At 60.2% G+C, this 49,554-nt stretch carries 36 protein-coding genes and 1 pseudogene; 15 read left to right on the top strand and 22 right to left on the bottom strand.

Translation table 11 applies throughout. The features are described from left to right. Positions 1–103: 103 nt before the first annotated feature. A complete protein-coding gene (locus GIW48_RS25400) occupies positions 104–727 on the bottom strand; it encodes a helix-turn-helix transcriptional regulator (protein ID WP_218172180.1) in 624 nt (207 codons plus the stop codon). Positions 728–822: 95 nt separating this feature from the next. Here GIW48_RS25400 and GIW48_RS25395 point away from each other — a divergent pair, with 95 nt between their 5' ends. Beyond that, a complete protein-coding gene (locus GIW48_RS25395) occupies positions 823–2,250 on the top strand; it encodes an MFS transporter (RefSeq protein WP_236460816.1) in 1,428 nt (475 codons plus the stop codon). 7 nt (positions 2,251–2,257) lie between these two features. Here GIW48_RS25395 and GIW48_RS25390 read toward each other — a convergent pair whose 3' ends face one another. Together GIW48_RS25390 and GIW48_RS25385 are read right to left on the bottom strand one after the other, a co-directional pair. After that, positions 2,258–3,490 carry an NADH:flavin oxidoreductase/NADH oxidase family protein gene (locus GIW48_RS25390; protein ID WP_236460817.1) on the bottom strand — a complete coding sequence of 411 codons (1,233 nt, stop codon included), beginning with the start codon at positions 3,488–3,490 and terminating at the stop codon, positions 2,258–2,260. A 72-nt stretch (positions 3,491–3,562) separates the two neighbouring features. Beyond that, positions 3,563–3,985 carry a MerR family transcriptional regulator gene (locus tag GIW48_RS25385; RefSeq protein WP_017136978.1) on the bottom strand — a complete coding sequence of 141 codons (423 nt, stop codon included), beginning with the start codon at positions 3,983–3,985 and terminating at the stop codon, positions 3,563–3,565. A gap of 159 nt (positions 3,986–4,144) precedes the next feature. Here GIW48_RS25385 and GIW48_RS25380 point away from each other — a divergent pair, with 159 nt between their 5' ends. After that, positions 4,145–4,975: an alpha/beta fold hydrolase gene (locus GIW48_RS25380; RefSeq protein WP_017136979.1), complete on the top strand. Its 831-nt coding sequence runs from the start codon at positions 4,145–4,147 to the stop codon at positions 4,973–4,975. 706 nt (positions 4,976–5,681) lie between these two features. Here the strand turns inward: GIW48_RS25380 and GIW48_RS25375 are convergent. Genes GIW48_RS25375 through GIW48_RS25365 form a run of 3 tightly spaced genes read right to left on the bottom strand, consistent with a single transcriptional unit; the run spans position 5,682 to position 8,296 of the window. After that, complete coding sequence (locus tag GIW48_RS25375; RefSeq protein ID WP_236460818.1) at positions 5,682–6,197, bottom strand: flavin reductase family protein; 516 nt, start codon at positions 6,195–6,197, stop codon at positions 5,682–5,684. A gap of 51 nt (positions 6,198–6,248) precedes the next feature. Further along, a complete protein-coding gene (locus GIW48_RS25370; protein ID WP_236446983.1) occupies positions 6,249–7,283 on the bottom strand; it encodes a methionine synthase in 1,035 nt (344 codons plus the stop codon). Positions 7,284–7,312: 29 nt separating this feature from the next. Next, positions 7,313–8,296: a DUF1852 domain-containing protein gene (locus GIW48_RS25365; protein ID WP_236460819.1), complete on the bottom strand. Its 984-nt coding sequence runs from the start codon at positions 8,294–8,296 to the stop codon at positions 7,313–7,315. A gap of 299 nt (positions 8,297–8,595) precedes the next feature. Between GIW48_RS25365 and GIW48_RS25360 the strand changes: the two genes are divergently transcribed. After that, positions 8,596–9,972, top strand: coding sequence for an aminotransferase-like domain-containing protein (locus tag GIW48_RS25360; protein WP_236460820.1), 1,377 nt, complete (start codon positions 8,596–8,598; stop codon positions 9,970–9,972). Here GIW48_RS25360 and panB read toward each other — a convergent pair. Next, positions 9,960–10,775: pseudogene (gene panB, locus GIW48_RS25355) on the bottom strand (3-methyl-2-oxobutanoate hydroxymethyltransferase). The gene GIW48_RS25360 and the pseudogene panB overlap by 13 nt on opposite strands. A gap of 140 nt (positions 10,776–10,915) precedes the next feature. On the opposite strand from panB, the gene GIW48_RS25350 reads away from it, so the two are divergent. Beyond that, a complete protein-coding gene (locus GIW48_RS25350) occupies positions 10,916–11,083 on the top strand; it encodes a DUF2986 domain-containing protein (RefSeq protein ID WP_017136986.1) in 168 nt (55 codons plus the stop codon). Here GIW48_RS25350 and GIW48_RS25345 read toward each other — a convergent pair. The 5 genes from GIW48_RS25345 to GIW48_RS25325 form a co-directional block, all read right to left on the bottom strand. Then, on the bottom strand, positions 11,054–12,037 hold the full coding sequence (locus tag GIW48_RS25345; protein WP_017136987.1) for a GlxA family transcriptional regulator: 984 nt from the start codon (positions 12,035–12,037) through the stop codon (positions 11,054–11,056). The genes GIW48_RS25350 and GIW48_RS25345 overlap by 30 nt on opposite strands. Before the next feature lie 4 nt (positions 12,038–12,041). Beyond that, entirely contained in the window at positions 12,042–12,584 is a 543-nt protein-coding gene (locus GIW48_RS25340) for a cysteine hydrolase family protein (RefSeq protein ID WP_170037882.1), read from the bottom strand. A 158-nt stretch (positions 12,585–12,742) separates the two neighbouring features. Then, complete coding sequence (locus GIW48_RS25335; RefSeq protein ID WP_236460821.1) at positions 12,743–13,168, bottom strand: VOC family protein; 426 nt, start codon at positions 13,166–13,168, stop codon at positions 12,743–12,745. A 111-nt stretch (positions 13,169–13,279) separates the two neighbouring features. After that, positions 13,280–14,155 carry a LysR family transcriptional regulator gene (locus GIW48_RS25330; protein WP_169984752.1) on the bottom strand — a complete coding sequence of 292 codons (876 nt, stop codon included), beginning with the start codon at positions 14,153–14,155 and terminating at the stop codon, positions 13,280–13,282. A 26-nt stretch (positions 14,156–14,181) separates the two neighbouring features. Next, a complete protein-coding gene (locus GIW48_RS25325) occupies positions 14,182–15,393 on the bottom strand; it encodes a YeeE/YedE family protein (RefSeq protein ID WP_170037877.1) in 1,212 nt (403 codons plus the stop codon). Positions 15,394–15,633: 240 nt separating this feature from the next. Between GIW48_RS25325 and GIW48_RS25320 the strand changes: the two genes are divergently transcribed. The 5 genes from GIW48_RS25320 to GIW48_RS25300 are packed head-to-tail and all read left to right on the top strand — an operon-like array spanning position 15,634 to position 20,618. Continuing rightward, the gene (locus GIW48_RS25320) at positions 15,634–16,182 is read left to right on the top strand and encodes a hypothetical protein (protein ID WP_017136993.1); all 549 of its coding nucleotides are present in this window, start codon (positions 15,634–15,636) and stop codon (positions 16,180–16,182) included. Continuing rightward, entirely contained in the window at positions 16,169–17,374 is a 1,206-nt protein-coding gene (locus GIW48_RS25315) for a DUF6421 family protein (RefSeq protein ID WP_236460822.1), read from the top strand. Before GIW48_RS25320 ends, GIW48_RS25315 begins: the two co-directional genes overlap by 14 nt. Next, positions 17,371–18,318, top strand: a complete 948-nt coding sequence (locus GIW48_RS25310; RefSeq protein WP_236460823.1) for a DMT family transporter — start codon at positions 17,371–17,373, stop codon at positions 18,316–18,318. Before GIW48_RS25315 ends, GIW48_RS25310 begins: the two co-directional genes overlap by 4 nt. Next, positions 18,315–19,565 carry an ATP-grasp domain-containing protein gene (locus GIW48_RS25305; RefSeq protein ID WP_236460824.1) on the top strand — a complete coding sequence of 417 codons (1,251 nt, stop codon included), beginning with the start codon at positions 18,315–18,317 and terminating at the stop codon, positions 19,563–19,565. Before GIW48_RS25310 ends, GIW48_RS25305 begins: the two co-directional genes overlap by 4 nt. A 33-nt stretch (positions 19,566–19,598) precedes the next feature. Continuing rightward, the gene (locus tag GIW48_RS25300) at positions 19,599–20,618 is read left to right on the top strand and encodes a branched-chain amino acid aminotransferase (protein ID WP_017136997.1); all 1,020 of its coding nucleotides are present in this window, start codon (positions 19,599–19,601) and stop codon (positions 20,616–20,618) included. 85 nt (positions 20,619–20,703) lie between these two features. Here the strand turns inward: GIW48_RS25300 and GIW48_RS25295 are convergent, their stop codons facing one another. Then, positions 20,704–21,570 (bottom strand): DNA/RNA non-specific endonuclease, encoded by an 867-nt coding sequence (locus GIW48_RS25295; RefSeq protein ID WP_017136998.1) that lies wholly within the window; start codon positions 21,568–21,570, stop codon positions 20,704–20,706. 204 nt (positions 21,571–21,774) lie between these two features. Further along, entirely contained in the window at positions 21,775–22,992 is a 1,218-nt protein-coding gene (locus GIW48_RS25290) for an MFS transporter (RefSeq protein WP_170037869.1), read from the bottom strand. A 121-nt stretch (positions 22,993–23,113) separates the two neighbouring features. Here GIW48_RS25290 and GIW48_RS25285 point away from each other — a divergent pair, with 121 nt between their 5' ends. The 5 genes from GIW48_RS25285 (at position 23,114) to phnX (ending at position 28,171) form a co-directional block, all read left to right on the top strand. Beyond that, complete coding sequence (locus GIW48_RS25285; RefSeq protein ID WP_017137000.1) at positions 23,114–23,758, top strand: TetR/AcrR family transcriptional regulator; 645 nt, start codon at positions 23,114–23,116, stop codon at positions 23,756–23,758. A 112-nt stretch (positions 23,759–23,870) separates the two neighbouring features. Further along, a complete protein-coding gene (gene psrA, locus GIW48_RS25280; protein WP_026013707.1) occupies positions 23,871–24,962 on the top strand; it encodes an iron-containing alcohol dehydrogenase PsrA in 1,092 nt (363 codons plus the stop codon). Between the two features lie 103 nt (positions 24,963–25,065). Then, positions 25,066–26,361, top strand: coding sequence for an MFS transporter (locus GIW48_RS25275; protein ID WP_017137002.1), 1,296 nt, complete (start codon positions 25,066–25,068; stop codon positions 26,359–26,361). Positions 26,362–26,381: 20 nt separating this feature from the next. Continuing rightward, positions 26,382–27,254, top strand: coding sequence for a LysR substrate-binding domain-containing protein (locus tag GIW48_RS25270; protein WP_017137003.1), 873 nt, complete (start codon positions 26,382–26,384; stop codon positions 27,252–27,254). 89 nt (positions 27,255–27,343) lie between these two features. Continuing rightward, positions 27,344–28,171, top strand: a complete 828-nt coding sequence (gene phnX / locus GIW48_RS25265) for a phosphonoacetaldehyde hydrolase (protein WP_017137004.1) — start codon at positions 27,344–27,346, stop codon at positions 28,169–28,171. A gap of 22 nt (positions 28,172–28,193) precedes the next feature. Here the strand turns inward: phnX and GIW48_RS25260 are convergent, their stop codons facing one another. Further along, positions 28,194–29,117 (bottom strand): LysR family transcriptional regulator, encoded by a 924-nt coding sequence (locus GIW48_RS25260; RefSeq protein WP_236460825.1) that lies wholly within the window; start codon positions 29,115–29,117, stop codon positions 28,194–28,196. A gap of 108 nt (positions 29,118–29,225) precedes the next feature. Next, positions 29,226–30,281, bottom strand: coding sequence for an NAD(P)-dependent oxidoreductase (locus GIW48_RS25255; RefSeq protein ID WP_236460826.1), 1,056 nt, complete (start codon positions 30,279–30,281; stop codon positions 29,226–29,228). 183 nt (positions 30,282–30,464) lie between these two features. Here GIW48_RS25255 and GIW48_RS25250 point away from each other — a divergent pair, with 183 nt between their 5' ends. Continuing rightward, entirely contained in the window at positions 30,465–30,617 is a 153-nt protein-coding gene (locus GIW48_RS25250; RefSeq protein WP_017137007.1) for a hypothetical protein, read from the top strand. Between the two features lie 231 nt (positions 30,618–30,848). Here the strand turns inward: GIW48_RS25250 and GIW48_RS25245 are convergent, their stop codons facing one another. The 6 genes from GIW48_RS25245 to GIW48_RS25220 all read right to left on the bottom strand — a co-directional run. Beyond that, positions 30,849–33,683, bottom strand: a complete 2,835-nt coding sequence (locus GIW48_RS25245) for a TonB-dependent receptor (RefSeq protein WP_236460827.1) — start codon at positions 33,681–33,683, stop codon at positions 30,849–30,851. Between the two features lie 96 nt (positions 33,684–33,779). Then, a complete protein-coding gene (locus GIW48_RS25240; RefSeq protein ID WP_236460828.1) occupies positions 33,780–34,745 on the bottom strand; it encodes a FecR domain-containing protein in 966 nt (321 codons plus the stop codon). Next, positions 34,742–35,248 (bottom strand): sigma-70 family RNA polymerase sigma factor, encoded by a 507-nt coding sequence (locus GIW48_RS25235; RefSeq protein WP_017137010.1) that lies wholly within the window; start codon positions 35,246–35,248, stop codon positions 34,742–34,744. Before GIW48_RS25235 ends, GIW48_RS25240 begins: the two co-directional genes overlap by 4 nt. Positions 35,249–35,438: 190 nt before the next feature. Continuing rightward, positions 35,439–36,020, bottom strand: coding sequence for a tetratricopeptide repeat protein (locus GIW48_RS25230; protein WP_236460829.1), 582 nt, complete (start codon positions 36,018–36,020; stop codon positions 35,439–35,441). Positions 36,021–36,085: 65 nt separating this feature from the next. Beyond that, positions 36,086–36,319: a hypothetical protein gene (locus tag GIW48_RS25225; RefSeq protein WP_099548941.1), complete on the bottom strand. Its 234-nt coding sequence runs from the start codon at positions 36,317–36,319 to the stop codon at positions 36,086–36,088. After that, positions 36,306–49,554, bottom strand: a 13,249-nt coding sequence (locus tag GIW48_RS25220) for a hypothetical protein (RefSeq protein ID WP_442963267.1), incomplete at its 5' end; no start/stop codon positions are given. The genes GIW48_RS25220 and GIW48_RS25225, both read right to left, overlap by 14 nt.

The following is a 49,554-nucleotide window of genomic DNA, read 5'->3' as shown; positions in this document are numbered from 1 at the left end:
CAACCCACCCTCGCCACAGGGGAATGTGGATACCTTCAATAGCTGTGTTGACACCGATGGCTATCGCAGGCAAGCCAGCTCCCACATTTAATCGGTGGCGCGTTCAGTGAATCCGATAAGCACACCGCCGCGCGCCCAACTGAATATGCTCCACGCGCTCGACCTTGGCACGCAACACCTGCTCGAACACCTGCAATTCTGCGCGGCAAAACCCTTGGCACGCAGTAGCCGCCGCGCAGATCGGGCAGTGGTTCTCCACCAGGATCAGGGCACCGTCCGGCTGCTCGCTGCACTGGGCCATATAACCTTCACGCGTGCGCAGTGCCGCAAGCTTTTCGACCCGCGCTTTAAGGCCGCTGACGCCTTGCATCTCTCGTTCATACAACGCCAAGGTCTGGCGCTCGCGCACGTCAATCAAACGCTCAATAGCCTCTTCACCAAAGGTCTCGCGCACGGTCTGCAACAGTTGCACGGTGAGTTCGGAATGGGTATCGGGAAAGCGCGCGTGCCCCGCCGCCGTGAGCTGCCAAACCTGGGTTGGGCGCCCTACCCCACGCACCTCGGAGCGGGCCTCGACCAACCCACTGGCGGCCAGCTTCACCAACTGCTGGCGTGCCGCTTCACCGGTGGTGCCGAGGAACTCACCGGCATCACTGGCCAATTGTGGCCCACGGGTCTTGAGCAGGTGCAGCAAACGCTCCGCCGGCGACACCGGCGAATATTCCAAGTAGTTTCTTGACAAAATAAACAGCCTCGTCGCAATATTCAAAGCAATTACTTGGCAAATTAACCCAAGCCTGCCAGCGGCACAAGGAATCGTCGATGCACACCCAAGACAGCAGCTGGAGCGAGTTGCTCCGGGGCAAGAATGCCCCCCGTTCCATCGCCCTCTCCGGCGGCATTGCGCTGTATGCCACCAACACCTATATCGCCACGACCATTCTACCGTCGGTGGTCGCCGAAATCGGCGGGCTGGCGCTGTATGCGTGGAGCACCACGCTGTATGTGGTGGCTTCGATCCTCGGCTCCGCCCTCACTTCCAAGCTGCTGCAACGCACCGGGCCGCGGCTGGCGTATACCGTCGCCACGTTGATCTTTATGGTCGGTGTGCTGATCTGCGCCTTGGCGCCGAGCATGCCGGTGATGCTGGTCGGGCGCTTGATACAGGGGTTGGGCGGCGGCATGTTGCTGGCCTTGTGTTACTCGATGATCCAACTGGTGTTTGAGGAGCGCCTGTGGCCGCGAGCAATGGCGCTGGTGTCAGGCATGTGGGGCGTGGCTACCTTGGTCGGCCCGGCGGTCGGTGGCGTGTTCGCCGAGATGGATGCCTGGCGTTTCGCCTTCGGCGCCATGGTGCCGATAAGCCTTGCCTATATGGTACTCACCCACCGTGCGCTGCCGCCCCGCGATCCCACGGCGAGCACGGCCAGCCGCCTGCCGGTGCCGCAACTGGTGCTGTTGGCCGCCGCCGTGCTGGCCGTGTGCGCAGGCAGCGTTTCGGCGCTGCCGAGCTGGAACCTGCTGGGCATCGCAGTGTGCGCCGTGCTGGTCTATGCACTGGTCCGCCACGAATCCACCGCGACCATACGGCTGCTGCCCAAGGACGCACTGAAGTTCGACGCCCCGCTGTGCGCGCTGTATGCAACCACTTGCCTGCTGGTGATCGGCATGAGCAGCGAGATTTTCATGCCGTATTTCCTGCAACACCTGCATGGTCAATCACCGCTGGTTGCCGGGTACATGGCGGCGCTGATGGCGGCCGGCTGGACCGTGTCGGAAATCCTCAGTTCCGGCTGGAGCGGCCGCAGCGCACAGCGCGCCATCCTCGCGGGGCCGCTGTTTATCGTGGCCGGGCTGGTGCTGCTAGCCATCACCACGCCAGTGGAAAGCCTGGGTGAATGGGCGCGGTTGGCGCCGATCTGCCTCGGGCTGTTCCTGGTCGGTTTCGGCATCGGCCTGGGCTGGCCGCACCTGCTGACGCGCATCCTGCAAGTGGCGTCGGAGCAGGACAAGGACACGGCCGCCGCGTCGATCACCACCTTGCAGCTGTTCGCCATGGCCCTGGGCGCGGCATTGGCGGGAGTGATTTCCAACGTGGCGGGTATCAACGACGCCACCGGCAATGCCGGCATCGCCAACGCGGCACAGTGGTTGTTTGCCCTGTTTACCCTGGCGCCGGTGCTGGCATGGGTAATGGCGCGGCGGGCGACGCGGGTGAAGGTTGCGGCGGCGCAACTGACCCCGTCCTGACCACCGCCTACGCGCTACGCTTGGCGATCCAGCGGCGATACTGCCGCGTGCGCAAAGCGTTGCCCAGTTGCTGCTCGATCAATGCGCGTAACGGTGATACGCCGGGATCAGGCTGCTTGCGCTGGCTGAGTTTGCGCAGCTGGAACTTGACCAGCGCCATATTGGCCAAGGAGGCGAAGGCTTTGTTTTTCCAGGTGATCGGCGGCAGCTCTGGCGCGGTGTCTTTGCCTTCAAGCCACGCACGCGGCAGTTGCGGGTCAATCGCCAACGCGGTGCCGATGCCCACCATGTCCACGCCGCCGTGCACCACGCTTTCAGCCACCGGACGTCGACGGATACCGCCGGTGACCATCACCGGCATCCTGGCGACCGTCTGGATGTCATGGGCAAACTCAACGAAATAAGCCTCACGCGCCAGGGTGCGGCCGTCCCGCGCGTCCCCCTGCATGGCGGGCGCTTCGTAACTGCCACCGGACAATTCCACCAGGTCCACGCCCAAGTCGTTGAGCCACTCAACCACCTGCTTGGCGTCATCGGCGGTAAACCCGCCGCGCTGGAAATCCGCGGAGTTGAGTTTGACCGCCACCGCAAATTCCCTGCTAACCACCGCCCGTACCGCCTTGACGATATCGAGCAACAGCCGCGCGCGGTTTTCCAGGGAGCCGCCCCACGCGTCTGTGCGTTGATTGCTCAACGGTGAGAGAAACTGACTCAACAAATAACCATGCGCCGCATGGATTTCCACGCCAGTAAAACCGGCTTGTTCGCCCAGGCGTGCGGTGCGCGCAAAACGCTGGATAACCTCGGCAATCACCTCGGCGGTCATCGCCTGGGGTCGGCTGAAGTGTTTGGATAACGTGCCCAGGTCCATGGCGACCGCCGACGGTGCCCAGGTCTGTTGCCCCAGGTTGGCCTGCATCTGGCGGCCGGGATGGTTGATCTGCAACCAGAATTGCGCGCCACCTGCGCGCCCCACTTGCGCCCAGCGCTTGAACTTGGCCAGTTGCTGATCATCCTGCAACACCACGCCACCGGGGCCGGTCATGGCGCGGCCGTCTACCATCACGTTACCGGTGATGATCAGGCCGGCACCGCCATCGGCCCAGGCCTGGTAGAGACGCAGCAAATCGGCGGAAGGCGCCTGGTCGGCGTCTGCCATGTTCTCTTCCATGGCGGCTTTGGCGATGCGGTTGTTGATGGTCGAACCGTTGGGTAATAACAGGGGATCGAACAGATTCATGGAGCAGTCCTCAGTTGGCGTGGGACCACCATAAGATTAAAGCCAACTTTAAGGTCAATGGCTTTTTTCAGGTCAGTGCACGGCTTTCTCGCGCTCATCCTGCAGGCGGTTGAGCAACAACTGCGCATTGTCCGCACACGCCACGCCCTCAGGCTTGCCTTCGATGCCGTCAATCACCCGCAGCAACTGGGCCTTATTCTGCGCCAGGCGTTGCTGCAACACCTCGATTTCCTCGACCTTGCGCTTGAGACCACCGAGCAACGCCTCATGCTGCCAGCCGCCAGCGTTCATCGGCAGCAATTGGCGGATTTCTTCCAGGGAAAACCCTGCCGCCTGTGCGCCCGTGATCAGTTGCAACATCCCCGCTGCCTCCGGCGCATAGTCCCGATAACCGTTGGCCTTGCGCGTGACCGACTTGATCAGCCCGCTCGCTTCGTAGAAACGGATGCGCGATGGCGCCAAGCCGCTGAGTTTCGCCAGTTCGCCTATTCTCATGTTCCACTCCGCGCGCACATTGACCTTGAGGCGGACTGTAAACCTCAAGTGATCAGGCAGCCAAGCGTGGCCGCCCATCGGTTGAGCCGCACTTTGTTCAACCGGTCACGATCAACACGTTGCTGTTGATGGCCGATCAATCACTTTGGAGAGATGAACATGGGGTATGTCACTACGCAGGACGGCGTTGAGATCTTTTACAAAGACTGGGGCCCACGCGATGCCCCGGTGGTCTTCTTCCACCACGGCTGGCCACTGAGCGCCGATGACTGGGATGCGCAGATGCTGTTCTTCCTGGCTAACGGTTACCGCGTCGTCGCCCACGACCGCCGCGGCCATGGCCGCTCCAGCCAGGTCTGGGACGGCCACGACATGGACCACTACGCCGACGACGTCGCAGCCGTGGTCAACCACCTTGGTGTACAGGGCGCCGCCCATGTGGGCCACTCCACCGGCGGTGGCGAAGTCATTCACTACATTGCCCGCCACGGCGAAGACCGCGTATCCAAAGCCGCCATCATCAGCGCCGTGCCACCGTTGATGCTGCAAACACCGAGCAATCCAGGCGGCTTGCCCAAGTCGGTGTTCGACGACATGCAGGCGCAGCTCAAAGCCAACCGTGCGCAGTTCTATCGCGACGTACCATCGGGGCCTTTTTATGGCTACAACCGGCCGGGTGCCAAACCGTCGGAAGGCGTGATCCAGAACTGGTGGCGACAAGGCATGATGGGTTGCGCAATCGCCCACTACGACGGGATTGTGGCGTTTTCGCAAACGGACTTTACTGAGGCTTTGCGGCGCATCACGATCCCCGTGCTGGTGATGCACGGCGATGATGACCAGATTGTGCCGTATGAAGATTCCGGGCCGTTGTCGGCAAAACTGTTGAAGAATGGCACGTTGAAGACCTATGCAGGGTTTCCCCATGGGATGCCGACGACGAATGCGGATGTCATCAACGCGGATTTGCTTGAGTTTTTACGAAGCTAAGTCACTCGTTGCTGCGGCGCCGCACAGAGAAGTAGTGGGCGTCGTCGCGCCCGGTTAGATGGTATTTTGCTTGAGTGGATTGATCGGTTGAACACACCGGTGTTCACTCAACGCTACCCAGCCGACCAACGAACCGAGCAAAAAAAACAATGAAACACCCCTCACTCGGGAGACAATTCAAAAGAATAGCGGCGTTGATATTAGTGCTTCTCGTCCTTGGGGCATGGATGTTTTACATGGGCTGGGCCTCTCGGGTTGCCAGGCAAACCATCTTGATGGCATGGATTCCTGAATGGACGACCTATGTGGTATTCGGCGTTGTGACAGGCCTCTATTGTGCGTTCAGGCCCGAACGCAATCGCCCGCCCAACAGCACTAATATGTCTTCGACTAACAAGTTTTTAGGGGGCTTCAGCCTTGGATTCGTTTTCCTCCTGAATAGTTATGCCGTGTGCGTCTACCTGCTGCCTGGCGAAGTAATCCACTATAAATCCGTCTATGAAATCAGGTTTCCGGGACCGGCTTATGGGAAATATAGTCGTTGCGAGGCGGGCTTATGGATCAAGGATCTACACACTGAGCGCGATATCGAACTGTGCACAACCCGATCAGAACTTGACGATCAAATAAAACGCGGTATGACCGTTGCCTGGGTGACAGCGCGTACGAACACGCTAGGCACTTACATTATTAACCACACCTTTACCTACCCGTGAACCACGCCCTGTACGGCGATGTTGCAATACTGCCCCTTGAAATACAGCAAGGGCTTCGCCGCAGCCGCTGCTCGCAGACTTAACGCCTTTACTTCACCAATCACGATCAGGTGGTCACCGGCGGCGTGTTCGGCGTGAATTTCGCAATCCAGCCAGTGCAGGCTGCCGGCAATGATCGGATTACCCAAAGGCGAGTGCTGCCATTGCACGCCGTGCCATTTGTCTGTGCCGCGGCGGGCGAATTGGTTGGAAATCCCGGCCTGCTCACCCGACAGGATATTGACCACGAATCGACCGGCCTGGCGAATCTTGGGGTAGCTGGCCGAATTGGACATTACGCTGAATGACACCAGCGGTGGGCTCATCGACACGCTGTAGAACGACTGACACGTGAAGCCGACCGGCTCGTCATCCAGGTGCGAGGTAATCACCGTAATACCGGACGCGTAGTGCCCGAGCGCTTCGCGAAAGCTCAGTGGCTCGACCGTCGTAGTGGGAAATGACATGGTAAATCCTGAACAGGGAGTGCAACTTGGTACACCCCTTCCAATGGTGGCTCAACGCGCGTTATTGAGCTCTCTTCGAACGATCTCTGCGCCTGCACTCAATGCATTCAACTTGCCGCTCGCCACGCGGCGAGGCAAGGGCGCCATGCCACAGTTGGTGCATGGATAAAGCTTGTCGGCATCGACAAACTGAAGGGCTTTTCGCAGGGTATCGGCCACTTCCTCCGGCGTTTCAATGGCGTGGTTTGCCACATCAATGGCCCCAACCATGACTTTTTTACCGCGAATCAGCTCAATCAGGTCCAGGGGAACATGGGAGTTGTGACATTCCAGCGAAATGATATCGATGCTGGATTTCTGTAGCTTGGGGAAGGCTTCTTCATATTGCCGCCACTCCGACCCCAGGGTCTTTTTCCAGTCGGTGTTGGCCTTGATGCCATAGCCATAACAGATATGCACCGCCGTTTCGCATTTAAGGCCTTCAATGGCCCGTTCCAGGGTGGCGACGCCCCAGTCATTCACCTCGTCAAAGAACACGTTAAAGGCCGGTTCATCAAACTGAATAATGTCGACGCCCGCCGCTTCCAGTTCCCGGGCTTCTTCGTTGAGGATCTTGGCGAATTCCCACGCGAGTTTTTCGCGGCTCTTATAGTGGTTGTCATACAGCGTATCGATCATGGTCATGGGGCCTGGCAGCGCCCATTTGATCGGCTGGTTGGTTTGCTGGCGCAAGAACCTGGCGTCTTCGACAAACACCGGCTTTTGGCGCGCAACGGCGCCTACGACCGTCGGCACGCTCGCGTCATAGCGATCACGAATCCTGACGGTTTCACGCTTCTCGAAATCAACGCCGCTCAGGTGTTCGATAAACGTGGTGACAAAGTGTTGGCGGGTTTGCTCGCCATCACTGACGATATCAATCCCGGCGTTTTGCTGTTCTTGCAACGCCAAACGCAAGGCATCTTGCTTGCCTTCAATTAATTCGTCACCTTGCAACTTCCAGGGTGACCACAGCGTCTCGGGCTCAGCAAGCCAGGCCGGTTTTGGCAAGCTGCCAGCTGTAGAAGTGGGTAATAACTTTTTCATGACAGGCACAACCTTGTAAGTTTGATGAGTCAAGCGGCGTATTGCGCGGACCACTGTTCAAGCACAGCGTGATAGGGCTTGATGAAATTTTCCTCAACAAACCTGCCCTGCTCAATCGCCAGCCGACCACGTTCTTCTCGATCATAAACAATGCGTGTTAATGAATAATCCTGATGCTTCAAACTGGGTTGGTAGCGTTTTCCGGCGACAGAATTGGCATTGTAAATTTCAGGCCGGTAAATCTTTTGAAAGGTGTCCATCGTGCTAATGGTGCTGATAAGTTCAAGCGTCGTGTAATCACTCAGCACGTCACCGAAAAAATAAAATGCCAAGGGTGCAACACTGTTGGGCGGCATAAAATAGCGCACCTTCAAGCCCATCTTCTTGAAGTACTCATCGGTCAGCGAATACTCATCCTGCTGGTACTCAACGCCCAATACCGGGTGCTGGTTTTCAGTCCGGTGATAGGTCTTGGTATTCGAAACGCTCAGGCAGATGACGGGCGACTTCTTAAAGTGCTGCCTGTACGCCGCTGAATTCACAAAGCACTTGAACAGCTTGCCATGCAAGTCGCCAAAATTATCGGGCGTGCTGAATTCAGCCTGGCCTCTGTTGTGGCCCAACAACACCACGCTAAAGTCATAGTCGCGTACATACGAAGAAAAATTATTGCCGACGATGCCCTCAAGGCGCTCATTGGTTTTGCGGTCCACAATCGTGGTTTTCAACACTTCAATCAGCGGAATGGCCTGCCCATTGCCTTCAACACCGATCTGCATTTCAGCCGAAACAATCTCGAGTTCGAGCGCATACCGATCACCGCCAGCGTTATCCCAATGCGCCAAGGCATTGAAGCGGTTATTAATCATCGTCAAGGTATTGCGCAAGTTTTCCTGACGACGCTCGCCCCTGGCCAAATTAGCAAAGTTAGTGGTGGTGCGCGTGTTTTCGGAGGGGCGATAGTGCTCGTCAAAACAAACACTCTTAATCGTAAATTCAAACGCGTTATCCATGACCACCTGACACCTTAAAAGTTGAGACAGACTTGAGTTCACTGCTTGCCTTTTAGCAACACGCCGACGTTTGACTCAAGTCTTTACAGTTTCAATAATTAAGGTGGAGTCTATGCTGGCTATAGAGCAAGAGATAATGAAACGATTTCACTAAACCTTTAGCCCTGTTCATGATGGGTTGCCTCAAACCCAATGGGCCGAGCCATGGGCTGTTCAGCCCGAGACGCGCGCAAATAAGATCGCCTTGAGTGATACTGCCAGGCTCTCTTCCCACTCTGTTTTGCGCAGCTCAAAGGACCATGGATAAACCCAAAGACGCCGGCTTTGCCTATCAGACGGTCTACCGCTACCTCGTCGAGTTGATCGACGCCAGCCCGTCGTCAGGCGAACGCAAACTGCCGTCCCTGCGCCAATTGGCCGAGCGCCTTGGCGTATCGGTGTCGACCACCAAGTACGCCTACGCCTTGCTTGAGGATGAAGGGCGGATCTACGCGCGGCCCAAACAGGGTTATTTCACGAGGGCCATGCCTGCACGGGTAACAACTGAAACCAACCTGCTCGACCAAGTGTTCGCCAATGCCCGCCAGCCGGGAATGCTTGCCTTGAGCAGCGATGCACCGGCGATGCTGTTGTCGCTGGAAAACCCGCTGCTGATGCTTGAGCGTGAACTGACCCGCCAGCACCCACGCTCGCTGGCGCCGCTTTACTTACCCTTCGGTGAGCCCGAGTTGCGCACCGCATTGGCCGAGCGCTACACCCAATCCGCCGACCGCTACTGGCAGGCCGACCAGGTGTATATCGGCGCGGACTTGCACAGCGTGCTGGATGCGGCACTTAATGCCCTGGACCTGTGCGGCACCGTGGCGCTGGTGGAGTCACCGTGTTCGTGGGCGATTTTGCGCCAGTTGCAAGCGGCGAAGATTCGCGTGATCGAAATGCCGCTCGACGCCCACGGGCGTTTCGACCTGGCGGCGCTGGAAGGCGTGCTGATGCGTGAGCCGATTCGCCTGGCGGTGCTGTCGTCGACGGTGAATATCCCCCAGGGCGGCGTGATGCCGGCACAGGACAAGCAGCAGATCTGCCGCTGGCTGGCGGCGCGGGATATCTGGCTGTTCGAAAACGACACTTACGGCGAGTTGTATTTCGAAGCGCCGCCGCCGCGTTATCGCGACTTCACCGACCTGCAGAAGCTGCTGGTGTTTTCGACCTTCGATAAAGTCATCGGCTCGGAAGCGCCGTATGGCTATGCGGTGTGCCACGGGCACGCGCCGCAATTGCAGCGGGTGTTTCTGGAGCGTGGGTTTCGCCTGTCACCGATCCGGCAAAAGGCGATCGCCAAGCTGCTCACCTCCAAGCGTATCGACGCGCATTTAAAAGCGCTGCGGGCGCTGCTGCTGGAGCGCATGACCGGCATGAAAGCCTTGCTGGAGGAACATTGGCAGGTGATCGCGCCCCAAGGCGGCGCCAGCTTCTGGCTGCAAGCACCGCATGCGGTGGATATGCGTCAGGTATTTGAGCGCCTGCTGGCCCAACGCATCGTCATCGCCCCTGGCGAGCTGTTCAGCCAGCATGGCGCCTGGCCGCAACACCTGCGCCTGAGCTACACCCTCGACTGGAGCAAGGATATCGCCCAGGCCGTGAAGCGATTGGCCGAGGCGATCGATCAAAGCCCGTAGCAATGCCGCGCTTCAGGGAAACGGCCATGGCGCACATCGTCGGCAAACCGCTCGCAGGCATCGCGAATCACCGCGCCTACATCTGCGTACTGTTTGACGAAGCGCGGCAGGTGTTCGCCGCCCAGGCCCAACAGGTCTTCGGTCACCAACACTTGGCCATCGCAGGCCGGTGAAGCGCCAATGCCGATGGTGGGCATCCTTGAATCCAGGGTGATCTGCCGCGCGACGCCTTCGGCCACACCTTATAGCAACAGGGCGAAGGCGCCCGCCTCCAGGTTGGCACGGGCATCTGCGGCAATCACTGCAGCAGTTTCGGCGGTAAGCCCTTGGGCCTTGAAGCCGCCCATCACGTTGACGAACTGCGGCATCAGCCCCACATGGGCCATCACCGGAATGCCGCGCGCCACCAGAAACTCGACGGTGCCCGCCAACGCCACGTTGGCCTCCAGCTTCAGCGCATCGCAACCAGTGCGCGCCAGCACTTGGCCGCAGTTGCGAAACGCTTGCTCGTTGGATTCCTGATAACTGCCAAAGGGCATGTCGGCAATGACGCAGGCCAGGCGCGTGCTGTCGACCACGGCGCGGGTGTGGCCGATGATTTCTTCCAGCTGCATGCTCAAGGTCGAGGCCCGGCCGTAGCCGACCATCGCCGTGGAATCACCCACCAGAATGAAGTCGACCAGCGGGTCGATCAGCTTGGCGATGGCGCTGGAGTACGCGGTGAGGGAGACGATTTTCTGCTGGCCCTTCATGGCGACCAGTTGCGGGACGGTGAGGCGTTTGGTGCGGGTGTGGAGGCTCATCGGTGTTTTCCGTTTGTGCTGAATTCACGGCCCGATTATTGATAAAACCCCAGGGTGTTCAATGCACAGATTGACGCTAAAAAGCGACCCAGGTTTTTAACCTGATATCATCCGGGCCTTCACCCATCAGGCACCGACACATGAACCGCCAGAAAAAACTCAAGCAGCTCTTCAAGGCTAAAGCCAAGAAGGCCAGCGCCAAACTGGCGCCGAAAAGCAAAGACAAGTACATCAGCAAGGCAGACCGCGCCAAACTCGAAGCCGAGGCCGATCAAGCCTCAACCAGCGGCGCCGACACGCCCGCTTGAAGGCGTCCCCACCTCATATTTGCTCCAGATACGCCGCAGGTGCCGGGCTGACCCAAAGCCTGCGCGCTCGGCGACGGTTTCCATGTCCAGGCTCGACGCCATGAGCAGTTCACGGGCCACGGTGATACGCAGCGTGTGCAGGTAGTCCAACGGGCTGATGCCGACGTGTTCGTGGAACAGCCGCGCCAGGTGTCGGCTGCTGGTGCACGCCAGTTCGGCCATGCGTGTGACGGTCCAGGCTTCACAGGGCGCCGCGGTGATGGCGTCCTGCACTCGGTGCACGGCCGGGTGCAGGTGGTTGCGACCGGTGATCCAGGCTGAGAGCTGCGGGTCGGCGCCGCTGCGACGCATGTACACCACCATGTCGCGCGCCACACTGCAGGCCAGGCGTGGCCCGGCCAACTCGGCGAGCAGGTGCAGCATCAGGTCGATGCCCGCCGTGACACCGGCGCTGCAACTGACCGGGCCGTCCGTGACATACAGCCGGTTTTCCAGCACGCGGGCCTTGGGCGCCAGGGCCTGCAATGCCTCGCACAGCGCGTGGTGGGTGGTGCACTGGCGGCCATCGAGCAACCCCGCGCGGGCGGCACTTAATGCGCCGGCGCACACGCAAACAAGCCGCTGGCCCGACGCTGCAAACACGCTTTGCAGCCATTGGGTCAAGGTGTCGCTGGCCGACTCGAACGCCTGCTGCTGCGCCTTGCTCACCTTTGACGTGGAGCCGACCAACACCACCAGCGTGCCGGGCGCCAGGCTTGGCGGCAGGGGCGCCAAGCCGGCCAGCGGCAAGCCAATCGAGGTTTGCAGGGACGGCACCGGGCTGACGTACTGCAAGTCGAAGTCGAGAGCCGCAGGGTCCTCGCTCTGCGCGGCCAGGCGCAGCACCTCGGCGGGGCCGGCCAAGTCCAGCATCAGCACATTGGGCAACAGCACGAACAGCACCGGCACGCTCACGGGTTCAACGCTCCAGCGCCTGGGCGACGGTGACGATGCGCGCAAAGCGCTCTTCCAGCACCAGTTCGGTACGCTCACGAATCTCGGCGGCGCTGTATTCGCGGCCACTGCGTGCGTGGGTCATCGGGAAGGTCAGGGTCGCCTCGCTGACAAAATCCACCGCAAAACCGCTGTCCGACGCCTGCCGGGTGGTGGTTTCGCAGCACTGTTCGGTGCGGATGCCACTGATGATCAGCGCGCTCACGCCCATCTCCGTAAGCCGTGCAGCCAACGGCGTGCCGGCAAAGGCGCTGTGAAAGCGCTTGTGAATGATCAGGTCGGGGTTGATCGACAACTCACTCAAGGTTTTGACATTGCCCGATGCCATCGAAAAGTGCCCTTGGTCTTCAACATGGAAGACTTGTATCACCGGGATGCCCTGTTGAACACACCCATCGATCAGCGCTTGCTGTTTTTCCAGGAACAACGGCAGGTCATTTTCGGACCAGTAAGCAGAATGACGGAACGAATGCTGCACATCGATAACAATAAGGGCTTTATGGTTCATGACAGGTCCTCGTGGCTTGCATCACAGTGGTTGATGCAAGCCATGGTAAGCACCCGCGCCGATGAGCGACAGGCAGGTGCCGGACCACTTCAGGACCGATTCAGACATACCGGCTCAGCGGCGCAAATCACCCTGGGACGTTTGCGCACGGTGAGCAATTACTTGGCGAACAGCTGGCCCATGTCCTTGAACGCCTTGAACTCCAGGGCGTTGCCGCACGGGTCGAACAGGAACATGGTGGTCTGCTCGCCCACCTCACCCTTGAAGCGGATGTAGGGTTCGATCACAAACTCGGTCTCCCGCGCGCGCAGCCGATCGGCCAAGGCTTCCCACTGGTCCCATTGCAGGATGACGCCGAAATGCGGCACCGGCACAGCGTGGCCGTCCACGGGGTTGGAGTGCACCGATTCCTGGGATTGCGTCTTGGGGTGCTCGTGAATCACCAGTTGGTGGCCGTAGAAATCGAAGTCGACCCATTGCGCACTGGAGCGACCTTCCGAAAGGCCAAACACATCGCCGTAGAAGTGACGCGCGGCGGCCAGGTCGTAGACGGGAATCGCTAGGTGAAAGGGAGAAAGGCTCACGGTGGCTACCTGCAGGTTCTGTTTGGTTAGAACCCGATTCTTCACCAGAAAGCCCCACGGATAAAGCGGATATCCTTCGCCCTGAGCCTCTATAATTTCGATGCTCGCGCCCTACTTCGGCGCATCCAGCACTTCGATGACGCACGCCCTGAATAATTCGAAGAGCGGCAATTGGCGCTGGGTGTACTTGGTCAGCAGCACGATTTCACGGTAGAACGTGAGCTTGTCCAATCGCAAAACCCGCACGTCACTGCCGTGTTCCAGCCACAGGCCGGCCAGGGGCACCAGCGACACGCCGAGGCCGCTGCGTACCATCTTGACGATGGCGTCCAGCTCGTCGAGTTCCAGCGCTTGCCGGGTCTGGATCTTGTGTTCCTTGAGAAACTGCGTGACCTGGCGCCCGCCGAACGAGCCACGGTCATACCGCACGAAGGGTTGCTCGCGCAGGATCTGCAGCGGGTCGTCGCCCTGCACGTCCTTGGCGGTAATCAGCACAAAGGGTTCGCGGGCGATCACTTCGATATTCAGGTCTTTGGGCAGGTTGAACGGCGGGTGGATCATGATCGCCAGGTCCAGCTCACCGGCATCCACCTGGCTGAGCAGGTTGAGCGAAACGCCGGGCACCAGGCTGACCTCGATAAACGGCGCGCGGCGTTTAAGCGCGACCAGCGCCTGGGGCAGGAGGCCGGTTTGCACACTGCCGATGGCGCCGATGCGCAGCGAGCCGTGAAAGTTGTTGGCGCTGTCGGGCGCGCCCATGCGCGAGAAAATATCGAGGATCTCCTCCGCCAGCGGCACCGCGCGCTGCCCGGCCGCATTGAGCGTGGCGGAGCGACCGGTGCGGTCGAACAGCTTGACGCCCAGGGCGTCCTCGAGGTGTTTGATCTGCGCACTCACAGCCGATTGCGTCAGCCCCACCTGCTGCCCGGCGGCGGCGAAAGTGCCACGGCGGGCGGCGCTCACGAAGGTTCTCAGCTCTCTGATCATGGGGCTACCTTATCGATCGTTGGGGTTCAGCAACCGCTCAAGGCCACCTGCGGTCGCTCGCCTGCGAAGAAGAACGGGCGCAGTCGCACACCGACGCTGTTACCAATAAAGGCTGCCACCAACCACACCCAGCCATGCAGGCTGCCGGAGGCGATGCCGCTGAAGTACGCGCCGATGTTGCAGCCGTAGGCCAGGCGCGAGCCATAGCCCAGCAGCAAACCACCGATCACTGCGGCCACCAGCGAACGTGCCGGGATTTTCAGGTTTGGGGCAAAACGCCCGGCCAGGCCCGCAGCCAACAGCGCGCCGAGGACGATGCCGATGTCCATCACGCTGGTGATGTCTTCCCACACGGGCGCTGCCAGGGCTTTGGCATTGCCCGGCATTTGCCAGAACGCCCAACTGGCCACGTCCACACCCAAGCCGCTGGCCACTTTGGCGCCCCACAGCGCGAACGCCGAGGTAATGCCCCATGGCCGCCCGGCCAGCGCCAGCGTCGCATAGTTAAGCAGCGCCAAACCGATTGCCCCCCACACCAATGGCCAAGGCCCGCGCAGGAAGCGGCGCAGGCCGATGTGCTCGCTGCTCACGCCGGGTTCAAGCTGGCCGTGTCGGCCCTTCTCCAAACGCACGGTGACCAGCGCGATGACCGCGAACACGGCAAGGCTCAGAATCATGGCCGGCAACACGCCGAAGCTCTTGACGATGGACACCGCCGGGAACGCCGGCAACGCGAACCACCAATCCACATGGTGCGTGGCAATCAGCGAACCGCAGATAAAAAACAGCAGCGTCACCAGCATGCGCGCATTGCCGCCGCCGACGGTGAACAGCGTGCCGGACGCACAACCGCCGCCCAACTGCATGCCGATACCAAAGATAAACGCCCCGAACACCACCGATACGCCAGCCGGTGCCACCAGCCCGACCACCGGCTGCCCGAACAACGTGCCCGCTCCCAGCGCCGGGAAGAACAGCAACACCGCCACTGCCAGCATGACCATCTGTGCGCGCAAACCGGCGCCGCGCCGATCATTGATAAATACGCGCCAGGCCGACGTGAATCCGAAAGCGGCGTGGTACAGGGTCAAGCCCAATGCGGCGCCGACCACCAGCAACAGCACCTGGCGCGAGCCGACGCTGTTTTGCAGGAATACGGCACCGGCCACCAGGATGATAAAAGCCGCCAACGGCGCGATAGGCTTGCGCGCGGGGGTCAGGGAAAGGGAGGTGCTCATGGGCTTTCTCGGATTTGATCGGAGGGGGAAGTTTGGCGGTGAGTATAAACCCTGACAGGGTCGGCCTTTGCAGGAATTCAGACGGCCAGGCAACGCCTGCGAAGGTGGCAACGTTTAGTTTCGCCGGGTGTATTGCTTGAACAAAAAACCTACAGTAACCTCCGCCAAGGCAGCCACCAATGGGTGGCAGGAATGGATTCTGGCCCGCTGTCCGGTGGGCTCTGACAAGGAAGTTAAAGCATGCACACGGCTATCAGTCCGACCATCTATACGCTCGGCCCCGAGGGTACCAATTGCGCCACCGCCGCGCAGTGGTGGCTTGATTCTCGTGAAGCGCGCAATGGCACGCAGCGAATTGTTCTGCATGAGACGCTTGAGCAAGCCTTTGATGAGTTGTCCGGGAAACAGGACGGCTATCTTTTAAGCTGCGCCGCGTACCCCGATTTGCATACGCTGATTTTTACCCGCCTGGGCGATATGGAGCTGTGCGACAGCTTCATCATGCCGACCCACTCCATGGTGCTTGCCAGCCGTACCAGCGCCGACCAGATAAAGAGTGTGGCAACCCATCCCGCGCCCCAATCCCTGGTGGCAAGCCACTACCGCAAAGTGTTCGCCAACAGCAATGCCGATGCCGCCGTGCTGTGCAGCACTGGCCAGGCAGATGCGTGCGTGACCACCGTGGTCGCGGCAGACCTGCATGAGCTGAACATCATTGAGGATTTCGGCCAGGTGCCGATGGCCTTTCTGGTCCATTCGCTGAAGCGAGCCGACCATGCAAAAGCCTGATCCGCTGTCGACCCTGGTCAATATCGTCGACGAAGTGCGTGCCCGCCAGGAACTGGATGGCAGCATCAAGGCGCCGAACGTAGCCGACCATGCCCTCATCAACCGCTTGATCACCGAGCTCGACCGGCACGCCGCAATGATCGACGGGCTATCTGCGCCGCTGTTGACGGCGACCCTGGAAGACCTGGGCAACTGGCTGAAGAATGGCCTGGATCAACGGCCTCTATTCGATAAAACTCTCGCCAGTTTCAACACCCCTGCACCCGGCGACGCCTTGTTTCTACTGGCCCCCATGCGCGCGACCAACGGCCCTGACCCCGAAGGCTTTCGGCTGGAGCTGGTCACCGGCTACCGCAGTGAAACCCCTTACCTGGCAAAGGCCGCGCAGTACACCGAGCAGTACGTGGCACCGTTTCAATGCATCAAGCTGGGAGCGGCCTCGAAGGGGTTCCTGCAAGGCAATTGCATAGTGCTGTTTCCAGAGTCCGTGGCGACGGCAGCCAAGGTCGATAAACAGACCTTCGCGCTGTTCTTCTTCAGCAAGTTTCTGCGTATCTACAACGAACAGACACTCGTCGAGGCAGACCGTCTGTTCGGGCGCCAAAGCCCGTTCCTGTTCGGCCAATTGAGCAGCCGCCAGATGTCTGAGCCAGACATGTACGACGCGCGTTGCCTGTGGGGTTATTACCATGACTATGCGCACCACACCGGGCCACGCCCGTTGGACAAAAACCTGTACATAAAGCTGAACTGGTTTACCGGCCTGCTGGAAGAAACCAAGTGTGACTTGATTACGGTGCGCCTGGTGCTGGAACACCGTCCGGACTTTTGGCGTGAAATCGCCGAGTTCATTCTGCTCGAGCGCATGTTCCGCTACCCCAAGGGCTCGGACCAGCATATGACGTTCGATGCCGGCACCGGGATTTTGCTCTTTGAGATGCTGATCAATGCCAACGCATTGGTCGAAACCGAGCACGGCCACCTCAGCTTTGACAGCGAGCGTCTTGACCAAAAGCTTGTGTCGATGATTGCCGATATCGAGGCCCTCGAAGCACTCGACGACGAGGCCTACCTGGCGGGTGCCAAAGCCTATGTTCAGCAACATCTGGGCACACCGCAAACCCCACTGGCACGTTTCAATTTCCCGGCCACGCACTACGCACGCCGCGTGCTGGCCGAGTGCCCCCAATGAATGCATTGAAGGTCCGTCTGCTGCTGTTCACCGTGGCCATTCTCGCGTTGTTCTCGATCAGTTGGCTGCTCTCGAAAAACCTGCTCGGTAGCATTTCGGTGATGCATGCCGTTGGGCTCAGGCTGTGGGCCACAACCGCCGCCTTATGGTTGATCGTGGCGTTCGGCACGCGACCGCCGCTGTCATCCAAGCCGCTGCTCGCCAGGATGCCGGGGTTTTTCATCCTGTCGATCCTGGGGTTCTCGCTCTATTTTGTCTGCAGCTTCGGCGCCTTGAAAACGCTGAAAGCCAGCGACCTGACCATGGTCCTGGCGACGATCCCGGGCATTACCTACTTGCTGGGCCTGCTGACACGCAGCCTGGGGTTTTCCTGGCTCAAACTGGCGGGTGTGGTGATCGTCAGTGTCGCGGCGCTGGCGTTCAATACCCACACCGGTGACGTTAGCGCAGTCAGCCCGTGTGGCATTGCGCTGGCCCTGGTCGCGGCGCTTTCCTACGCCGTTTATGGCCTGCTGTCCAAGCGCTACCTCAAGGATTTGCCACTGATCAACTCGCTGGCCTGGGTCACACTGATCGCCGCGGCGTGCTTTGTGCCGCTGTTCATTCTCGACCCCGCGCCCTTGTTGCGCCTGAACCTTGAGGATGCGCTCAAAGTGCTGATCCTGGGGGCTGCCTGCTCGGCGCCGGTGTATGTGTTGTACCAGAAGGTTTTGGCCGAGGGCGGCGTGCTGTATGCCAATGCGATTGGCTTGCTGGCACCGTTCGCCGTGGTCACCGGTGAGTGGTTGATCGGCTCCGGCACGACCTTGGGTGCAGTAAAAATCGTCGCGATGATTGCGGTCATGGTGGGGATCACCCTGTTATTCATGGATGCATCAGGCGCCTCGGGCTGGACGTTCAAGCGTCGTGCCCCAAACCAACCGGTTAGTGAGGAAATAAAATGAAAAAGCTGGCGTTGGTTTGCCACCGCAGTGCCAAGTTGTCCTTTGTATTTGAGGCCGCAGAAGCGGCAGGTATTGAACTGGTACTGATTTACGACACGACCGAAAGCGCCCCCGCGCACTTGCCGGCAGTCACGTCGACCTGGCAGCTGCCGGTTTTCGACGAGCCGCAGGTGGCGTTGGAAGCGTTCGGGGCCGGCGTGCAAGAGAGAGGGATTGGCGGGGTGATGACGGTTCGCGAAGAAGCGATCATCTGGACGGCACTGGCGGCGCAAAAAATCGGTACCCCTGGCATCGATCCCCATGTGGCGGCGCTGGCCCGCAACAAGTACCTGATGCGCCAGGCCTTTGCCGAGGCAGGCTTGAGGTCGCCGGGCTTTTGCTACATCGATAACCCGCACGACCTGTCGCAAACCCGCGCCCTGGGGTTGCCACTGGTGATCAAGCCGCTCTCCGGCTGGTCGAGCACCGGTGTGATGCTGGCCAAAACGGCCGAAGAGCTTCCCGCCCTCGTCAACGCGGTCTGGGAGGTCCAGAGCAAGGACCTGGCTCGTTTCTATGACCAGGACAAAGCCGCAGGCCTGGTTGTTGAACAGTATTTGCCGGGTAAAGAATTCGTTGTGGAGTGCTTTGTCGATATCGAAGGGGTGCATGTCCTGGCAGTGGGCGACAAGGGCCAACCCGAAGGGCCCTGGTTTGAAGAAACGATCTACCGCCAGCGTCGAGATATCGACGACCCCTTGATCATGGCCCTGTGTGAGACCGCGCGCGCCGGGGTCAAGGCACTGAGCATTACCATGGGCGCCGCCCATGTGGAGCTGCGCCTGGATGCCAACCAGCAAGCGTATGTGATTGAAATCGGCGCACGCATAGGGGGCTCGGGGGTCTCGCACTTTGTGGTGGAACAGAGCACCGGCGTGTCGTTCGCCGCACTGTGCATGAAGGCCGCCCTGGGTTTGCCCACCCCGGCACTGCCCGATGTGCTGCCGGCCGCCAAAGTGGCAGCAAACTACATCATTCCTCTGCGCGGCGATGGCCGTTTCAACGGTTTCAGCGGGCTGGAAAAGGTCGCGGAGCACCCTGAAACCGCCCGGATCGTGACTTTTTTCGAGGCAGGGCATCTTTCACCACCCCCTCCCGCGTTTGGCGGCTACCCAGGGTTCATCTTCTCGGTACATGCCTCGGATGAGGCGGCGAGCGCTTACCACCAATGGCTTGATGCTTCCTTGAGCATCAACTGGAACCAATAAATACCACCCGTAGCCGGGTTCGGGAGTCGTGATATGGAACATCCGCAACTGGATTGGAATAACCTGGGTTTCAGCTACAGGAAAACCGACCTTCGTTACATCGCACATTGGCGTGACGGCCAGTGGCAGGAAGGTGCACTGACCGAAGATAACCAACTGCATATCAGCGAAGGCTCAACCGCATTGCATTATGGCCAGCAGTGTTTTGAGGGGATGAAGGCCTACCGTTGCAAGGATGGTTCGATCAACCTGTTTCGCCCCGATCAGAATGCTGCCCGTATGCAGCGCAGTTGCTCACGGCTGCTGATGCCGCCCGTCTCGACCGCGCAATTCATTGATGCCTGCAAGCAGGTGATCAAGGCCAACGAACGCTTCCTGCCGCCCTACGGAACAGGCAGCTCGCTGTATCTACGACCTTTCGTCATCGGTGTGGGCGATAACATCGGTGTGCGTACCGCGCCGGAGTTTATCTTCTGCGTGTTTTGCATCCCGGTCGGCGCGTTGTTCAAAGGCGTGTTGCAACCGAGCAACTTCATCATTTCGGACTACGACCGCGCCGCCCCCAATGGCACCGGCGCCGCCAAGGTCGGCGGAAACTACGCGGCCAGCCTGCTACCCGGTACCGAGGCACGGCAGGCGGGTTTTGCCGACTGCATTTACCTCGACCCGCTGACCCATAAAAAAATCGAAGAAGTCGGCTCGGCGAATTTCTTTGCCATCACCCATGACAACACCTTTGTGACGCCGCGTTCACCTTCAGTATTGCCTGGCATCACCCGCGCCTCGTTGATCGAGCTTGCGCAAAGCCGTCTGGGGCTCAAGGCGGTGGAAGAGGACGTTTATATCGACAACCTGGCGGCGTACAAGGAAGCCGGCGCGTGCGGCACCGCAGCGGTTATCACACCGATTGGCGGTATCCGCTACAACGATCACCTGCATGTATTCCACAGTGAACATGAAGCCGGCCCGATGACCCAACGTTTGTTCAATGAGTTGACGGGCATCCAGAACGGCGACGTTGAAGCACCGGCAGGCTGGATCGAAAAAGTCTAAAGCCCTGAGGCGCTCGCTGTGCCGACACCCCGTGGGTGTCAGTACAGCGGGCCGATCAAGCGTCAGTCAGACCGGCCGAAAGGGCTCATGTCCGCCCCACTGAACCGGTAACCGGCAAGTTGCCAAGCAACTTGAGCCCGGTGCTTTTCACAAAGGTGTCGTAGTCCATCGGCTTCTGGATACGGGTTTCGGCGTTGGGCAGCACATAGGCCCAGGCACGTTTGGACGAAGCGTCGTACACCAGCTTGAACAGGCGTGTCGGCACCCACACCTTGTTGTCGCCGATGGTGCTGTAGCCGGCATCAAACAACGGGCCGGTGAACACAAACACATTACCGCCTGCACGTACCGCGAACTTGCGCACGTCGGCCTCGACCTTGCTCCAGATCTTGCGGTTATTGGTGGGGTCTTGCGGCACCATGTTCGACAAGGCGAAGGACTGCGCCATGGCATTTGCACTTGGCGCATCGGCGGCTGGGGACTGGTGGCCGCGGTCCACCGCCGGGTGCTGGCTGCGGTAGTCGCTCAGCTCGGCGCGGGCGCCTTTGGGAATGCGCGGGTCGGGATAAAACTGGTTGGTGCGCTCTTCACCCTTGGCGTCTTTCAACTGTGCGGCGTTCAAACGCTCGACCACCACCAAAGGCGTCTTGCTGGTTTGCGAGTAGAGCACCGCAAAGTGATCCGAACACAGCGCCATGGGTTTCATCGAGGCGGGTACGGTGGCCGTGTTGATCGGCGTGGCGCCAGGAAACAGGTCCGCGCAGCCGTCGAAGGAGAGCTGTTTTTCTTGACGGGAATAGAGACCAAGGGCCGCGCTTTGGCTGATGGAGCTTGAGCGCGAAGTGTGTTCATGGGCCGGTGGTTTGATCAGGTCCAGCAGGCTGCGGGCCTGCGCGCCGGGCGAGAGCAGAACACACGCCGACAGGCCGACTGCAATAATGCGTAAGTGCATGTTTTATATCTTAAAGTGAGGAGCCTAATGGACCCTCACTTTAAACTTTAGTGCGACGCCTGACGGATCGAATTCCAGGCCACCTGCGCCAGGCTCCCCACCTCGTTAAAGCACGCCAGCGCTTCACGCAGGATGCTGCGCCTGCCGGGGAAGCAACTTGCCGAACTGGCAGGCGGCACCATGACCGTGAAGCTCGCTTAGCGCCTAGTGCCCCGCCACCGCAGGCCCATCGGCTGACCGCCGTCCCGGTTTGAAGCCATGGGCATGCGCCGTGCAGGCAATCACCAACGCCACCAGCAGCAACAGCGCCATTGCCCATGGAAATGAGGCGGCGCCCCACGTCTCCAGCAACACGCCACCGACCACGCCGCTGGCCGCAATGGCGCTGTTCCACGCCACCACGTTCAGCGACAGCGCCACATCGGCGCCCTCTCCAGCTGCATCGGCCAACGCGGTTTGCAGCAGTGTCGCGGCCCCCCCAAAGCTCAGGCCCCACACGGCCACGCCAAGGTAGATCACCTGCGGCACGCTGCCCAAAAAGCCGAACACCAGGGTTACTGCTGCAAACGTCACCAGGCTTACCAGCACCGTCTTGCGCAACAACGGCTCGACCAGCTTGGCCGTCAACCAGATCCCCACCAACGCGGCAATGCCGAACACCAGCAAGACTAAATCCACACGCTCAGCCAAGCCTGCACGCGCCACAAACGGGGCAATGTAGGTGTACAAAATGTTGTGCGCCAACATCCAACTGATCACCACCGCCAGCACCGGCCGCACGCCGGGCGTGGTCAGCACTTGGCCCAGGGACAGCCGCTGGTGCGCAGGCTGCGGTGGATAGTCCGGGACTTTCACCAGCACCCACACGATCAGCAGCAGCGTCAGCGCCGACATCAGGCCGAACGTCGTACGCCAGCCCACCAGGCCGCCCAGCCAAGTGCCCAGCGGCACACCCAGCGACAACGCAATCGGCGTACCCACCATGGCCAGTGCCAGCGCCCGACCCTGTTGATGCGGCGCAACCATGCGCCGGGCATAACCGGCCAGCAGGCTCCAGGCCAGCCCCGCCGCCACGCCGGCAAAGAACCGCGCCACCAGGGTTACGCCGTACTGGGACGACAGCGCGGTGATGGAGTTAAACAGCAGAAAGCCGACGATAGTCAGCAGCAACACGTTGCGCCGCCGCCAACCACGGGTGGCTATGGTCATGGGAATCACCGCCAGCACCGACCCCAGCGCGTAGGCCGTGACCATCTGCCCGGCCATCGACGGCGAAATCGCCAGGCCGTCGCTGATCAGCGGCAACAGCCCGGCGGGCAGGGTTTCGGTGACGATGCAGATAAAGCCGGTCATGGCCAGGGCGAGCAAGGCGCCAATGGGCAGCCGGTCGGATGCCGCGGATAAGCTGAGTGAGGGTGTCACGGGAGACTCCTTGAGATGACTTAGATACTGATCGATATAAATGTTGCGTGCACACACAGCTCGTTGTCAACGACTTATGTATCGACTAGTATTTATCTCGCTTACCCAGAGGATTCCCCACATGGCACAAATGGGCCGCCCGCGTAATTTCGACCGAGACCAGGCCGTGGAACAGGCCATGCACCTGTTTTGGCAGCACGGTTACGACGCCACCTCCCTCGCCCAGCTCAAGGCCGGGTTGGGTGGCGGTATCTCCGCGCCGAGTTTTTACGCCGCATTCGGCTCCAAAGAAGCGCTGTTCGATGAATGCGTGCAGCGTTATCTGGCCACCTACGCCCAGGTCACCGAATGCCTGTGGGATGAGGCTTTGCCCCCGCGTAAGGCCATCGAAACCGCGCTGCGCCAGTCGGCGCGCATGCAGTGTGAAGACGGGCACCCCAAAGGCTGCATGGTGGCGCTGGGCGTGATGAGCGCACCCAGCCCGGAGAATGCGCGGGTCGCGGATGCGCTGACGCAATCACGCGTGCGCACCCGGGCCGGGATTGTGGCCTGCATTGAGCGCGGGATACGTCTTGGGCAATTGCCGGGCACCACGCAGGCAGCGTCGATGGCGACGGTATTTGACAGTTTCTTGCAGGGCGTTTCGATTCTGGCGCGCGATAACGTGCCGCATGTGGCTATCGACGCGGCGATCACTCAACTCCTGCTGACATGGGATGTTGCAGCCTCAACCGTCGCACCGCGCACCCACTTCAATCACGCCTGAACCGGCCCGTTATCGGCCCAGCCGATGCACACCCGCGAATTATCGATTTGAGCCTTTGTTGAAGCGCCCCGACTATGGGGCCACTTCCAACAACAAAAACAAAGGACTCGCCATGACTGCCCGATTTCACAACCCAGTAGACACGCGTTTCGGCTGCGGCAGCCTGCTCGAGCTTGCCGACATCACCCAAGGCCAGACCGTGGCGCTGGTGACCTTTCCCGAAGCGCGTGGGCTGGGCCTGGTGGAGCGTATCCAGGACCTGCTCGGCGACCGCCTGGTGTACCTCATCGAAGACGTGCAGCCCAACCCCGACGTGGCGCAACTGCGCGATACCTATGAACGTTTCTGGCAGGTAGCCGGCGACTGTGATGCGGTGATTGCCGTGGGCGGCGGCAGCGCGATCGACACGGCCAAAGCGCTGATTGTGGGCACCGAGTCCGGCCGTTTCGATGAGTTGCTGGCGTTGCTGGCCACGGGCAAACCCTTTGTGCCTGCGCGCAGCAAAATCCTGATTGCCGCGCCCACCACGGCGGGAACCGGCAGTGAAGTCACGCCTTGGGCCACCATTTGGGACTCGGCGAGCCTGAAAAAGTACTCGCTGCACCTGGCGTGTACCTGGCCGAAGGTGGCGATCATCGACCCACAATTGATGCTCACCGTGCCCGCCGGCGTCACCGTCTCCACCGGGCTGGACGCCTTGTCCCATGCGTTGGAAGCGGTATGGAACATCAATGCCAACCCCATCTCGGACACGTTCGCCATTTCGGCCATCGAAGACATCCTCGAATGCCTGCCGTTGCTGCGGCGTGACCTGGCCAATCAGGAACTGCGCTCGCGCATGGCGTTGGCGGCCCTTAAAGCCGGGTTGGCGTTCTCCAACACCAAGACCGCCCTCGCCCATTCCATCTCCTACGAAATGACCCTGCACCACGGCCTGCCGCATGGCATTGCCTGCTCGTTCACGCTGCCGCTGGTGCTGGGCCTGGCCTGGGGTCGCAACGCAGCGCGTGACCGAACCCTTCAGCGGATTTTCGGCAGCGACTTGCAGCACGCCCAACACAGGCTGCGCGACTTTCTGCACAGCCTTGAGGTGAAGACGGAGTTTGCCGACTACGGTGTAACAGCCTCCCAGGCCGAAGCCATGATCAACTTCGCCCTGCAGGGCGCACGCGGCAAAAACTTCATCGGTGCCCACGCCGCCTGAAGCCAGCCGTTTACCCCTGTAGCGACGATTTCCTGCCGCACCCTCGCAAGAGTGCGCCCACCGACACCACTCGGTGGGAACCAACAATAAAAAGGAAAAGATCATGAACCGTGCCCAAGCCTTGCCTGGCCTTACCGTGAAAACCGCCTCGTTTCGAGTCGCCCAATGGCGAATGCTGCTGGCAGCGATGTTCTGCTACCTGTTTTTCTACACTGGCCGGCAAACCTTCGGTTTTGCCATCCCCGGCATCCAGGCCGAGTTCGGCTTGACCAAGGAAACCCTCGGCTGGGCCTCTGCGGCCATGCTGTGGGCCTACGCTATCGGCCAGGCCATCAACGGCAACCTTGCCGATAAGTTTGGCGGGCGGCGCATCATGACCCTCGGCGCGGTGCTGTCGTGCGCCGCCAACTGGGTGACCAGCTTTGCCGGCGGTTTTGCCAGCCTGATCCTGCCCTGGGGCCTCAATGGCTATTTTCAGGCCCTGGGCTGGGCGCCCGGCAGCCGGCTGATCTCCAACTGGTGGAGCGCGGGCGAGCGCGGCAAGGTCTACGGCTTTTATGTCTTCGCCGCCGGTTGCGCCTCGATCCTGTCCTACGTCACATCGATTATCGTGCTTGAAGTGCTGCAACTGGAATGGCGCTGGATCTTCCGCTTGCCGGTGCTGCTGATGCTCGCTGGCGGCATCATCTTTTACCTGGTGGCCCGCGAACGCCCACAGGACATGGGTTTCGAAGCCCTTGCCGATACCGGCGTGGCCAATGCCGAAGACAAGAACCATGAGGTGGCGCACGGCGCCGTCGAAAGCTCGTTACAGCGCTACAAGGCGGTGCTGAAAAATGCCCGCCTGATCATCGCAGCCGTGTCCCTGGGGTTTCAGAACGCTGCGCGCTACGGCTTGATCGTGTGGGTGCCGGTGCACTTCCTGGGCGCCAACTGGAAAAGCGGCGACAGCCTGGTCGACCCCAAGTGGATCACCGTTGCCTTGCCCGTTGGCATGGCCATCGGCGCCTTGAGCAATGGCTGGGTGTCGGACAAGCTGTTCGGCTCAAAACGCTACCTGGCGATCATGCTGTACATGGTCCTCGGTGCCGCCACCAGCCTGTGGATGTGGAGCCTGCCGCCGCATAGCGCCATCGGCCTGGTCGCGTTGTTTCTGTGTGGCTTTTTCGTCTATGGCCCGGCGTCGAGTTTCTGGGCTCTGTGCCCGGACCTGGTCGGCGCCAAGCGCGCCGGGACCGCGACCGGTGTGATGAATTTCTCGTCCTACCTGTTTGCCGGGCTGGCGGAACCGCTGATCGGCAGTATGCTCGACAGTACCGGCAACACGTCGCTGATCTTTCTGGTGGTGACGACTGCCTGCCTGAGCAGCGCGGTGGTCGCACTGTTCATCAGACGCTGAGCCAGCCACAGGACCTTTGCATGTACCAGTACCACAAGTGGCTGCGCTCCTTTCATGCGGTGGCGAAGACCGGCAGTTTCACCCTTGCCGCCGAGTTCCTGAGTGTTGGGCAGCCGACCGTCAGCGAACAGGTGAATGCCCTGGAAAGGAAGTTCTCCGTTGAGTTGTTCCACCGGCGCGGGCGTTTTGTCGAAATGAGCGCCGCGGGCCACCAGCTGTATGCGATCACCCAGGGCCTGTTCGGGCAAGAGGATGAAGCCGTGCAATTGCTGCAGAGTTTCAAGCAACGCAAGCTCGGCATGTTACGCCTGGGGGCGGTGTCGCCGCCGATTGCGATGAACCTGACGTACGAGCTGATGCAACGTCACCCGGATATCGAGCTGGAAACCTCCTTCTCACCCGAAAAGGAAACCCTGGACCGGCTGTTCAATTTTGATATCGATGTGGCGATCCTGGCGCTGTCCGAATTCGACCAGCGCTTCGACACGCAGCTTTACCACCGTTACCCGATCATTGCCGTGGTGCGCAACGACCATCCTTGGGCCAGCCAGAAGGAGGTGCATGTGGAGCAGATCAGTCAGGAGAAATGGGTGATGCGTGAAAAAAGCTCGCGCACTCGCCAACTGGTGGAGGAAAGCTGCACACGCCTGGGTGTCTCGCTTAATTGTGTGATGCAACTCAACAGCCGCGAAGCCATCGTGCATGCGATCGCCAAGGGTATCGGTATCGGTTTTGTATCGGCGGTCGAATACGCCGAAACGCCCGGTACGACCCCGATTACCTTTGTAAATCACCCGTTTTCCATCGACTACCACCTGTGTTGCCTGGGCATCCGACGCAATCGACCCATGATCGCCGAACTGTTCGACTCAAGCCCCACACCGACCACCTGAATACCCCACACGCTTGACCCTTGAACTGGCCGCCTACCTCTCGCACGCGAAAGGGACGGCCTCCCTGTACCCGCAACTGGAGATTGACCATGCATTACCAACAACCCAAGCAACTGCAAGCTGTCGTCCTGGACTGGGCAGGCACCGTGGTGGATTTCGGCTCGTTTGCCCCCACCCAGATTTTCGTCGAAGCCTTTGCCGAGTTTGGCGTGGCGGTGTCACTGGAGGAGGCGCGCGGCCCCATGGGCATGGGCAAGTGGGACCACATCCGTACGCTGTGCAACCAGCCGCAAATTGCCGAACGCTACCGCGCCGTGTTTGATCGCCTGCCGACCGATGAGGACGTCACCGCGCTGTATGAACGCTTCATGCCCCTGCAAATCGAAAAGATTGCACTGCATTCGGCGGTGATCCCCGGCGCCCTGGAAGCCATTGCAGCCCTGCGCAGCAAAGGCCTCAAGATCGGCTCGTGCTCGGGCTACCCGGCAGTGGTCATGGCCAAAGTCGTGGAGCTGGCCCGCCAGAACGGCTACGTCGCCGACCACGTGGTGGCCACCGATGAAGTGCCCAACGGCCGCCCGTACCCGGCGCAGGCGTTGGCCAATGTGATCGCGCTGGGCATCAGCGACGTTGCGGCGTGCGTCAAGGTCGATGACACCTGGCCCGGTATCCTCGAAGGTCGCAGCGCCGGCATGTGGACGGTGGCACTCACATGCTCCGGCAATGCCCTGGGCCTGACCTACGAGCAGTTCAAGGCGCTGCCGGCGCAGAAACTTGCCGAAGAACGTACACGCATCGGCCAGCTGTTCGAAGGCGCCCGCCCGCATTACCTGATCGACACCATCGTCGATCTGGCGGCGGTGGTTGAAGACATCAACGCCCGCCTGGCACGCGGGGAAACACCCCAAGGCGTCTGACCGGATCGGGGCACGCCTGCTGTTAAAGCGTGCCCCATTCGTCCCGACATGCCAGCAAAAAATCCACAAACGCCCGCACCCGATGCGGCACATAGCGCCCATGGGGATACAGCAAGGTAAAGGGCCGTGAACGCCCGCCGAACGGCTTCAGCACTTCAACCAGGCTGCCGTCGGCCAACTCACGTTCAACGATAAACTTGTAGGTTTGAAACAACCCCGCGCCGTGTTTGGCCAGGGTTACGCCGCCCAGCACATCATGGGCAATGCTGTAACCGGCCTCTCCGGCAAACTCCTGCTCCTGGCCTTGCAGCTGGAACAGCCAGGGGATGCGCCGGCCATTGCTGGGCAGTTCAAACTGAATGCACTCATGCAATGGCAGATCGTCCAGCGTCTGCGGCGTACCGGCGCGCTGCAAGTATGCTGGTGCGGCGACAACCACCAGCTCGGCATCTTCCAGCAGCCGCGCGATCAGCGACGAATCCGGCTGGGCGCGCACGCGAATGGCCAGGTCATAACCTTCGGCAATGAAGTCGATATTGCGGTTGCTGATGTGGATATCCACAGTGACTTGCGGGTACTGCGCACGGAACCTGGGCAGCAGCGGCAGCAAGCGGTGATGCGCGTAAGTGGTCGGCACACTGATGCGCAAGCGCCCGGACGGCACCGCCTGCGCGCCCATCACCTGTTGCTGGGCCTCCACCAGTTGCGTCAGCGCCTGGCGGCACTGCTCGTAAAATGTGCGGCCGCTGTCGGTGAGGCGAATGCTGCGCGTGGTGCGCACAAACAAGCGCGAGCCCAGGCGTTCTTCCAGGCGCGAAATACTGCGGCTGACGGCGGCCGGGGTAACGCCCGCAGCCTGCGCAGCAGCGGTAAAACTGCCGGCTTCGGCAGCGAGGCAGAACAGCTCGATGCTGCCCAGCTGCAAATCTTCGAAATGGCGTTTCATGATTGATTACATCGGCTCACTATCCGACGTCATTCTTACCAGCCTCTTGGCCTTTAATACAGCGCGCCGGACGAGAATGAGTCATCGGCCTTCTTTGTGTCCGGCAGGTTAACGCACGATGGCGGCGGCACTGAATGCGTGGATCTTGTCGACGATCTGGCGTGATGCCGTCCGGATTGCCGTGGTGGTATTGCCGGCAATGTGCGGCGTCAATTGCGCATTGGCAATAGCGGTCAATGGCGAGTCGAAGCGGTCTTTCTCCAGGGCAAAGGTATCGATGGCCACCGCTTTGATATGCCTGGGAAACTCGCCCATGAAGGCGGCCAACTGGTGTTCGTCGACGATCCCGCCGCGCGCGGTATTGATGAGGATTGAGCCCTGGCGCATCTGCCGGAACTCGGCAGTGCCGAACAAGCCTCGGGTCTGCGGGGTGAGCGGTACGTGGATCGAGACGATGTCCGCCTCGGCCAGTAACGGTTCAAGACCCGCCCGTCGTTCAAGCCCAAGGCTGCGCGCCACCGCTTCGGTAAAGCGTTCGGACCCGGTGGCGATCACCTTGATGCCCAGCGCCGCAGCCTTGCGCGCCACCTGTCGGGCAATGCTGCCGGTGCCCACCAGCCCAAGCGTCAGTTCGGCGTATTCGCAGGCAGGTGCCAGGGTGCCTTTTGCCCAATGGCCGTTGTGCGTTTCGGTGTTGTAGTCATCCAGGTCGCGCGACAGATACAGCGCCTGGGCCACGACGTATTCGGCAACAGCGGCCGCGTTTGAGCCCGGCGTGTTAAGGATCGCCACACCACACTGCTCGCACGCCAGCTGATCAATATGATTGACCCCTGTGCCAGCCTGGGCAACGGCGCGCAGTGGCGTGGCCAACGCCGTCGAGGTGGCAGCGCGGATCAGGCCGGCGCCCAAGGGGATGTTCAGGCGCGTCTTGAACACGCTGTAGCCGCCGGCCTGACTCACGGCGGCAATAAAGCCAGGCTCGTCATGGCAGTTGATCTCGGCATAGTGAATGCGCGTGCCGTAGTGCTGCCGAATGCGCTCTTTGTCCGCGAAATAATACAGGTTGAGGGTGACACCCAGACCCAGCTCAAGAAAGCGATCGACTTCCTCAAACAGTAACGGCGGCCCGGGGGCATCCAGTATCAGGGTGGTAAATGCCATACAGTTGATCCTCTTGGAGGGTTGCACCTGCCGATACCCAGGTTGCCCTGGGGATAGGGGTTAATTGATCGTTCCCACGCTCCGCGTGGGAATGCCGCCCCGGACGCTCTGCGTCCAGCGCTTGAAGGCGTGACGCGGAGCGTCACCGGATGCATTCCCACGCAGAGCGTGGGAACGATCACTGTGAAAAAAGCCAACACGGTGCTGATCACGCGCCACTATACCTTCACCAAGCCGGATGCCCTGTGCTCCCCGCAAGAGTTCGCGGCGATGAAGCCGGCGATTGAAGGCATGGTCAATGATTTGAAAAGCCAGATCATTGTGCAGGCGATGTAACCTCCTGAGAGCTAGGAACGGGCGCTGCCTGCCAGTGGGCGAGCGTGAACGACGAACACCGTCACTTGTGGCGAGCAGGCTTGCCCTGCGTTGGGCTGCGCAGCGGCCCTGGCCCCTTCCAGCTGACTCACCGCGTCACCCGAATTGGGGCGGCTTCGCCACCCAACGCAGGGCAAGCCTGCTCGCCACGGTGAAGGTGTCCAGCCTTAACCGATGGGCGTTGCCTGGCCCCTAGAACTTCGCCTGCACGCCCACCCGTAATGTACGCCCTGGCGCCGGCATGAAGCTTTGCGCCAGCGGGTCCAGGTAGTAGCGGTCGGTGACGTTCTGCAGCGATACATTCAGGCTCGCGTCCTCCTGCAACTTGTAGTTGAGGAACAGATCCACCAGTGCCACTTCGCGGTAGTTCAGTTGCGGCGTGGTGGCGCCGGTCTGCCAGGGTTTGTCGGCGGTGACGGTGGGGCCGCTGGTGTAGGTAATACGTGTGCCGAGCGTGAGGCTTTGGTCAAAGAAGCGCAGGCCAGTGGTCAGGTTGCCAGCAAGCCGGGGTGGGTTCTGGGTGTTGGTGTAGGAACCCATGAAGCTGCCCGGCGTGCAGTTCGGGGTGTCGGCGGTTTTCTGGTAGCTGTTGCTGGTAGCACGCAGTGTGGCGGCGAAGGCCGCGTCGCAGGTTTCGGTTTTCAAGTAGTAGGTGGACGACAGGTCGGCGAACACGCGCCCGGCATCGTAGCGGGCTTGCAGTTCCAGCCCGCTGGTCTTGTAGCTGTCGGTGTTGCTGAAACGCATCTGGCCCCAGGTGCCTGGGCTTGGGTCGTAGTAGCGGGTGATGTAGTTCTTGATGGTGTTGTTGAAGTAAGCGAGCTTGATCGCCGCCGCGTCATCCTCGACCAACAGCCCTTTGCGCAACGTGCTGGCGCCGACCTCCCAGTTGCTTGAGCGCTCGGGTTTCAAGCCCTTGCCGGGCAGGGTTTGCAGCACGCCCTGGCTGGTTTCAAACAACGAGGGCATGCGAAAACCCTGGGTGTAGGAGGCATACACAAAGGTGTCCGGCAGCACTTCGATATTGATGCCCAGCGCCGGCGAAAATGCCCCGCCGCTGTTGCTGGCCTTGCCGGAATAGTCATACCCGCTCACCACGTCACCAACCTGGGACGGGTAAACCGTCGAATCGATCACGCCAAAGTCGTTGTAGCGCACGCCCTCGAAAGGGAAGTTGGTGTTCTGGAACACGATGCCGTTGTTCAGGCGCGGATCGGTGGCGTTGGTGTACTCGCCGTTCTGGTCCGGGAACCACATCATGTTGCCGGAATTGTCGCCGTTGTAGACGCGCAGGTAGCGCAGGTCACGCTCCTCGCGTCGCGCGGTGGCATTGGCAATATGGTCTTTGCTGCGGTAGTGGGTATAACGGCCGCCGCCCCATAAGGTCAGGCGGTCCACCGGTTTGTATTCGAGTTTGCCATTGAAGCTGTACTCCTGCCGCGAGCCTTCGCGCAGCATGCGGTTGGCGTTGATATCGTGCTGGGTGGTGGCGACGCCTTTTTGCGGGCGCAGTTCTTCGAGCTGGAACGAGCTGCCCAAGTCGAGCTTCAGATCGCCATAGTCGGTCGCCCAGCGTGAGGTGTTGGCCAGCCCGCCGCCGATGCGCTGGTTGGCCTGGCGGCTCCAGGCGCGATCCGAGCGATAAGCCTGGGACGCAGGTGCGGCCACCGAGGTGAGCTGGCTGGTTTGGGCGTCGGTCATCCACAGGTCGGCGGTCAGGTCCACCAGCGGGTTGCCCGAGGGCAGGTAGTTGTAGCGAGCGGTGTAGGTGTCGATCCTGGTATGGCCCAGCGGGTACTGATAGATGCCGCCGGTGCCGAAACGGAAGATATCCGAAGGCATGATCTCGCCAATGCGCCCGTCATAACGACGATAGCCCAGGTCGAAGGTATGGCCGTCCGCCGGGCGCAGGGTGGTCTTGAGCAGGAACGATTCGGTCTTCGCCGAGGAGTTGAGCACTTCTTCGCCGGCGTTGTAGGTGGTGGCGACGCTGGTGTCTTCACCGCCCCAACGGTCATAGGTGCGGTAACGGTCCTGGCCCTTTTTACCGGCAAAATAATTGCCCTGGTTGCGCTTGGCGTAAGCCGCCACCACGTCGAAAAACTCATGGGTGTAGGCAAACGCAGCGCTGCCGGCTTCGGCCTGCGAGCCGAACAGCCCGCCACGGCTCTGATGCGGCTCGGCATACAGGTCCTGGGTTTTGGAGTGCGGGTCGCGGGAAGCCGGGGCGACGCCGTTGTTCCAAACATCGCCCTTGAGGCGCAGGCCGATGTTCTGGCCGTCCTTGAGGATGTCGCCAACGCCCAGGGTGCGCATTTTTACCGTGCCGCCAATGGCGCTGGAGGTCAGGCTGGGGCCTTTGTCGATGGTGATGTCGCTGATCAAGTCCGGGTCGATATAACTGCGCTGCTGAGTACCGGCATAGCCGCGATACACATCCAGCGCCTGCTGCGAGCCGTCCACCGTGACCGCCACGCGGCTCTGGCCCTGGATGCCACGAATGTTCACATCCAGCCCGCCGCCATTGCGGCTGTCGCCCACCTGCACACCGGGCTGGCCCTTGAGCACATCACCCACCGACACCGCGCCGAAACGTTGCATGTCTTCGCCGGAGATATACACCGACGAATGCGGCGCGCGGTAGACCTCCTCTTCGTCAAGATTTTCGCCCGTCACTTTTTGCGTCGGCAGCTGCACGGCCTCCTGGCGCAGGCGCAACACATAGCCGCCATCGGCCTGGCGCTGATAGTCCAGGCCGGTGCCCGAGAGCACCTGGGCCAAGCCGTTCTCAGTGTTGAATTCGCCCTGCAGCCCCTGGCTTTTCCTACCCGCCGTGAGCAGCGAACTGCCCGCCATGCTGATCCCGGCTTCGGCACCAAAGCGCGACAGCACCTGGTCCAGCGGCCCGGCGCTGATGCTGTACGGGCGTTCACCGGCGGCCAACACCAGCTCACCGCACAATGGTTGCAGGCTGAGAAATAACAAGCTGAACGTATGACGACGCAAGACACGAACGGGGGAAATCATGCAAGGCTCCTAGGGATCGAAACCCACCTGTGCCGGCGGGTAATACCTAAAGGCCAAGCCAGATCGAAAAAACTATCGCGTCGGCGAAAAAAAACTTTACGCGGGCACCACCGTCACCCAATAACGGCTTCTTCGCTCGATGCGCACCGGCAAGGTTTTGGCCACCAGGGCCAGCGCGGCATCGGTGTCGTCCAACTGGAAACTGCCGGTGATGCGCAGCGCCGCCACCGCTTCACTGCAACGCAGCAAGCCTGGGCGATAGCGCGAGAGTTCGGCGATCAATTGATCCAGGCGCATGCGTTCGGCAGGCAGGATGCCGTGCATCCAGGCCTGGGCCAGCAACAAGTCAACCGGGCTTGGGCGCCCGATTGCGTAGTCGTCAACGTTTATCTGCCAGCCAGCCTGCAACGGCACGGGCGTCGGCTGATGCCGCGCACTCACTTGCACCCGCCCGCGCAAAACAGTCACCTGCGTGCTCTGATGATCATGGCGCACCAACAGGTTGGCACCCTGGCTATAAAGCAGCGCGTTCGGGGTTTGCAGTTGTAACGAGGCAGACCCCGCTGGCGTATCGAGTGCCAGCTCGCCCTCGACCAACTGCACACTGCGTTGGCCTACGCTCACGTCCAAGTTGACCGCACTGGCGGTGTTCAGCCACAGCGAACTGCCGTCCGCCAGGGTCCAGTGTCGGCGTTCGCCAGTGCGGGTGCGATAACTCGCCAGCGCCGCGCGTACACGCGTGGAGTCCGCACCTTGCCAGGCAACGCCGCCGAGCAGCCCCAGCGCCAACAGGCACTTGAGCACCTGACGACGGCGCTGAGGATCGGTCCCGGCCGCCTGCAATGCCTGGCGTGCCGTGACGTCGGCCAACACATTGGCGCCTGGTTGCAACAACAGCGGCAAGCTGCTGACCCGCTGCCAGGCGTACTCATGCGCGGGGTTGGCCTGGCGCCATTGCTGCAAAGCCTGATGGTCGGCGGCATTCATCAAGCCGGACTGCAGACGCACCAGCCACTCGATGGCACTGTCGCGCACTTGCGGGTCAACCGCCACACTGCTCATTCAAACCGGCTCGCATAGCAGACACTGAATGCCTTACCCATGGCGCGCTGCACCTGGGCCACCGTCAGGCTTAATTGTTTGGCGATCTGCGGATAGGTCAGGCCATCGAGCTGGGACAAGAAGAAAATCTGCCGCACCCGCCCCGACAAACCGACCAGCAGCGAATCCAGCTGCAACAGCGTTTCGATCATCAGATGCCGCTCTTCCGGCGAAGGCTCCTCGGCCACCGACCGCGCCGCCAGCGCTTCCAGATAAGCCCGCTCGATGGCTTGGCGACGCCAACGGTTGATCAGCAAGCCGTTGGCGATGGTGGCCAGAAATGCCATGGGCTGGCGTAATTCACGCACGTCCTCTTGGGAGCGCAGCACGCGGATAAAGGTGTCATGTGCGAGGTCTTCGGCATCGGCCGTATGCCCCAGCCGTCGATGCAACCAGCCTCGGAGCCAGCTGTGGTGATTGGCGTACAGCTGGGCGACGGGCGAGGGGGTGCTGTCGTGCTGCATTTCAGATCCGCACTAATGATAATGCTTCTCATCTTAGGGGTGAGGGGATGGCTTGTATAGAGGGATAAGTTGCGACGATCAGCCAAATTTCAGACAAAAAAAAACCTGCATCTCTGCAGGCTTTTCTCTATCTGGTTCCACGACCTGGGCTCGAACCAGGGAACCTCGGCTTGGCTTGTTTTGGATTTACTTACCATGCGGCATGACGATTCGACGGTGTCGACCTTCCGGAACGCCTCATCTTTTCAACTGTCGCTTTGGACGCTGCGTACTTATCAGCATATTTTTCCGGAGTGCGGCTGTGAAGCTCAGCCAAAATCGACACCAGACTTTCATGACTCGCCAAGTCTGCAGGTTCTATTTCAATAGCATCTTCATAGCACTGCAAGGCGCCTTCAAGATCCCCCACCTTCACCAACATTGCACCGAGCTCAAGATACGTATCGACAAATGACGGTTCAGCTTCAATGGCGGCCTGATAATACTTAAATGCGTCGACATAATTAGACGCCCGCTCATTGGATACACCCGCCAGGAAAAGATAGCGCGCGATGACCTGGCCGGGGGCCAATTGGGTAGCCACTTCATAATGTTTTATAGCTTGGGCGAAATCACGCTGGTAGAAACATATATCGCCCAAACATTCAGCACGTGCCGACTCTGACAGTGAGTGCGAGCGCTCCTTGTAATAGTCAACAGCCTTTTCGCCAAGTCCGCTTGAAAGGTATCGAATCAGCTGTCTCTTTATATTTCTAAAATCAGATTCGCTCACACCTACTCTCCAACCACTTCTGCGGGCCGTCTTGTTATCCAAGCCGTGCTCACAGGCACGCCTGACTAGCGCCTAAAGATGATTGATTTTGCGAAGTCTGCATACTTATAAAACCAACTCAACGCAAACAAAATCGAAAATGGCATTCCCAACCATACAAATACCACATCAAATTCCACCTCAAACCCTGCGGAAATAAACAGGACTGGCAACAATGCCAGCAGGCAGCCTATGGAAAGCATTACGACTAAAATACCCGCCGCCATTATCGCCGAAGACATCAACTTACTTACCGTCACCCTTAGCCTCCTCGTAAAAGCCGTAGCCCTTATAACCCACTCCACCGACATACACACCCAGCGCAGTACCAAATGGCGTTTTCGTACCTAACAGCGGAATGATAAAATTATTATCCATCTTCGGAACCAAAACCCCGAAGATCGAACCCTTCCTCAACCCATCCGAAGCCCCCATCACGAGAGGGACTTTCCCAAAGCCAGCACCGGCGGAAAGTAACGTATCCGCCCCTTGGTAGACCAATGGACCATAGCCACCTGGAATCAAGTCAAACGCCGACTTAACAGGGTTGTAGCTCTTAGGCTCATCCCCCCAGAAATGGTTGTACATCCCCGTGGTTCCTTCCAAGACATTACCTGCTCCAAACGCACTCATGGGAGCGCCCACGAAGCAGCCCGCAGCAGTGGCGCATAGCGTAACGCCTGCACTCACGGTCATGCCACCCAACCCCGCTGTGACTGCACTTTTTCCGACTGGGATTACATCGGACGTTGTTCCGTCAGCCAGACGATCAAAAAAACTATAGTTAAACAGCCCTTTTTCTTGCTGCACTTGCGCCCACGTAAGTTCATTACTGAGTCCAGCCATATCTGACTCCGTAAGGTATTTATTACGGTACTCTTCGCCGCCTCGTTCAAACTCCGCCCAGCATTTCGTCAGAAAACAGGTCGCTTTTTCGAGATTTTCTTTTTTGAAATCTCCTTTTTCAGTCTCTTGCTGTATAGCGTCAATTTCATCTTTATGTGCAGAACGATTGTAGAGGGTAGCATTTTTCGCAATCCATCCACCTTTCTCGATGGACTTCGCATCAGCATCTTTTTGCGAAGCTGCCGCCAGAACACCGACTATTTGAGAACTCATAGCTAGCAGATTCTTATCACCGCTAACCAACGAATCCAAGTGAACTACAGCCGCTTCGTTAATACCCGCCGCCAGCGCGCCGGTCTTGAAGTCCCCACCGGTGGCCTGGGCAAGTAACCCACCGACCATCGCATGCACCAATATCTTCGGCGGGTAGCCATCAGTCAGTTTGCCCTTGGTGTAATCCCCCACAGCATTGAAGCTTGCCGCTGCCAACGTGTTGAACAAAGCGCCTTTGAGTGCATCACCAAAGTCACCACCTTGCCCGAGCGCTTTGCTCAGCAGCGTCGACGTGCCGTTCTGCAAGGCTTGGTTCGCCGCAAACTGCCCAACGCCGGTCCAGGTGTTGAGGGCTGGCGAAGTGATAACAGCTCCCGTGCCTGGATTGGTCTGCGTGCCTGTCCAACCATCGAAAAGACCCGCCGTCAGGCCTGCCGTTACACCCGATATCACGTAGCCCTTCATTGCATCCGACGAGGTGACGTCCTTGAACACCGCCCCAAGATTGCCTCGGTTATTGATAACGCTGACGCTTGCATTAGTCGCTGCACTTGAAGCAACCGCACCCACCGCCGCTCCCGTAGCACCACCACCCGCCGCAGCCGCAGCCATCGGCCCTACGACCGCAGCCATCACGATCGCGATAATGATCTGCGACGCAGGACCAAGCCCGGAATTGCTGTATTTGAAGCTGTCGTGGATCTCCTTGACTTGATGCCAATCTACATCGCCACGCTTTTCCGCTTCCTTTATCCATGCCAATTGCGGGTCAGCTTTGACCATTGCATCAATGGACTGACTAACGGTTTGCTGATTGACCTGCGTCACATCAATTTTCAAACCATCCACCGCTTTGATCGCAATAGCGCCTGCAGCGGCCATTTGCGTTTGACGCACGGTTTCGTCGGTATTGCCTTTGCCTTTGGATGACACCCAAAAAGCGTTGTTATTGGACTTCTCGTGGCTTTCCTGATGAAGGTCCTTCACACCTTCGAACGTCACACTACCGCCACTGGCAATGGTCAGATCATTGCCACTTTCCAACTTCGCCGCCTGGTACTTCTGGTCACCCTGGCTTTGAATCGTAAGGTCGCCACCGGTTTTTATTTCACTGCCGATGTTGGTGACTTTAGTCACTTCGTCACGCTGGGTTTTCTTAGAGCCCCAACTCCCCTTCTTCTTCATGTCATACAGCGAATAATCGCTGTCTTCAGCCGACAGCAAGCCCAGGTTGCCGCCCGCGACCAGATAAGCCTCATCCCCCGCACTAATGCGGCTGGCGGTCATTAGCAGGTCCTTACCCGCACCAAGCGTTACATCCCCACCCGCATTCAGCGTGGTCGACACCTGGCTCACATGATCTTCCTGACGCTTCTCCTTTTTGCTCTTTCTAGAGGAATGTTCCTCATCCGCCGCCGAAGCCAGAATCAAATCAGCGCCTGCACTCATGCTGATATCGCGTTTCGCATCGATTTGGCTGGCAATCGCCGTGATATCCCGGCCCGCCTTCACGTTGATATCGCGCCCCGCCTCAACGCTTGAGCCATGTTGCGTGGCGCTGCTCGTTTGCAGACGCTTGCCCATGTCCATCGCGTTTTGCTCTTCGGCGGACACGAAGCTCACATCGCGCCCGGCGACGATCGTCATGTCACGACCGCTTTGCAAACCACTGCCTGCGCTGGTTACGTTTTGCCCCGCCTTGATACTCAGATCATTCGCCGCCTCAACCCGCGCAGCGCTATCCACATAATCGCGATGCTGCGAGTACCCTGCCCCTTTGTCATCCCAACCGGTCACGCTGCGTTCGTTGATCACATCGCCATTAATGGCGGTCAGCGTCACATCGCGCCCTTTGATGATGCCTCCGGCTTTGTTGACGATATTGTTGCCCGCCAGCAGGTCCAGGCGGTTGCCTGCTTCGATCAGCCCGCTGTTGGTCATGTCGTTGGCGGCCTTGGCCGACAGGTTGTTGGTGGCCCGCAGGGTGCCGGCGTTAACCAGGTTTTCGCCGGCAATCAGGTTCAGGTCGTTACCCGCGATCAAGGCTCCGGTGGGTGCAAGACGGTTGTTGGCCTGGGCCAGATACAGCACCGGCACCAGGACTTTTTCACCGTTCACTTCGTGCTCTTCCAGCCACACGATGTCATGCGTCAACGCCGCGACCTGTTGCGAGGTGAGGCTGACGCCCATCGACAGGTTCAGTTGCTGCTTGCTGCTGATGGCGTTGTCCATCAGGTACTTGAACAGTTTTTCGTCGGTGGTCTGGCCGTCGATAAAGCGTTGGCCGGTGCGTGCTTGCACGGCCTGCTGAATCAAGCGCTGTTCGTAGAGGCCATCGCCCAGGCGCTTCCAGCTTTCGTCCGGGTTGTAGCCCACGCCTTGCAGCAGGTAGTCCGAGCTCATGAATTGCTTGAGGTCGGTGAGTACCGGGTTGGTTTCGATCAGGTATTTGTGCGGTTGCGATACGGCACGACTTTCCGGCAGGCCCTGGACGCGGCTGATGGTTTGGCTGGCCAATGCCGTGGGTTGGCTGACCTGCGGTGGCTGTACGTTACCGACAACGGGTACGTCGTGGGCCGCCGGGGTAAGGCCCGGCAGTTGGGTATCCGGCGGTGCGATCGCAGCAACGTCGTTACTGCGCGCAACGGTCGACAAGCCCGGCACACGCAGATCAGGGAGAGCCCCGTCAGATGACGTATGCACAACCCTATCGCCTGGCGTTACGGCAGGCAGGTCGATGCCCGGCCGCGAACCATCGACCGCAGGCTCGGGGACACCCGTAGGATTGCGGGCGTCAATGCCATCGACGCGGGTGATGTCTACGCCACTGGTGCGACCCGGTGGCAGGGGCTGCACATCGGCGCTGCCCACGGCGCCGGTATCAATGGCACTGGCAACCGCGTTGACGACACCGGCTTCACGAGCAGCCACGGCAACTTGGCGCGTGTTGGTGGTCACTTGCGCCGCGCCACCCACCTGAATCACACGTTCGTGGGCGCCAGGCAGGGCTTGTTGGCGTTGGCTTGGGTCCAGGCTGGCGCTGCCCAGCGTCCAATCCTGATTACCAGCACCTGCCTGCCCCGTAGTGCCACTTTGGCCACTTAAACGAAACAATCCGTTCTGCCCGCTGGGCAAACCGAAGCCCGGCAGGGTCAAGGGGTTGACCTGCTGTTGGGCAAGGTCGGGCGGCAATTGTGCATTGAGCACTACCACCCGGGTTTTGTTGGCGCCTACGCCGGTGTCCAGCGAACGGCCATCAACCGCCAGCGCGGTCTTGATCACGTTGATGTTGTTGATGCTTTTACTGGCGGTGAGCGCAGCGTTGCCACCGGCCTGAATAATCGCCGGGGCCACCACCTGGGTGCCGCCTTGTACCGCGATGGGCTGGTTGATGCCGGGAAACAGCGACGGGCTGAACCGCGTCATCAAGGCCGCAAACGCCGCCTCATCCACCGGCGAACCCTGCGGGTGCGCACGGTTATAGGCCTGCACCGCGGCGACCATCTGGTTGTATTGGCCTTTGGAGATTTTGGTAATGCCGCCGTACTCCTGGCTCTGGGAGCCGGAACCACCGGTGGCCGCCAGGTTCAGAATGTTCTCGCCGCTGATCGACAGATCGTTAGCAGCCGACACCACGCTATAGCGGTTGGTGAAGTTCTGACCGGTAATCACCATGTTGCGCCCCGAACTGATCGTGGCGGAAGGCGAGTTCGCTTCGATCACACTCTCAACCGTGCGGCTCAGGGACACCGCCGGGCGCCGGTCGCTCCAACCGCCGCTGCAATGCTGGGTGCAACGGATGCTCACGCCCACCGAGGTCAGCTGCTGGTTGAGGGTGAATTTCTCGCGCTCGTTGACCACGTCATTGGCCGACAGTCTGAGGTCGCCCACACTCTCGATGCTGGCAGAAACGTTACGCACACTCTGCGCCAGAGTGCCAGCGGCTACACCGGCCACCGTAAGGTTGCCCAGGCTGTAGATATCCGAATAGTTGTTGGTCAGGCTGCCGAGGTTGAAGGTCGAATCCTGGCCACTGAACAGGAAACCACGTGCGCCGATGCCGCTGGCGGCGTGGTCGTTGAGCAGGCTTTGTGCCGTCAGCACCAGGTTCTGTGAAGCCCCCAACGTGCCGGTGTTAACGATGCTGCCGGCGTTGATGCGCAGGTCGCTGCTGGAGGTCAAACGCCCTCGGTTGAGCAGTTGGCCCCCGGTGGTCAGTTGGGAGGCGCCGCCGCCTGCCACACTGGCGGCTTCATTCACGGTTATCTGCGCGGCACTCAAGCCCAGGTTGCCCAGGCTGCTGTAGCGCCCATTGCCGCCATAACTGCCGGCCAGCGTCAGATTGGCCGTGCCGTCACTGGCGATCAGGCCATCGTTATTCCAGTTGCCGCCGTTGCCCGTCAGGCTGTCGGAGGCGAGTAACTGGCCACTGGCGGTCTGGTTCAAGGTATTGACGTTGACCGTCAGGCGCCCGGCCTGGATCACGCTGCTGTTGGTCCAGCTGTCTGCGGCCAGGGTCAGGCCACCACGGGTCACCAGGTTGCCGCCGGCATTGATCAGGTTGGCGGTGGCGATATCAAAAGTGCCGGTGCCGCCGTGCAGCAGACTGCCGCCCTGGTTCAGGAAGCTGCCGGCATTCAGGGTCAGGTCAGCGTTGGAGGTTTCCAGTCGTCCATTGCGGTTATCGAACGCACCGCCGAGCTGGAAATTGGTTTTGCCGCTACGGCCCAGCGCGCGCAGTTGCCCGCCTTGGTTGTCGACACTGGCGCCTGTCACGCTCAGGGAGCTATCGCTTTCAATCACACCGCTGCGGTTGATCAACGCGCCACCAGCGCTCAGCTCAACCGCGCGACCTGCAATTTGCCCGGCGCTGTTGTCCAGCTGTGCACCACTGACTCGCATCAAGCCGGTGGCATACACCCCGCCGTTGGCATTGGCGAAGTAGTTGGCATTGACCACTGCATCGCCGGTCTGCGCAGCGATGAAGCCGTTCTGGTTGTCGAGGCGGTTGGCAGTCAGGTTCAGGCTATGGGCCTGGAGTGTGCCACCCTGGTTATTGAGGTCACCGCTGACGCCCAGGCTCAGGCCGGTCTGGCCCTGCACCTTGCCCTTGGCGTTATTCAATCCCACTGCGTTCAATTGCACGTCGGCGTCCTGGCTATAGATCAGGCCGTCGTTAGTATTTTGCACGATGCCGGTGCTGGTGATCGCGACACGATCCTTACTGGCAAGGGTGCCGCCGCCACTGTTGTTCAGGCCACCGGCGAACAGCGTCAGCAGGCTTTGGCTGATGATTCTGCCCTTGGCGTCGTTGTTGACCTGCATCGCCCGTTGCAGCAGCAGTGGGCCGGAACTGGCAATGCTGCCGCCGCTGTTGTTGAGGGTGCCGAGCAGGTTGAGGGTCAGGCGACCGTTGGTGGCCAACGTGCCGCTGTTGTTGTTCAGGTCGGTGCCGGTGACGGTCATCGCTTGTTGGGCGTTGATCGTGCTTTGGTTGGTCAGTGTTACCGCTTGCAGATCCAGCGTGGTGCCGCTTTCGATCAAACCGCCATCGGCGTTGGTCAGCGCACCGGTCACGATAAGCGTTTGCCCATCGCCACTGGAAAGTACGCCTTTGCCACTGTTATCCAGGCTGGCGGCACTGACGCCCAAGCGGCCCTGGCTAACCAGCGCGCCTTCGTTGTTGTTTTGCAACGCGCCGCTCAGGCGCACATCGATTGCACCGCTGCGGCTGGAGAGCGTGCCGTTGTTACGGTTATCGAGGTTGCCACCACTGACGTTCAGACCTTGCCAGCCGGACAGCAGGCCTCTTGCGGTGTTGTTCATGGCGTCCGCGTTGACAGTCAGCACTTGGCTGCTGATCAGCTTGCCGGCGCGGTTGTCCAGGTTGCGCGCCCTCAAAGCGAAGCTTTGCAGGCTGGAGATTTCACCGCCCTGGTTATTAAGGTCGCCCAGGTTTTTCAGGGTCAGCGGGCCGTTAGTCAGCAGCAGACCGTTGCGGTTGTCCAAATCACTGTTGTTGAGGTCCAGGGTCATTCCCTGCTCACCCACAACGCGACCGCCCGCCAGGGCCAGAGCGTTGAGGTTCGCGGTCAACACACCTTTGGCCGAGACCTCACCGCCGTTGCCGGTGTCGAGGCCGGCGGCGTTAAGATTCAGGGTTTGCTTGGCACTGATCAAGCCTTGGTCCTGGTTGTTCAGCAGGCCATCACTGGTCAGTTGCAAGTCGCTGCGGCTATTCAAAGTGCCGCCTCGGTTGTCGACGGAGCCTGCGTGAGCGTCGAGGCTGGCGGCGCCGATCAGGCCTTTGAGGTTGGCCAGGGCTTGATTGACGCGCAGGGTCAGGCCCTGATTACTCAGCAGCTTGCCGTTGCTGTTATCCAGACTTTGCGCGGCCAAGGTAAAGGCTTGGGCGCTGGAGATTTCACCGTTCTGATTATTGATGCTGTTGAGGTTGTTAAGCGTCAGCGGGCCAATAGCGTTGATCAATCCGCCTTGGTTCTTCAGTTGGCCGTTGTTCAGGTCGAGACTCAAGCCAGCGTTGCTGAACAGCTTACCGCCCTGCTGATCCAGCCCGGTGACGCTGGCGGTCAGCGTCTTGGCGCTGCCGATGCTGCCGCCGTTGGTCAACTGTGCGGTGGTCAGGGCCAGGGTGTCGCCGCTGTTGAGGCGGCCGGTTTGGTTGTTCAGCTCGCCCGTGTTGACCGTGACCGGGCCTTTGCCGCTGATGATGCCTTGCTGGTTGCCAAGATTGGCGCTTTGCAGTGTCAGGCCGCCGTCGGTGACCAGTTTGCCTTCGCTGTTGTTGAGGCTGTCGGTGACTTCGACGCTCAAACCATTGGCGCTGGACAGGCTGCCTTTGCTGTTATTCAGGCTGCGGGCTTTGACGGCCAATGCGTCTTCGCTGCTAAGCACACCCTGGCTGTTATCGAAATCACCGGCGAGATCCAGCTTCAGCGATTGCTGGCTGAGCAGCTTGCCGCCGTTGTTGTCCAGCATGGAGCCGGTCAGCGTCAGGCGCTCGCCGTTGAGTTCGCCGAGGGTGCGGTTGATGACCTGATCGACTGCAAGGCTTAACGTACCGCCTGCGAACACCACACCTTTGTCGCTGTTGTTGAGCTGCTGACCGGTGACGCTGACGTCGGCGTTGCCGGTCAATTCGCCGGTCCGGTTGTCGAGCGTCTGCACGTCGAGTTTCAGCGCTTTTGTGGCACCTACCAGACCGTTGCGGTTATCAAGGTTTGCGCCGCGCAGGTTGAGCTCGTCGGTGCTGATCAGTTTGCCGTTTTGGTTATCGAGGTTGCTGGCGCTGATCGTCGCAAGCGCCTTGCCCGCGATCTCGCCATTGCGGTTGTCCAGCGTTGCGCTGGTCAGCAACAAGGCACCGTCGGCGATCACGCTGCCGCGTTGGTTATCGAACAATTGGCTGGCGCTGAGGGTGACATCGCCACGCCCGCTGAGCACGCCTTCGGTATTGTCCAGGCGAGTGCTGCGCACATCCAGGCTGGCGGCGTTGAGATGGCCTTTGAGGTTGGCCAGCAGTTGGTCGACACGCAGGGTCAGTGCCTGGTTGCTGATCAGTTTACCGTTGCTGTTATCCAGGTTTTTTGCGACCAGGGTAAAAGCGTTCTGGCTGGAGATTTCGCCGTCGCGGTTGTTGATATTGGCGAGGTTGTTCAGTGTCAGCAGCGGTGCGTTGATCACACCCGCGTTGACCAGTGCGCCGTGGTGCAGGTCAAGGTTGAGTTGCGTGGTGCTGACCAGTTCGGCGCCGTCCAATTGCGTCAGGCCGGTGACGCTGGCATTCATTGCGCCGACGCTGGCGATATGCCCGCTGTTGGTGAGCTGGATGGCGCTGAGGTCGAGCTTGTCGGCGCTGATCACACGGCCGTCGATGCCGTTGGTGAACTGTCCGGTGTTAACGGTTGCCAGGCCTTGGCTTTTGAGCAGGCCGTTGGTGTTATCCAGGCTGGCACTGGTCAGTGTGAGGTTTTGGGCGCTTTCGACGGTGCCGCCTTGGTTGATTAGCGCCGCTGCACTCACAAGGGTCAACGGTCCTGCGCTGGAAATTTTGCCGCTGGTGTTGTCAATACGCTGGCCTGCCAGCGCCATCGAGCCTTCGCTGGTGAGCTTGCCGCCTGTGTTGTCCAGGCCTGCCTTCAGTTGAAGCGCCAAAGCACGCTGAGCGCCAACAGTGCCATCGGTGTTATCTACTGCAGTGCCGGTAAGCCGAGCGTCCTGGGCAAAGATCAAACCTTTGGCCTGATTGATCACCTCGGCCATCGCCAATTCAAGCGCAGTGCCGGCCAACAACTTGCCTGCACTGTTATCCAGGCGTTGTCCGCTGAAATCGACGCTCTGCTGGCTGGAGATTTCCCCGCTGCGATTGTCGGTGCTGCCTGCCTTGAGTTTCAGCACTTTTGTCGCGGCGAGCAAACCGCCGTTCTGGTTATCCACGGTGGCAGCGTTGAGACTCAGATTACCCTTCGCGACCAACTGACCGCCCTGCTGATTCAGCACACCAATCGTGGCGTCCAGATCATCCTGGCTGGCGATGCGCCCTTTGGCGTTTTCGACGGTATCGAGGGCCAGGTGTACCGGGCCAATCGCGCTGGCCAGGCCGTTCTGGTTGTTCAAGGACTGGCCAGCAAGTGCCAGCGCCTGCTTGCTGTTAAGCACGCCTTCGCGGTTGTCGAGCTGGCCGACGCGCAGGTTCAGCCCCTGATTGGCGCGCACCGCGCCGCCACGGTTATCCAGGCTATTGCTGCGCAGGGTCAGCAGGTTCTGTCCGGACAGGCGACCGGTGCGGTTGTCCACACTCCCAGCCTGGATGTCCATCACGCCTTTGGCGAGCACGGCACCTTTGGCTTGGTTATCGAGCAGGCCGTCGACTTTCACCGTCAGGCTGCCATCAGTCGCCAGACTGCCGGACTGGCTGTTATCCAGGCTGGCCGCGGTCACGTTCAAACGCTGGCCGGCGCCCAAGGTGCCGGCCTGGTTGAACAGTGCACCGCGGGTGGTCAAGTCAAGGCTGATGTCGCCCATCACATGACCGTCGTTGCGGTTATTCAGGGTCATCGCGTTGACCACTGTGGCGCCGCCGCTGGAGACTTCGCCGTCGTCGTTATGCAGGTCAGCCGCCAACGTTAACGCGAGGTCTTTGGAACTGCTGAATACGCCGTGGGTGTTATCCAGTCGCCCAGCTTGAGCAGCCAGGCCAGCCGCAGAAATGACGCCCTTGAGGTTGATCAGCGCTTGGTCGACTTTGAGGGTCAGCGCCTGATCACTGAGCACATGGCCGTTGCTGTTATCCAGACTTTGTGCGGCCAGGGTGAAGGCACGCTCGCTGGAAATTTCGCCGTACTGGTTGGCGACCGTGGAGAGGTTTTTCAACAGCAACTGACCCGGCGCATGGATCAAGCCACCGGTGTTATCAAGAGCGCCGTGATTCATGTCCAGGCTCACGTCGCTGGTGCTGTAGAGCTGCCCACCGTTGCGTTGGTCCAGGCCCGCGAGGCTGGCGGTAAGTGCCTTGTTACTGGCGATATGGCCGTCAAAACGGTTGTCCACGTTCCCTGCCGTCAGCGCCAGGCGATCAGCACTGGTCAGGCGCCCGCCACTCTGGTTATTCAACGCGCCGGTCGTGATGCGCACAGCGCCGTCACCGATCATTTTGCCGCCGCGGTTGTCGATGCTGGCGCTGCTCACGGTCAACGTCATCGCGCTGAGCAGCTCGCCGCTGCGGTTGGTCAGTACGCCGCTGGCGGTCAGATCCAAAGCCGCACCGCTGCTGAGGCGGCCGCTGTCGTTGTTCAGTGTGGCGGTTTGCAGGGTCAGGCTCTTGTCACTGCGTACGGTGCCTTGCTGATTGTTCAGTTGGTCCAGTTTCAGGCTCAGTGCGCCGTTCGCTAAAAGTCGACCTTTGTTGCTGTTGTCGAACTGCCTGCCGTTGAACGACAGGTCGGTGAGGCTGGAGACTTCGCCGCCCTGGTTATTCAGGCTATCAACTTTCACCACCAGCGACTGGCGAGCGTTGAGCAAGCCACCCTCGCGGTTATCCAGTTGCGTGGCGCTTACCTGCATCGGCCCGGCTGCCGTTACGCTACCGCCACGGTTATCGAATTGCTCAATCGCCAAGGCCGCCTGCTGACCGCTGACAAACCGACCGCCACGGTTGATCGCGATGCCGCGGGTAGTGACGTTAAGCAAGCGGTCACCCTGCAACAGTCCCTGGCTGTTATCCAGGCTCATGCTGCTCAAGGTGGTGGTAGCACCGATGACTTCACCGTGGTGATTGTCCAGGGCAGTGTCGACGGACAGTGCCAGATCATCGCGGACGTTCAGCTTGCCTTCGGCGTTAACCAGGCTGTTTGCGTGCAGGTCCAACCCCGTGGCAGCGACCAAGCCTTGGGTGTTGTCCAGCGCACCGGCAACACGCACCACAAGGCCTTGCTCGCTGAGCAATTTGCCGCCCCGGTTGTCGAGGCTGCCTGCGGTAAACGCCAGGGCCTGGGCGCTGGAAATTTCCCCGGCCTGGTTATCGACACTGCTTAAGTTGCTCAGTAGCAGCGTGCCCGGCGCGTGAATCAAGCCGCCTTGGTTATTCAGGTGGCCGTGGTTCAGGTCAAGGTTTACACCCGCCTGGCTGTGGATATTGCCTTTGGCACTATTGTCCAGGCTTGCCGCACTCACCAGCAACGGGCCGGTTGCGCTGAACAGCCCGGCCTGGTTCAGCAGGTGCGCGCTGATCAACGCAGTAAGGCGACCGTCGCTGGTCAGCTTACCGCCACTGTTGTCAAAGCGCGTAGCGGTGATGTCCAGCGCCTGCCCGGCGAACAGCGTGCCCTGGCGATTGTCGATCAAGCCTGAGCTGTTGAGCGAGAGCATCGCGTCGCCTTGCAGCAGGCCCTCGCGGTTATCCAGCGACGCACTGTTGACCGACGCCGTGCGCGCCAATAGCTTGCCACTGCGGTTATCCAATGCTCCGTCGATCTGTGCGATCAGGCCATCACCCGCGCTGAGCGTGCCGCCTTGGTTAGTCAGGCTGGCGGCGCGTACATCCAGCGTTTTAGCCGAGATCAAGCCTTGCGTGTTATCCAGTGCGTGGGCGATACGCAGGGCCAAACCCTGCTCGCTGAGGAGCTTGGCGTGCTGGTTATTCAGGGTATCGGCGGCCAGGGTAAACGCCTGGGCGCTGGAAATTTCGCCGCCTTGGTTATCGACGCTGGCGAGGTTGCTCAGCAGTAATTGGCCAGGGGCGTTGATCGTGCCGCCCTGGTTATTCAAATGCCCATTATTGAGGTTGAGGCTTACGTCACCCTGGCCGAAGAATCGACCATCGTTGTGCTGATCAAGACCACTGATACCAGCATTCAGCATTTGGCCCGCGCTGATGCGGCCGCCCTCACTGTTATCCACTTGGCCGGCGTTCAAATTAAATGCGACGTCACCGCGCAAGGTGCCACGCTGGTTGTTCAGCGGGCCGCTTGATTGCACGGTGAGGTTACGGGCGACGAGACTGCCCTGTTGGTTATCAAGGCTACCCAGGCTGAGGCGTACATCACCTTTGGCGGCAAACAGACCGGTCTGGTTGAGCAATTGCCCGGCAATCACCGCGACCAACACGCCGTCGCTGGTGAGCGTGCCTGCGCTGTTGTCCAGGCGGGATGCATTGAGGGTAAACGTTGCACCTGCCGCCAATGTACCGCGCTGATTGGACACCACGCCGCTGCTGAGCACCAGGGAGCGATCACCTTGCAGGCGGCCACTGTTGTTGTTTAATTCACCCGTGGTGGACGCCAGGTCGGTGGCCAGCAACTCGCCGCCGCGGTTGTCCAGCAGGCCTGCGGTGTTCGCCGTCAGTTGATTAAATGCGCGGAGCTTGCCGCCCTGGTTGTTCAGGCTGGCGGCGTTGACGTCGAGGTTCGACGCAGAAACCAGGCCCAACGCATTGTTCATTGCACCGGCGATACGCAGGGTCAGGTCTTGGTCACTGAGCACTTTACCGGCGCCGCTGTCGAGGCTGTTGGCGGCCAGGAGGAATGACTGCGCGCTGGAGATTTCCCCTTGGCGGTTATCGACCGTGTTGAGGTTGTTAAGGGTCAATTGACCGCCGGCGTTGATCAGGCCGTTGCGGTTATCCCAGTGACCTTGGTTGAGGCTCAACGTCAGTGAGCCTTGGCTGGTGAGCGAGCCCTTTTGGCTGTTGTCGAGGGCGCCAGTATTAACCTGTGCCGTCTGACGCGATGCAATTCGCCCGCCCTGGTTATTGATCAGCCCCGTCGCATTCAGGCTCAGCGATTGGCCGGCCGAGACCAGGCCGGCGACGTTATCCAGTTCATTCAGTTGCAGCGTGACCTGCGCCTGGCTCGACAGC

This window comes from Pseudomonas sp. PA-6-3C, from assembly GCF_021605825.1.
In the GTDB taxonomy this organism is placed as follows: Bacteria; Pseudomonadota; Gammaproteobacteria; order Pseudomonadales; family Pseudomonadaceae; genus Aquipseudomonas; species Aquipseudomonas edaphica.
Note: the sequence above shows the minus strand (reverse complement) of the source record. Positions and strands in the feature narration are given on the sequence as shown.

Coding starts and splice junctions, on each gene's coding strand:
- GIW48_RS25395 (WP_236460816.1), top strand. CDS start 823: ATGCACACCCAAGACAGCAGCTGGAGCGAGTTGCTCCGGGGCAAGAAT.
- GIW48_RS25390 (WP_236460817.1), bottom strand. CDS start 3,490: ATGAATCTGTTCGATCCCCTGTTATTACCCAACGGTTCGACCATCAAC.
- GIW48_RS25385 (WP_017136978.1), bottom strand. CDS start 3,985: ATGAGAATAGGCGAACTGGCGAAACTCAGCGGCTTGGCGCCATCGCGC.
- GIW48_RS25380 (WP_017136979.1), top strand. CDS start 4,145: ATGGGGTATGTCACTACGCAGGACGGCGTTGAGATCTTTTACAAAGAC.
- GIW48_RS25375 (WP_236460818.1), bottom strand. CDS start 6,197: ATGTCATTTCCCACTACGACGGTCGAGCCACTGAGCTTTCGCGAAGCG.
- GIW48_RS25370 (WP_236446983.1), bottom strand. CDS start 7,283: ATGAAAAAGTTATTACCCACTTCTACAGCTGGCAGCTTGCCAAAACCG.
- GIW48_RS25365 (WP_236460819.1), bottom strand. CDS start 8,296: ATGGATAACGCGTTTGAATTTACGATTAAGAGTGTTTGTTTTGACGAG.
- GIW48_RS25360 (WP_236460820.1), top strand. CDS start 8,596: ATGGATAAACCCAAAGACGCCGGCTTTGCCTATCAGACGGTCTACCGC.
- GIW48_RS25350 (WP_017136986.1), top strand. CDS start 10,916: ATGAACCGCCAGAAAAAACTCAAGCAGCTCTTCAAGGCTAAAGCCAAG.
- GIW48_RS25340 (WP_170037882.1), bottom strand. CDS start 12,584: ATGAACCATAAAGCCCTTATTGTTATCGATGTGCAGCATTCGTTCCGT.
- GIW48_RS25330 (WP_169984752.1), bottom strand. CDS start 14,155: ATGATCAGAGAGCTGAGAACCTTCGTGAGCGCCGCCCGCCGTGGCACT.
- GIW48_RS25325 (WP_170037877.1), bottom strand. CDS start 15,393: ATGAGCACCTCCCTTTCCCTGACCCCCGCGCGCAAGCCTATCGCGCCG.
- GIW48_RS25320 (WP_017136993.1), top strand. CDS start 15,634: ATGCACACGGCTATCAGTCCGACCATCTATACGCTCGGCCCCGAGGGT.
- GIW48_RS25315 (WP_236460822.1), top strand. CDS start 16,169: ATGCAAAAGCCTGATCCGCTGTCGACCCTGGTCAATATCGTCGACGAA.
- GIW48_RS25310 (WP_236460823.1), top strand. CDS start 17,371: ATGAATGCATTGAAGGTCCGTCTGCTGCTGTTCACCGTGGCCATTCTC.
- GIW48_RS25305 (WP_236460824.1), top strand. CDS start 18,315: ATGAAAAAGCTGGCGTTGGTTTGCCACCGCAGTGCCAAGTTGTCCTTT.
- GIW48_RS25300 (WP_017136997.1), top strand. CDS start 19,599: ATGGAACATCCGCAACTGGATTGGAATAACCTGGGTTTCAGCTACAGG.
- GIW48_RS25295 (WP_017136998.1), bottom strand. CDS start 21,570: ATGCACTTACGCATTATTGCAGTCGGCCTGTCGGCGTGTGTTCTGCTC.
- GIW48_RS25285 (WP_017137000.1), top strand. CDS start 23,114: ATGGCACAAATGGGCCGCCCGCGTAATTTCGACCGAGACCAGGCCGTG.
- psrA (WP_026013707.1), top strand. CDS start 23,871: ATGACTGCCCGATTTCACAACCCAGTAGACACGCGTTTCGGCTGCGGC.
- GIW48_RS25275 (WP_017137002.1), top strand. CDS start 25,066: ATGAACCGTGCCCAAGCCTTGCCTGGCCTTACCGTGAAAACCGCCTCG.
- GIW48_RS25270 (WP_017137003.1), top strand. CDS start 26,382: ATGTACCAGTACCACAAGTGGCTGCGCTCCTTTCATGCGGTGGCGAAG.
- phnX (WP_017137004.1), top strand. CDS start 27,344: ATGCATTACCAACAACCCAAGCAACTGCAAGCTGTCGTCCTGGACTGG.
- GIW48_RS25260 (WP_236460825.1), bottom strand. CDS start 29,117: ATGAAACGCCATTTCGAAGATTTGCAGCTGGGCAGCATCGAGCTGTTC.
- GIW48_RS25255 (WP_236460826.1), bottom strand. CDS start 30,281: ATGGCATTTACCACCCTGATACTGGATGCCCCCGGGCCGCCGTTACTG.
- GIW48_RS25245 (WP_236460827.1), bottom strand. CDS start 33,683: ATGATTTCCCCCGTTCGTGTCTTGCGTCGTCATACGTTCAGCTTGTTA.
- GIW48_RS25240 (WP_236460828.1), bottom strand. CDS start 34,745: ATGAGCAGTGTGGCGGTTGACCCGCAAGTGCGCGACAGTGCCATCGAG.
- GIW48_RS25235 (WP_017137010.1), bottom strand. CDS start 35,248: ATGCAGCACGACAGCACCCCCTCGCCCGTCGCCCAGCTGTACGCCAAT.